Genomic DNA, 40,975 nt, shown 5'->3' with positions numbered 1-40,975 from the left:
CCTCATGGCCCTCATGGCCCTCATGGCCCTCATGGCCCTCATGGCCCTCATGGCCCTCATGGCCCTCATGGCCCTCATGGCCCTCATGGCCCTCATGGCCCTCATGGCCCTCATGGCCCTCATGGCCGTGCGACGCCGCGCCGGAAACGCGGCGTTCCACAAGGAACATCCCGCATTTCGGGCATTTGCCGGGTTCGTCCGAAACGACTTCGGGATGCATGGGGCAGGTGTATTCGATCCGCTCCGACAGGGCAGGCGCATCAAACTCCGTGATGTCTGGTGCAAAAGCCCCATTGCGGAGCAGTTTGCGCAGATCCTCCAGTCCGGAGATCAGGCCCGCCTGCGACATCTCCGCCGTCACGTCGGCAGTGGGCAGAGGGCCAAGATCGACCTCACCAAGCGCCAGAATGCACCGGGGTCGCGGCATCTGGGCCCAGACGACGCTGGCCGCATCGGCCAGCGCAGTGGGCAAGGGCCCCGCGATCAGCAAGACGTTCGCGTGGCGCGGCGTCACCGCGCGGATCAGCCCTGCGGCGTCCAGATCGAGACCACGGGCATTTGCGATATCCTCACCGGGAACAACGAACGCGCGCAAGTCCCGCGCCATGGCCCCGGCGACCAACCCGCGGAAACCGCGCAACAGACCCTGACGTGCTCCGGACAAATCCATCATTGCCGCCTCAGCGCGCCCTGGCTCCATCCATAGAGCAGGCCGAGAAACAGGATTGCGAGAAAGACACCCATGTCGAGCAGGGCAACCAGCCCCTCTTCACGGTAGACGACCGCCCAAGGGTACATGAACGCCATCTCCATATCGAAGGCCAGAAACAATAGCGCATAGCCGTAATACTTGGCGTGGTATCGGACCCAGACCGGATCGCGGGCCAGCGTGCCGGCGGTTGCGGGCACGTCCTTGGCGGGTTCGGCACGGGCCCGCCCGATCGCACGGGCGAGGGCATAGATGCTCAGGACCAGCCCGACCGTGCCGAACGTCAGGCCGAGCAGAATGGCGTATTGCGTCAGTTCACTCATGTCCGCACTGGCTCCTGTCGTGCTTGGCCTTTTTTGCCAGATCTGGTACCGCGCACGAAAAAGCCGTGCGTAGTCCTTTCCATCCACGTTAAGGCAAGGACGCTCAAAAAGAAAAACGATTACGAAAAATTACTTCCCCAACCTGACGACGCGACTTGAAGCAATGAGATTTTGAAAGTCGCGGCGCCTTTGTCAGCAGCAACCATGCGGATAAATTTCATCGGCACGATGGATTGCTGATTTCAAAATCACTAACATTGGAATTTCGCCTTGGAATGGATAGCTTCATGGTATCTGCCCATGGCGACATGTTCGATGTATCCGCCTGCCGGGCTGGATCGGAATTTCGGTGCAAGGGCGGCGTGCAACCATGTCGGAAACCAAAAACCATATCCCAATGGACAGCGACGGTGATCCGCCCGGCCTCGAGACAACACTGTCGGTGAACAGAAATGCGTTTTTGGGGTTTCTCGTCAAACGGCTGGGAAACCGGGCCGATGCTGAGGACGTTCTGCAGGAGTTTTGCATCCGCGTTCTGGCACGTAAGGATCAGCTGCGCGAGGCGGACCGCATGGATGCCTGGCTTTACGCGGTGTTGCGTTCGGCGCTGAATGATCACTATCGCAAGTCGGGACGGTCGAGGCGTCTGACAGAGGCTGTCGCACTGGAAGTTCAGTCTGCGGTTGTCGCGGATGACCCGGTCGAAGACATGGACGTGATCTGCAACTGCGTCAAAGGGCTGGTCACTGAACTGCGTTCCGGTGACGCCGAACTGATCCGCCGAATTGACATTGACGACGAGGATCGCGGCATTGTGGCAGCGGACCTCGGGCTTAAGTCCGGCACACTGAATGTGCGTCTCCACCGCGCCCGCGCCGCCTTGGGTGACGCGTTGATGGCCCACTGCGGCCCTTGTTGCCGTCATGGCTTTGACGATTGCTCCTGTCCGCCGGTCGGCTGCGAGCATCCTGTTGAAGAGACCGATTGTAAGGACGAAAACACCCCGTCTTGAGGCGGTTTTGTAATGCTGCGCTTCAAACGGCGTCTTCATAAAGAAGACGCTCGGGAGGATCGTATGACCACGGAACCGGCAGATGCGCAGGCAGTCGCAGACTTGATTTCGGATGTGTTTTGCGAGTGTCGAAGCATTGTTGAGGCCGATGTTGGAAGGCTGTCGGGCGAGTTGTTTCTCAAGGTAGATGTCGAAGGGCGGAGCCTTCGGTCTGCGGCAGACGCGGTCGGGCTCAGCACAGGTGACGCCAAAACAGCTCTTTTTTTGTTCCGCCGCCAGATAGCCAGTGCTTTGGTATCGTCAGTCCTCACAGTATCGGCGTCGGACGAAGATCAAACGCGCGGGGAAGGGAGGCGAAGTGTGGGCCACTGAGTGGTCGGGTTACGGACCGCACCCCGATGTGTGTAACGAAAGGACAGAGCCGGCGTCTACACTTATGAACCGCGCAATCAGCGTTCATCAGCAAGGAAGACAGACATGTTCGGACCTCTCATTCTGGTTGGTATCCTCGTTTCGGTTTTGCTCGCCAGCAGAATAGTCGAAGCACATCGTGACGGCATTGTTGTCGAAGAAGCGCTCGTGGCCATCCCTGTAAAAAGCCCTCAAGACAGGAACCGACGCTAGGCGCAAGGCAGGGAAGGCCGCCCGCAGACCACATGACGCCACAGTGACCAAACCAACCAACACAGTCTAGGGTCAGGATTCATAACCAATAGATGACGAGAGCCGCGAGGGCGATGGCTGAGAGGAACACCTTGGGGCATCGGTCATAGCGGGTCGCGACGCGCCTCCAGTCCTTGAGCCTGCCGAACATGATCTCGATGCGGTTACGCCGCTTGTATCTCCGCTTATCGTATTTGATCGCCGTCTTGCGTTTGTTCCGGCCTGGGATGCAGGCACGTATCCCCTTGTCCTGCAACGCTTCTCTGAACCAGTCAGCGTCATAGCCACGATCCCCGAGTAGCCATTTGACGTTTGGCAGGCCACTCAGCAGGGCCCGAGCGCCGATATAATCGCTGACCTGTCCAGCGGTGACGAACAGGTCGATCGGTCGCCCCTGACTGTCGCAGATGGCGTGCAGCTTGGTGTTCATACCGCCTTTGGTTCGACCGATCAGGCGACCACGCCCCCCTTTTTGGCGGCCATGCTGGTCGCCGTTCGATGGGCTTTGAGGTATGTTGCGTCGATCATCACGGTCGTTTTCTCGCCGTGTTCCGCCGCCAGCCCGGCCATCATCCGCGCGAAGATGCCCTTTTCGCTCCAACGCTTCCACCGGCTGTAGAGCGTTCTCTTATTGCGGCCCTGTCAAGCGTGGGAAGTTGATGTCCGTCCGGGGTCATGGTTCTCTCCGAGGTCGCCTTGAGCGCCTCATGATGGTTTTCGGCGGCGGATCGTCTCCAATGTCTTGTGCGGGGTGTGGCTCTGGCCATCCCATGCTCTACAGCGAGATCGATCAACCTCCGTCCCGTCGGGACTGCGCTCCCCGCGTCAGACGCGAGAACTCAGATCAGGCGGTGGCCTCCTTTGTCCATTGATAGTCGGTTCCATTTTTCCAGAGCGTCAGCATAAGCACTGCGATTTTGCGAGCCGTCGCGACGGCCGCCTTGCGGAAGCCACGCCGTCCCGCCAGTCGCACAGCCCAGCTTTTCAGCCGCGAGAAACGTTTCACCTGATGGATCACGGATGACGCCGCCTCGAACAGTAGCCCGCGCATCGCACCGTCACCGCATTTCGAAACGCGCCCCGACCAATCCATTTCGCCGGACTGATGTCGCTTTGGCGTTAACCCAAGAAAAGCGCCCACATCCGACGTCCGGTTGAACCGACCCGGATCATCAACCAGTGCTATGAAGCTGAGCGCGTTGACCGGACCAACACCGGGGATTGTCATCAGGCGGCGCGCGACTGGATGGACCTTGGCCGTTTTCCTCACCGCCTTGTCCAAGTCGTCCGCCACTTGGCACAACTTGGCATGGGTAGCGATGAAGGCATCAGCTATGACCCGCAAAACCTGGTCGGTCTCGCCCGCTGCCGCCAGCTGATCGCGGAACGCTTGCCTCTGCCGTCCCTGGCCAATGCCGATCATACGGATGCCGAAGGTTTTGAGGACGCCACGAATGTGACCTTCGAGGTCCTTGCGCAACCGGATCAACCGTTCCCGCGCGCCTACCAAGCTGCGAAGCCGGTCCGCCTCCTCGCTGCGGATGTGAACCGGTGTGAACCAACCGGTGCGCGCAAGCTGTGCCAGACCTTCGGCGTCGGCGGCATCCGACTTGTTGAGCCGCGCCGACAAGCTCTTGTGTGCCTTCCGGGCATCAATGCAGGTCGCAGGCAGGCCGAGACCTGCGAGGCCGCGCTGCAACCAGATCGATAGCATTCCGCTTTCATGCACGATCCGTCGGGGCGTAAGTTCGCGGTTGCGAAACCAGCCCGCGACCCCCTCGGGATCAGCGGGACAGACGCCACGCGCTACAGTCTTGCCATCCCTGTCTACAACGCAGATCGAAATCTCTTTCAGCGACACATCCAAACCGACATAGTATTCCATAGGTCGTTCTCCTCACGGCTTATATCCATGAGGCCAACATACCGGACCTCGTTCGCCCCCGGAGAGCGACCGCCGCAATCACACCATGTCTTATGTGGGCCATACGCGGCGGGCGCATCGCGCCAACGCAAGCCATTGCGATTGATGAAAATAATCCCGCTCAGCACCCGTCTGTCATCAACCCGGGGCTTCCCGTGCGACCTGGGAAAGAAGGGAGCCAGGCGCGCCATCTGCGCGTCGGTCAGCCAGAAGAGATCGCTCATGTCACCACTCCGTTTTCGGAGGCGTGAATCACGCAGCGCAACAGAAATCAATGCATCCTGACCCTAAGCCCGCAAGACGAAGCGCAATAATCAATGACCGACCAGACAGCCCGCCCATTCACGCGCCGGTACCATGGCAGCGTCCCGGAAGCCCTGACGTTCAGCCTACGACGACCCCTTGGACAGGCCGGTAAGAAATACAGAGAATCGCCGTTGTGATTCCGTAGAGCGCGCCATTTACTTGTCGGATTTAGGCAAACAGTTCAGGACATTCACGGGCGCACTTATTTGTCAGGATGATGTAGACCAGATGCAGCGTCGCAAGTCCTGCCAGCAGGCAGAAGAAAGAGATGTAGGCATATTGCAGGAAAGCAATATCGACCACGATCACCGCCACCAGCGTCAAGGCGAAATGGCGCACATGTTTGTAGTGCGACAGGGCCGGCGGCAGGGTGATGAGGGTCACGTAGATCGTGTTGGTCAACCACCGCGGCATCATGAAATCGAGCCACATGGATTTTTCATAGGCCAGCGACTGGTTGTTGATCTCTACCACAACCATGTCGCTGTTGAGCCCGTGCGGGATGTATAGCAGCAGGCCGAAGGCCAGTCCGATCAGCGCCATGAGGCGGAACAATCGCTTGCGCGGACTGTCGTCCGGCTCCAGCACATAAACCGAGAAGGGAACCCATATCGGCCACATGAACCACGTGAAGAAGATGAACCCCATTGCCCCCCACAAGACCGTCAGGGGATCATTTCCGTTCATGCCAACCCACACGAAACCCTCAGTGAATTGCTGAAGACCTGCGAAAAGCGGCATCAATGCAAGCGGGAGATAGCGTTTGTTGCGCTGGAAGGCCACGATTGAAATGGCGGCCCCACCCCCGACAAGGAAAACGCTTGCAGCAAAACTGACTTGGGCCGACAGGCACATGGCATTTTCCTTTTCAGGCCTACTCTCTGTTTCCAAACGTAAGCGACTTCTACAGCCTTGAAAAGAATGCAAATCGTCAGCCGCAGGATTGGTCCGGCTCCCCCCAAAAACAGGAGGCGGAAGGCCTGCTCCGCGTCGCCGCGGCAGTCACGCGGGCGCAGAGGCTAAAGCGGCACGATTGAACGCCGGGTCTCCGGCTGGTCCATCTCGTACGGCGGTGCCGGCTCGACGCTCTTTTCCGAGCTGGGCCGGCTGGCGGGCAGGACGCTGATCGCGCTGGCCGGGCTGACCGCGGTGCTGATCGGGCTGGGCTACAAGGCGGCGCTGGTGCCGTTCCAGTTTTGGGCACCCGACGCCTATGACGGCGCGCCGGTGTCCGTGGCCGCCTATCTGTCGGTAATTACCAAGGTCGCGGCAATCTTCGCCTTCGCGCAGATCTTGCGCGACCTACCGGTCGGTACTACCTGGCCGATGGTGGTCGCGCTAATCGCCGCCATGACGATGACGTGCGGCTACCTGGCGGCGCTGGTGCAAAGCAACGAGGTGCGCCTGCTGGCCTATTCGTCGATGGCGCAGGCGGGTTATTTCATGATGGGGATCGTGGATCTGGGGCCAGGCTTGCTGGCGCTGCCCTCGGTGATCGTGTTCAGCGCGGCCTATGTGGCGATGAATCTCGGCGCCTTCGCGGTGATCATGGTCGCCGGACGCAGCCTTGACGACTTCCGGGGCTTCGGCCGCGCGCGCCCTGTGATCGGCGTAGCGATGGTGGTGTTCCTGCTGTCAATGACGGGCATTCCGCCGCTTTTCTGCTTTTTCGGCAAGGTGCTGCTCTTCGGTACGGCGATCGAGGCGGGCTATCTGTGGCTGGCGGTGATCGGCATTCTCAACAGCGTGCTGGCGCTGGCGGCCTACCTGCGCATCGTGGTGCCGATGTGTCAGCCGCGAGAGTCCGGACAGGACAGCGCCGCCCCGGCGCCGCCGCTGATGATCGTGTTGGGCGCGACCGCGCCGATCACGCTGCTCATGGGGTAGCTTGCAGGGATGTTTCCTGGGTGACTGCAACTGAGCGCAATCGCACGTCGGGGGCAACTCGCCGATCAGGGGGCGAGCAGCATGCTGATGTCGTTATATGCGCGGCGGGTCGCCACGGCGCCTGCCGCAATACAATGACGCTTTTGCCGGAATTCCAGTGTGCCGATGGTCTGGCTGAAAGCGGGTCGGATCACAAAATCCGCTTGCTCAAAACGCAGTCGCGCATGTTCATACTGGCAGACCTCGATGGATCGCATCATCGCCTGCAAGCCGTTTTTCGGGCCAGTCGCGTTTTCGCGCTGGCTGGGATCCACAGCGATCACGACTTCCGCGCCGGTGGCCCTGGCGACGTCCACCGGCGCGATATCGGAATAGGCTCCGTCCATCAGTACATACGGATCATCGACAAGGGGCGGCAGTATTCCGGCCAGCGCCGCGCTTGAATAGACATAATCAGTGGCATCTCCCTTGCCGAATACCACGCGTTGGCCAGACAGCATGTCGGTTGCACAGACAAAAGCCGGGATGCGGCCGTCCTGCAGGTTCTTGCCCTTGGTCAGGCCGGACAGGACACTGCGGCCCCAGGTCTCGGTGCGCGCGCCTGATCCCCAGCCAAAATACATGTCCCGCGCGGCAAGCAAAGCAAGCCGCATTCCCCTGATCCTTGCAGCCATTCCAGGCACGCGAAAGTCCGGTGTTGCCGGAAACCCGCTGGTATCCATGCCCACGAGTGCGTCGTACCATTTGTCATTAAGAGCATACGTAGCACCGACAACCGCGCCCATCGACACGCCCACGACGGCGCTTGGGATGTAGCCCCTGGCGATCAAAGCTCTGAGTACGCCAGCATGCGAGAGGCCCCTTGCCCCGCCGCCACTTAGCACGAGGGCAAAGCACTTGTGGGTTGCAGTGCTCGCTTTGGTCATGCTGCTCAATTCAAACTCCGCAATTTGGCTTTTCGTCAATTGGTTGGTCCCAGGCTGCCCGACCCTGCGCCAGTGCGCGCCATACGGAAATACTGACGCGAGTGGACGTAAAGCGTTACCGTCTCATGGGTGACACCAGCGGCAGTGCCTGCGAAGATTTTCGCCGGACACTGTAACGTCCGATGCCTGGCAACGTCTATTCCCCTGATGGTCCTTCGCGACCGCAAGGATTAATCGACAGGAGCCAGCATTGAAAACCTTGACCCTTGAGGTCCGCGGATTGTTCGAGGAACTCGATCATCTCGCGGTCGAACGTCATGTATCCGCCCTCGACGGCGTTCACCGGGCGGAAGCGAACCCTGCGTCTGCCAGTGTGACAGTGCAGTACGACGAAACGGTGGTGAACGAGGAGGCGCTGCGCAAGGCGATCGACGCCTGCGGCTTTCACTGCGCCGGAGAGCGTATGCCGAACCATATCTGCCAGATGGACCACACCGGCCATGAAGACCACGCGGCGCATGGCGCGACAGGGCCCGTTGCCAAGGACGCGATGGCCCATGAGATGGGTCACGGCGGCGGCATGGAGATGGCCGACATGGTCCGCGACATGCGCAACCGGTTCTGGGTGGCGCTGCTCTTTACCATCCCGATCTTCATCTACTCGCCGATGGGCGGCATGTTCACGCCCCCGGTGCCGCCTTTCGGCCTGAGGCTGGACCTTTGGCTGTTCTTCCTCGGCAGCGCGGGCATCGTCTGGCCCAGTTGGCCGTTTTTCGTAGCCGCTTGGCGGGCGCTGAAGAACGGCATCCTCAACATGGCCGTGCTCGTCGTGCTGTCGGTCGGCACCGGATATGTGTTCAGCGTCGGCTCGACCTTCTTCTTTCCCGGCGTGCAGTTCTACGAGGCGGTCGCGGTGCTGCTGGTCTTCATCCTGTTGGGCCACTGGCTGGAAATGCGGGCGCGCGCCGGTGCCTCTGCGGCGATCCGGGCGCTGCTCGATCTCGCGCCGCCGATGGCCACGGTGATCCGCGACGGGCAGGAGACCGAGGTGCCGACCTCCGAAGTGCTTCAGGGCGAAACGGTGGTGATCCGCCCGGGAAACAAGATTCCGGTGGACGGCGAGGTTTTGGAAGGATCTTCGCTGGTCGACGAGTCGATGCTGACGGGCGAGTCGATGCCGGTGAACAAGAGCTTGGGCGATACCGTCATCGGCGCCACGATCAATAAGACCGGCACGTTCCGCTACCGCGCCACCAAGGTCGGCGCCGACACCGCGCTGGCTCAGATCGTCAAGCTGGTGCAGGAGGCGCAGAACTCGAAGGCACCGGCACAGCTTCTGGCCGACCGGGCGTCGCAATGGCTGGTCCTCATCGCCATCGTGATCGGGCTGGCCACCTTCGCGGTCTGGTTCTGGTGGATCGGATCGCCGCTGCTGTTCGCGCTTACACTGACGATCACCGTTTTCGTCATCGCCTGCCCGGATGCGCTTGGGCTGGCCACGCCAATGGCTGTCATGGTGGGCACCGGGTTGGGGGCGCAGCACGGCATCCTGTTCAAGAATGCCGGGGCGCTCGAGGATGCGACCAAGCTCGACGTGATCGTCTTCGACAAGACCGGCACGCTGACGATGGGCGAGCCGCGCGTTGTCGAACTCGTCGCGGCCGACGGGAGTACCGAGGATGATGCGCTGCGCGCCGCGGCCTCTGTCGATCGCGGATCGGATCACCCCTTGGCGCTGGCCATCGTCCAGCGCGCCGAGGGGCTCGATGTGCCGCAGATGGCCGGCTTCGAGAACCTTGAAGGCCGCGGCGCACGCGCCGAGATCGCGGGCGAGCCAGTGCTGGTCGGCAACCGCCGGCTGATGGACGAGCAAGGCATCGACCTTGGCGCGCTGGATGCCGAAGCCGAGCGCCTGAAGGGCGAGGGCCGCACCGTGGTGCATGTGGCGAAGGGCGGGCGGATGCTCGGGCTGATCGCCATCGCCGATGCACCGCGCCCAAGCGCCATGGCCGCCGTGGCCAAGCTGCGCGAACGCGGCGTCGAGGTGGCGATGCTGACCGGCGACAACGAGGGCACGGCGCGGCGGATCGCGGCCGAGTTGGGCATCGACATGGTGCTGGCCGACGTGCTGCCCGGTCAGAAGGCCGAGAAGGTCAAGGAGCTTCAGGCCAAGGGCAAGAAGGTGGGCATGGTCGGCGACGGCGTCAATGACGCGCCCGCGCTGACCCAGGCCGATGTCGGCTTTGCCATCGGCGCGGGCACGGATGTGGCGATGGAAAGCGCCGATGTCGTGCTGATGAAAAGCGATCCCTACGATGTCGTGGGCGCGATCGAGCTGTCGCGCGCCACCCTGCGCAAGATGCACCAGAACCTGTTCTGGGCGGTGGCCTACAACGTGATCGCCTTCCCCGCTGCAGCGGGCGTGTTCTACCCGCTGATCATCAGCCCTGCCGTCGCCGCAATTGCCATGTCGGGCAGCTCGGCGCTGGTCGCGGTCAACGCGCTGCTGCTCAAGCGGACGCGGCTGGAAGGGATCAGCGAAGGCCAAGGCGGCGCAGGTGATCGGCGGAACCCGGTGGATTCTGAAACCATCCTGGAGCCGGGTTCCACACCACAAACACACCAAACGCATTGAATGAAGGGGAGGCCACGATGACTGATACATCTACAGACAAGAAGCCCGACGGGAGCGGACTGGCAGCACGATTTCCCACCGCCTATTCCATCCTTTTTCTGCTGATCATCGCCGTTGCGGCCCTGACCTGGATCATCCCTGCCGGGCAGTACGACCGCGCGATGAATGAAGAGGTCGGGCGCGAGATCGCGGTGCCGGGCACCTATCAGACGGTCGAAGCCAATCCGCAGGGCTTCGTGGATGTCATGCTGGCACCTGTCGCCGGGTTCTATGACCCCGACAGCTATGCCGCCAATGCCATCGACGTGGCGCTGTTCGTGCTGCTCCTGGGCGGTTTTCTGGGGGTGGTAAACGCGACAAATGCGATCGACACGGGGATCCAGGCGGCGATGGTCCGCCTGAAGGGCCGCGAGATCTGGATGATCCCGATCCTTATGTCGCTCTTCGCCCTGGGCGGAACGACCTACGGCATGGCCGAGGAAACGCTGGCCTTCTACGCGCTGCTGATCCCGGTGGTCATCGCCGCGGGATACGATTCCGTGACCGGCGTGGCGATCATCCTGATCGGCGCGGGCATCGGCACGCTGGGCTCGACGATCAACCCTTTCGCCACGGTGATCGCCTCCAACGCGGCGGGCATTCCGTTCACCGAAGGCATCGCCTTGCGGCTGGTCATCCTGCTGGGCGGCCTCGCGATCTGCATTGCCTATGTCATGCGCTACGCCTCCAGGGTCAAGGCGGACCCGGCGCGATCCGTCGTCGCGGCGCAACGCGAAAGCGACCGGCGGTTTTTCCTGAAAGAGACGGACGCGGAATTCAGCGAGCCGAAGCTGACCGGCACCCAGAAGCTGGTTCTGCTCCTGTTCTTCGCCACCTTTGCCGTCATGATCTGGGGCGTGTCGAGCCAGGGCTGGTGGATGGCCCGGATGGGGGCGCTGTTCTTCGGCATGGCCATCGTCGTCGGGGTTGTCGCGCGATTGGGCGAGAAGAAACTGACCTCGGCCTTTGTCGACGGCGCCAGGGATCTGCTGGGCGTGGCGCTGGTGATCGGGCTGGCGCGCGGCATCGTCGTCATCATGGAACAGGGCCTGATCGCCGATACCATCCTCAACAGCGCGGCCGACACCCTCGGCGGCCTGCCGGAAATCGCGTTCATCAACCTGATGCTCTGGATTGAGATCGGGATGAGCTTCCTCGTACCTTCATCTTCCGGACTGGCGGTTCTGTCGATGCCCATCCTCGCCCCACTGGGGGATTTTGCGGGCGTCGGTCGCGACCTTGTGGTGACGGCCTATCAATCCGCAAGCGGGCTGGTGAACCTGATCACGCCCACATCCGCAGTGGTGATCGGCGGTCTGGCGATCGGACGCGTATCGTTTGATCGGTGGGTTGTCTTCGTATGGCCATTACTGCTGATCCTCGTCGTCTTCATCTCGGCCAGCATCAGCTTGGCCGCCATTCTTTGACTGAATACATAGGAGTTACCGCAGATGTCTGAACTGAAACTCGGCGTACATTCGGAAACAGGGCAATTGCGGCAGGTGATCGTGTCGCCGCCCGGACTTGCCCACCGCCGCCTGACCCCCGAAAACTGCGCCGATCTACTGTTCGATGATGTGTTTTGGGTCAAGCAGGCGATCAAGGACCATGCCGTCTTTGCCGACATCATGCGCGGCGAGGGCATCGAGGTCCTGGATGCCATGGCGCTGCTCGCCGAGACGCTGGACATCAAGGAGGCGCGCACCTGGGTGCTCGACCACCGGATCACCCGCAATGATGTGGGCGTGGGGATGCGTGACGACCTGCGCGCCTGGATGGAGGCACTGCCGGGCGTGGAACTCGCCCGTTTTCTCGTTGGTGGGATCACCGTCGACGATCTTCCTTTCACCCCGTCGGGCATGTTCGGCAGCTATCTCGGCCTCAACGGCTTTGTTTTGCCACCGCTGCCCAATTTCATCTTCACGCGGGACAATTCCGCCTGGGTCTATGGCGGCGTCTCTCTGAACCCGATGTACTGGCCGGCACGGCGGCCCGAAACGCTGTTGATGGCCGCCGTTTATCGGTTCCACCCCAAGTTCGCAGATGCGCGTGTCTGGTTCGGCGATCCGACGCGCGAATTTGGCGCGGCTACGCTGGAAGGGGGCGATATCATGCCCATCGGCCATGGCGTCGTGATGGTCGGTATGGGCGAACGCTCGTCTCCGCAGGCGGTGGGTCAGTTGGCCGAGGCGTTGTTTCTGGGGGGTGACGTGACGCGCGTCATCGCCTGCCAGATGCCCCGGTCGCGGGCGGCAATGCATCTGGACACGGTATTCACCCATTGCGGCAACGATGTCGTGACGACGTTCAAGGAGGTGGCTGACGCGATCACCTGCTATGACCTGCGTCCCGGGTCGGCCGGTGCCGCGCTCGATATCCGGCGCGACGCCCGGCATCTTTTCGAAATCACCGCCGAGATATTGGGTTTCAAGAAACTGCATCTGGTCCCGACCGGCGGCAGCGATCTGGCCGAGCAGTCGCGCGAGCAGTGGAATGACGGCAACAACGTGCTGGCGCTGCGGCCCGGTGTTGTCATCGGCTATGACCGCAATGATGACACCAACGCCGCGCTGAAGGACGCCGGGATCGAAGTTCTGGCCATTGCCGGTGCCGAACTGGGCCGGGGCAGGGGTGGAAGCCATTGCATGAGCTGCCCCACCATCCGCGACGCAATCTGACAAAAGGAAACCCCATGTCCTACAATCTACGAAACCGCCATTTTCTTGCGCTGCGCGACTTCAGCCCGCAGGAAATCGGCTTTCTGCTGAAACTCTCCGCCGACCTGAAGGCGGCGAAATACGGTGGCTACGAAGTGCCGCGCCTGACCGGCAAGGAAATCGCGCTGATCTTTGAAAAGGACAGCACCCGCACGCGCGTCGGCTTCGAGGTGGCCGCCCACGATCAGGGCGCCCATGTCACCTATCTGGGGCCGTCGGGGTCGCATCTGGGCAAGAAGGAGACCGTGAAGGACACCGCCCGCGTGCTGGGCCGGGTCTATGACGCGATCGAATATCGCGGCTTCGGTCATCCCATCGTCGAGACGCTGGCGCAGTATGCCGGGGTGCCGGTCTATAACGGTCTGACGGACGAATTCCACCCCACGCAGATCCTCGCCGATTTCCTCACCATGTCAGAGCATTCCGACAAACCGCTGGGTCAGATTGCCTATGCGTTTCTGGGGGATGCGGGCAACAACATGGGCGACAGCCTGCTGATCGGCGGCGCCAAAATGGGTATGGACGTGCGTCTGTGCGGGCCAAAGGCCTGTTGGCCCGATCCAGCCATTCAGGACGAAGCGCACCGGATCGCAGAGACCACCGGCGCGCGCATCACCATCACCGAAGAGGTGGGCGAGGCGGTGAAAGGGGCCGATTTCATCTACACCGATGTCTGGCTGTCGATGGGTGAATCCAAGGACAAATGGGAAGAACGTATCCGCCAACTTCTGCCCTATCAGGTCAACTCGGACGTGATGGCGCAGACCGGCAATCCGCAGACCAAGTTCATGCACTGCCTGCCCGCCTTCCACAACGCCGAGACTGAGGTCGGTGCCGACATCGCAAAACATTTCGACATCACGGCGATGGAAGTGACCGAAGAGGTGTTCGAAAGCCCGGCCTCCATAGTCTTTGATCAGGCCGAGAACCGGCTACACACCATCAAGGCGATCCTTGTCGCCACATTGGCTAACTAGCCGTGCTGGTGGTCGCAGCGCTTGGCGGGAACGCCCTGCTGCAGCGGGGTCAACCCCTGACGGCAGACAATCAACGCGCCAACGTCCGGACTGCGTCCGCTGCGCTGGCAAATATCGTGCGCGCCGGGCACACACTGGTCGTGACCCACGGCAACGGTCCGCAGGTCGGGCTGCTGGCGCTTCAGGGGGCGGTGTACAAACCCGACGAGGCATTTCCTCTCGACGTGCTGGGTGCGGAAACCGTCGGCATGATCGGCTACATGATCGAGCAGGAACTGGAGAATGCGCTGGATCATGCGCTTCCGGTCGCCACGCTTCTGACGCAGGTTGTGGTCCACGCGGACGACCCCGCGTTTCAGGCGCCCAGCAAGTTCATCGGCCCGGTCTATTCCCGCGACGAGGCCGAAACACGCGCCACCGCCGCCGGTTGGAGCATCGCGCAGGACGGGGACAAATGGCGGCGCGTCGTGCCTTCGCCAAAGCCGCAGGACATTCCGGATCTGCGTGTGCTGCGCCTGCTGCTGGATCAGGGTGTGATCGTGATCTGCACCGGAGGCGGGGGCATTCCCGTGCTGCGCCTGCCCGACGGCAGCATGACCGGGATCGAGGCCGTGATCGACAAGGATGCCGCCAGCGCGCTGCTTGCGCAACGGCTCGGGGCGGATGCGCTGCTTCTGCTCACTGACGTGGATGCGGCCTACCGGGATTTCGGAACGGATGATGCGGCGCCCATCCGACATCTCACCCCGCCAGAGGCGCGGGCGCTCGACCTGGCGGCGGGCTCTATGGGCCCCAAGATGGCGGCAGCGGCCGATTTCGCGGAGGCAGGAGGCCTCGCTGGTATCGGTCAGCTTGAGGATGCGCTGGCGCTTCTGGATGGAACGGCCGGGACGCAGGTTCGTTCGTCACCCCCAAAATCATCAAAAGGAGATTCTCGATGAAACGTCTCGCCGACAAAGTCGCCCTGATCACCGGGGGCGCAGCTGGTATCGGTCTGGAAACCGCGCGGCTCTTTCTCAGCGAAGGTGCCAAGGTCGCGCTTGTCGACCTCAGGGAAAGTGATCTGTCGCATACCGCGAGGGATCTTGGAAATTCGGGCGATGTGCTGACAATCGCGGCCGACGTATCGTCGGTCGAGGATTGCGAACGATATGTCGCGCAGACCGTCGAGAAATTCGGACGCATCGACGTGTTCTTCAACAACGCCGGGATCGAGGGCAAGGTCGCGCCACTGATCGATCAGAAGATCAAGGATTTCGACCGCGTGATGGCAGTCAACGTGCGCGGCGCATTCCTTGGATTGCAGCATGTCTTGCCGGTGATGATCGGACGGAAATCGGGAAGCGTTATCAACATGTCGTCCATTGCGGGTCTCAAAGGCAGCCCAAACGTCGCGCCCTATATCACGTCGAAACATGCCGTAGTCGGCCTGACGCGCGCGGCTGCGATCGAGGCGGCGGGCCACAACGTGCGGGTCAATTCCGTGCATCCATCGCCGGTCAACACCCGGATGATGCGGTCGCTGGAGGAAGGCTTCAATCCCGGTCGCGGCGATGAAGTAAAGCAGCAGCTTTCCGATACGATCCCGCTGGGTCGCTATGGCGAAAGCCTCGATATCGCCAACCTCGTCCTCTTCCTCGCCTCCGACGATTCCGCGTTCATCACCGGAGCGCAATATCCCGTCGACGGGGGCATGGCGGCGGGCTGATCAGTCACGCCAATTCAGTCCTCAGTGCCTCTTGCTAACGCGTCGGTGTGTTGGCCGCAAACGCACCGACACCCAGCGCCGCATTCGTGCGCGCAATCGATGCGGCTCCGTCTGGCTCAGCTTGGGTTAGGGCACGGATCGCGTCGATGGTCTCGGGGATCACGATAGCCTGGTTGTCGACCATATAGGCATAGAACAACTCGTCGCCCTCTACCCTGAGCATGTCCTCCCACAGGGCCACCTCGTAGAGGCTGTCGTTGGGGCGCCCGAGATCGGCCATCATCTCCTTGACTGCGTTGATTGCACCCAGCCCGTCCGACATCCGGATCAGAGCAATGCGGGACGACGCGCAGAATGCGTCCAGCACCTCATCCTTTGATGCCTTGCGCGGCATCCTCACGGACCAGTAGTGCAAATGCGCAAGGGTCTGGGGCACCTTGACGGCCATCGTGATCACGTCAAGGTCGGGATCGACGCTTTGCGCATCGGGGCCTTGGTGGCTAGGGATTTCGGGTTCGGGAACGAGCGTGTTCATGATCCCGCCCAGATGGCTTTCCCATGGATCAGTGGCGCGCCGAAGCAGCGTTCCGCGCGCCGAGCCAAGCAGGCCGGACCGTTTGAGTGCGCTCAGCGTGCGGACGATCGAGGTCGTGTTGCAGGACACGACACGGGTGCTGTCGCGCCCGAGCGCCGTTTCATAATTCGCTTCGGCGACAAAGGAATGGCCCGTTACGCTGTGTTTTTCGCCGCCGTGAACGATGAAACGGATGCCTTTGTCGCGGTATGTTTCCACATTCTGAGCGGCGATCTTTTTCGGCGTGCAATCGATCACGATGTCGGCGGCGGCCAACAGATCGTCCAAGCCGCCGGCGAGGTTCAGGCCGGCCTTTTGTATCGCGGATTCCCGTTCCGGGTCTGCAGCGTAGAGGGCAAAGCCCTTGGTTGCCGGCATCCGGGCGCGCCAGTCGGCCACGACATCCGCCACGCCGATCAGGTCCATGTCGGCCTGCACGGCCACCGCGTCGGCTACGCGCTTGCCGATCACACCGTATCCGTTCACGGCGACCTTGATTTGCCCTTTGCCTGTCATCTTGCTCTCCCTATTTGTTTGCCGAGTGCCCTGATGTGGCAGTGGTGATCTGCCTCAGCGTCCGCGATGTAATTCCGCGTCAACGGAACGGTGTCGCGGCGTTTGGCCAACTGGAGCTGGAACACCATCAACCGGCCATGCCGGAATGCCATTTCGCAGACAGCCAGATAGAATTCCCAAATGCGGCAGAACCGTTCGTCGTAAAGCCTCCGCGCGGTCCCGCGCTCGGCTGCGAAGCGTTCGGACCAGTGCCGCAGGGTCTCTGCATAATGCAGGCGCAGGACCTCGACATCGGTGACCCAAAGCCCAGAACGTTCCGCCGCCGAGATCGTTTCGGACAGTGACGGAAGATAGCCACCGGGGAAAATGTATTTCCTGATCCACGCATCGCTGCCACCTTTGGGTGCCATCGTACCGATCGCATGTACAAGCGCGACTCCATCCGGCTTGAGAACCCTTCGGATCGTGCTGAAATAGTCATCAAATCCACTGCGGCCCACATGCTCGAACATGCCCACCGAAACGACACGGTCATACTGGCCTTTCTCTTGCCGGTAGTCGCGGAGTTTAAAGGCGACCTGTTCGGACAGGCCGGACTGCGTTGCGCTGGCGCGGGCGGCCACGATCTGTTCGGTAGACAGGCTCAGACCGGTCACGCGGGCCTGATGCTGTTGGGCAAGCTCCAGCGCCAAGCCCCCCCAGCCCGAGCCGATATCGAGAACGTCAAGGCCGGGCCGCAGCAGCAGCTTTGCAGCGATGTGTCGTTTCTTGAGGGCTTGCGCCTCGTCCAAAGTTTCATTGCCTGTGGCGAAGTAGGCGCATGAATACTGTCGGTCCGCGTCAAGAAAGAGGTCGTAGAGTTCGGTCGAGAGATCATAGTGGTGCGCCACGTTGCAGCGGGCCCGGTTGATCGGGTTGTGATGCAACCTGCGGCTCAAAAAAGCGTCCAGCCCTTGCCTGATCCGTTTCCCGGGCAAAGCGTCGACGGCGTCGAGGTCAGCCATGCAAATCGAAAGAAGGTCGCGCAGGCTGCCGGTCTCGATGCGGAGCGTTCCATCCATATAGGCCTCGCCAAGCGCCAGACTGGGGTTTGCAAGAAGTTGCGCAGGCAGCGCCTTGTCGGTCAATCGGACTGAAACGGCAGGGCCGTCACCGCCACCGAAACGCCAAGTCCCACAACAGGGGTCGATAACAGTCAGGTGACCGTTCCGAACCAGACGGCTGAGCAATTTGGCAAGTAACCACATCGCGGCCCTTCCGGGTCCAAGGCGTGGAAGCTGCCTCGCGCCGTCATGCAATTCAAACTGCTCATCAGGTGAGATTTCGCTGTTGGACATGATCGGTGCCTCCGCGTTTGTCTGAGTTTGGAAGGGGCATCGAACGACCCCGGCTCTCAAAAAGACGACCGGCGCTAGTGTTTGTTACAGCGCGCAGCCATATTGCGTCGGCACCTGAAAGCAGGAAAGCGCCGATTGGGCGTATCGGTCCAAGCGCTTTCGGTACACATTTGCCCGATTGCAGCCTATTGTTCGCCGAAGGACATGAGCCCACGACTTATCAAACGCGATCGTGATCATCTTTCGATTGCGGCTTCGGTCTCAGGCACGCGTGTAAGGCAGCAGCATTAAAGCTCCGAGGATCGCTCCGCGGTTCTGCGTGTTCTTCAGATTTCGCTTTCGTCCGCAAGGCCTTCGAGGCGGGCGCGGACCTTCTCTGCCGCGTCGCAATCGCAATCAAGAAAGCCGTGAACCGGGCAGGTCAGGCACATCTGCTGCAACCTTGTCTTCAATGCCTGCCTGCCCCGGTGAACGCGGACGTTGAGGTTGTTCAACGTGATCCCAAGGTCTTTGGCGACGTCCTCTCGCGGTTGTTCCTGAAGATCGACCCGCCAGATGACTTCGGCATATTCCGGTTTGAGCGTTGGCAACAACTTGTAGAGACAATTGCAGATAACCTCGTCCAGTTCTTCGTCAAAATCGTGATGGACGCCTTCCAGGTCGGTCGGGGCCATGACCACCTCCCTCTGTCGCTGTCGCGAAACCTTGCGGCCATGGTCCGCTATGGACGACGCAAGGATCTGACTGAGCCAGCCGCGAACGGCGCGCACATCACGAAGTTGCTCTGAGCGGTCGATGGCCCGCAGCATAAATGTTTGCAGGACATCCTCTGCCGCCTCTGGATCACCCAGTCGCCGACGCAGGAATTTCAGAATTTGATGTCTGCCTTCCACCAACGCGTGGCGAACGGCCGCGTCGGTGGATTTTGCAGCGACGTCGGACTGGTCAACTAAGGAAAATTTGTCGCCTTGGTCATTTTTCATCACACACCTCTGCAAAATACGACGCTCGTAAGTCGGATGCGTTACACCGTCTGCCACAAACGTCTGCGTTTCTTTCATTATACGTGCATCCTGGAACTCATAAAGCACAGGTCATCAGACGTTTGTCTTAATAACCAGTAAGGTTTCAGTCGCTGAAACGTCTGTTTGGTTCGTCCAATCACTGTCGCCAAGCCGCCGCACCGCAATTGTTGACACTTGCGACTGCGATCATCAACTACGAGAAAAACTTATCATTCTACACTGACTTGGCACGCCGGAAGATCTCCGCAATTCCAGCCGGTTCTGACCTGAAAAAAGGAAATCCCGATGTCGCCGACGACAATAACCAAGATCGTTCTGGCCATGCTCTTGTGGGCGGCGTGCTTTCCGCTGATCACGGCAGGGCTGCAATATTCGCCGCATTTGACCTTTGCGACACTGCGGGCAATTCTGGCTGCGGCCACCCTGGTGTTTGTTGCGGTGTGGCTGCAGCGGCCGTTTCCGCGTGGTTGGCGCACGTGGGTGACACTGGGTGTCGTCGGCCTTGGCGCGACCAGTCTGGGATTTCTCGGCATGTTTCATGCGGCAGAATTTGTATCTCCCGGGCTCGCCACGGTTATCGCCAACGCTCAGCCGCTGCTTGCGACAATGTTGGGCGTTGCATGGCTTGGAGAGCGACTGGCGAGGGTCGGTTGGGGTGGCCTATTGATCGGTTTCGCGGGAATACTTGTGATCGCCTTGCCACAATTGGGCGATGGAGCGCGAGACGGGACGGCCATCGGTTTTGCCTACATCGTTCTGGCTGCGGTTGGAGTGACTGTCAGCAACGTGGCGATCAAATCCATCGCAGGTCAGGTCGATGGACTTTTTGCAATGGGCTTTCAGATGCTGATCGGCAGCGTGCCTCTTGCCGTGGCGGCGCTTCTCCTTGAAGATCAGACGGCCATCCAATGGACATCTGTTTTCGTAATGTCGCTGTTGGGCTTGGCCTTGTTTGGCTCTGCACTGGTTTACTGGCTGTGGTTTTCGGTACTGGAGGAAGTGGAACTGAACCGGGCGATTGTGTTCAGTTTCCTGGTGCCGATATTCGGCCTCACCATCGGGGCAGTGTTCTTTGGCGAACGTCTTTCCGTCATGCAGCTTTCCGGCATCCTATTGGTCATTGCGGGAATTGTGTTCGTCAATCTCAGTGGTAGAATACAAAGCCAGCACAGCTGATCTTGACATAAATAAATATATTTCAATAGCTTGAGGCGATCTGGCAATAGTTGCCCAGGTCATTGAAAGGCTCCCCCGCAGAACGGGTGAGTGGACCTTGCCACGTCGAACCTGCGACAAGAACGATGGCGTAATTGATCCATGTCAACGCTTGCGGGCATTTAACATGACAGAAGTCATGATGACGTTGATGACAGTGCAAATTTCAAAAAATCTGGAAAGGACAGGAGTGTCATGGCCTTACGAGACAACGTAAGACCGAAGGTGCCGGACACCGCGACGGAACGTGCGTTGCTCGATGGACGTGGCGCATTTCTGGGCTTCCTGATCAAACGGCTTGGCAACCGGGCGGATGCAGAGGATGTCCTGCAGGATTTCAGCATCCGCGTGCTGCAGCGCAAGGACCAACTCAGAGACGCCGAACGGATGGATGCCTGGCTCTATGCGATCCTGCGCTCCACGTTGAATGACCATTTCCGCAAAGGCACGCGCCGTGACCAACTGGCCGCGCCGGTGGCGCGCGAGCCGGAAGACTGGACCGCTGATGCGCCGACTCAGATGGCACGGCTCTGCACCTGTCATGGCGGTCTGATTTCCGAACTGCGCCCGGCGGATTCGGAACTGATCCGGCGCATCGACTTCGGCGAAGAAGACCGTGAGCATGTGGCGCGCGACCTTGGACTAACCCGCAACGCGCTTGGCGTTAGGCTACACCGGGCGCGCACGGCTCTGCGCGAGGCGCTGACAAATCATTGTGGCGCTTGCTGCCGGGATGACCGTGACGATTGCTATTGTCAGCCTGAGGGTTGCAAGAACGCCGAGCACGAAACCGATTGCGAAGCAGGGCAGCAGAATTCCTGATCGAGACGCGGTCGGTTCTGTAACGTTTTTCGCCAATCGACGTCTTCTTTTGTGACTGCGCCTTAGGGCAGCACAGCAGGAGGACTGGGATCATGCCACCGGAGACGACGAATTTTCGTTCGGGAGCAACGGAACCGTCGCGGAATGCCGCCGTTCCGGAGTTAATGTCGCGGATGATATGCAATTGTGCAGAGGCCTCCGCGCATCCAGATGCCCCGATGGCATTAGCGTTGTTCCAGCGCGTGGAAATCTTAAAGCAACCCCCGGAATTAGCGGCGCGCGCATTGGGCCTCAAGCCCGGTGATGCGGCCTACCTGCTGACCGGTCTGCGCGAGGAGGTCGCCAAGGACCTCGCACTTGCGCTTCTTGCAGGGCGGCCATCCGGAGAAATCGATGAACAGAAGGAAGCCAACGATGAATAAGAGCTTGCGCCTTGCAACTGTGACGCCCACGCAATCCTCTCAACCTGTGCCGGAACAGACCTCGGCTGGCGCGAATGTGCCCTACGCTCAGGACGCCTTTGAACGCTGGGTGCTGTTCCTCGACACGTTACGCGAACGCGCCGACAACATGATCGCACATGAACGGCAGGGCATGCCGCCGCTTCTGGACTTCGATTACGAGCTCTTGCTGGATGCCCGCACCTTCGACCGGCCCGCCAATTATGCACTGCTCCGGATCACGCGGGCAGGCGAAGATTGCTGGGACGATTGCGTGGACGAGGCAAAGCCGCCGGTCATCGTCATTGATCCGCGCGCGGGTCATGGGCCGGGCATCGGCGGCTTCAAGCATGACAGCGAAGTAGGCATGGCGATGCACGAGGGCCATCCGGTCTATTTCGTGATCTTCTTTCCAGAACCCATGCCAAGCCAGACGCTGGCTGACGTACACTATGCACTGCGTGACTTCGTCACCGAAGTCGCCCGCCGTCACCCGAACGCAGCACCCGTGCTCTACGGCAATTGCCAGGCCGGTTGGGCCGCCGCCTTGCTGGCCGCCGATTGCGACGGTCTGACCGGGCCCATCGTGCTGAACGGCTCTCCGCTCAGTTATTGGTCGGGCGACGCGTCCACCAGCCCGATGCGAATGCTCGGCGCGCTCTCGGGCGGGTCGTGGGCGGCGCACATGATCGCCGATCTGGGCGACGGGCGGTTCGACGGCGCGTGGCTGGCGCAGAACTTCGAAACACTGCAACCCGAAAAGGCGATCTGGGAGAAATACGCCAACCTCTTTTCCCATGCCGATACCGAACGTGAACGGTTCCTCGACTTCGAACGCTGGTGGAACGGCTACTATACGCTGAGCCGCGAGGAAATTCTCGGCATCACTCAGAACCTATTCATCGGCAATCGACTGGAGCAGGGCGAGATGCAACTGGACGCGCATTGTACCATCGATCTGAAACGGATCCGCAACCCGATCATCGTCTTTGCCTCGGAGGGCGACAACATCACCCCGCCGCAGCAGGCGTTGGGCTGGATTGCCAAGCTATATCCTGACACCGAAGCGCTCAAGGCCGCAGGACAGCGCATCGTCTACATGACGCACGAGACTGTCGGGCATCTGGGTATCTTCGTCTCCGGGTCCGTCGCGCGGCTTCAGCATCGGGCGATCCTGGAAAGCCTGGAGGCGGTCGAGGCGCTGGCGCCCGGGCTTTATGAGATGGTCATCGATAATCCTTCCGGGGGCGCAAAGCGCAAGACCGACGACTACGACGTGCGTTTTGAGCAGCGCGACGTCGACGATCTCGGTTTTGGGTCAGACCATGGAGCGCTGGCGCAGGTCGCGCAGATGTCACGGATCAACGAGGCGGCCTATTCGACATTTGTTAGCCCTTGGATCAAGGCCGCGACTTCTCCAGCCAGTGCCGAGATGCTGCGCGCCCTGCATCCGATGCGATGGACCAGAACGATGTTTTCCGAACGTGTGAACCCATGGATGGCATTGGTGAAATCCACAGCCGACTCCGTGCGCGAGACGCGAGATCCCCTGCCGAAAGACCATCCCGCCATCCTTGCCGAACGCGCGTTGTTGGCGCGTACCGGCGAAAACCTCGGTGCCTTGCGCAAAGCGCGCGATGCATGGCTAACACATGTCTTTGGCGCGATGTACGGCAGTTTCCCCATCGCCACCACCACACAAGCGGGCCAACCGACCGCCATACCAAACAAGGAGTGAAGGATCATGGAATGGATTATCGAAAACTGGGTTCTGGTCCTCGTGATCGGCGGGATGGCTGCATTGCATCTCTTCGGGCATGGACACGGCGGGCATAAGCACGGCAAGACCGCGAAGCGTCAAACTGCACAGAAGAAGGTGCCGGACGCACCCGCCGATACCCGGGTTCAACCGGAAGATGCCTGACTTCCCCGAATGCTGCGATCCCGTGGAACTTTTGGACCTGTCCGGTCGCAAGGGTCTGGTCATCGGTATCGCGAATGAACGCAGTCTGGCGTGGCCCGCCGCGCTGCATTTCCGGCAAGCCGGGGCCCAGTTGGCCATCACTTATGTCAATGAGCGCACCAAGACCCACGTGACACCATTAGCCGCGCGGCTTGAAGCGCCCATCGTCCTGCCTTGCGATGTCAAGGCTCCGCAGGAACTCAATGCCGTTTTCGATGCCATCGCAGAACGCTGGGGAAAGCTCGATTTCCTTCTTCACGCCGTAGGTAGCGTGCCGCCCGCTGACCTTCACGGTCGCCTAACCGACTGCTCTGCCGAGGGGTTCTCGGAAGCGATGGCCGTTTCGGTTCATTCACTGATCCACATGACGCGTCTTGCAGAACCACTGATGACCGGCGGCGGCAGCGTGATTACGCTGAGTTATCTTGGCGGCGAACGCGTGGTGGAAAACTACAATGTGATGGGGCCGGTCAAGGCGGCGCTTGAAGCGACAGTGCGCTATCTCGCGCATGAACTCGGGCCGTCAAACATCCGTGTCAACGCTATTTCGGCGGGTCCGGTGCTGACCCGTGCAGCATCGGGGCTGACCGGCATTTCAAGTCTTCTGGAGGCGACCGCGCGCGCAGCACCCTTGCGGCGCAACATAGTGGCCGATGAGGTGGGCCGCACGGCCCTGCTCTTTGCCAGCGATTATACCAGCGGCATCACGGGCGGGGTGCTGCATGTCGATGCTGGTGTTCACATCGAAAGCCCGGTCTTTTCAACCCAGATGAGCGTCAAGTCGGAGGATTCACGATGAACAGGACCGCAGACGACCCAGTTCCGCCGCCTGCAACTGAGCGGCGCGATTTCTTGTACTATACTACAGCCTCGGCCGGCGCGGTTGCCGTCGGGGCTGCGGTCTGGCCGTTGATCGACTCGATGAACCCCTCTGCCGACGTGACCGCCTCCGGTACGGTCAGGGTCGATCTGTCCGGCGTCGAACCGGGCCAACGCATCACTGTCAAGTGGCGGGGGCGCCCGGTCTTCGTCTGGCGCCGGTCTGTTGCGGCTATCGAGGCGGCGCGCGCGGTCGAACTCGACGATCTTGTCGACACTGTCGACAGTGCGCGCGAGAACCCGAACCTGAGTGGCGACGTTCCCGCGCGAGACGAGAACCGAACGGCGGACGAGGCTGGTGAGTGGCTGATCGTTATCGGTGTCTGCACCCATCTCGGCTGTATACCGCTGGGTCAGGACGGATCCGCAGTCGGAGAATTCGGCGGCTGGTTCTGCCCATGTCACGGATCGCATTACGACACGTCGGGACGGATACGGAAAGGACCAGCACCACGCAACCTTGACATCCCACCCTATGATTTGGGCGATGACCTGCAACTGGTGATCGGCACCTGATCGGTGCATCGGCCCATTACTTGCGAAGGAGGCAACGACATGCAAGCCAAGGATATTATGACGACGTCCGTGATCTCCGTCCCGCAGGACGGAAAAATCGAGGACGCCGTGCGCCTGATGCTTGACCATCACGTCAGCGCGCTCCCCGTCGTAGACGCGGACGGCGCCCTCAAGGGAGTGGTCAGCGAAGGAGACCTGATGCGGCGCGTCCGCGACACCGACGGCCCGCGCCGATCCTGGTGGCTCGAACTGCTGGGCGGGTCGGGCGATTCCGCCCAGGACTTTGTCAAGCTCAACAGCCACCATGTCACTGACGTGATGACCCGCGATGTCGTTTCGGTCGAGGAGGACACGGCGGTCGCCGAGATCGCGCGTCTTCTGGAAAAGCACCGGATCAAACGGGTGCCGGTGCTGCGTGCGGGGCGCGTGGTCGGAATCGTCAGTCGGGCAAACTTGCTACATGCCTTGTCGGCAATTCCGGACGGGGCACTTTCCAAGCCCTCAAACGATGATCGTGTGCTGCGCGCCAAGATTGACGAGGCGCTCAAAGAGGTGCCCGGTGCAGCGGTCAATCTGGTTAACTACACAGTTGATAACGGCAATGTGGCGGTCTGGGGCGTTGCCGACAGCGATTTCGAAGAGAACGCCATTCGCGTCGCGGTGGAAAACGTGTCTGGTGTCCGCAGCGTCGACATCCATATGGGCCGACTTCCGGCTTGGGCCTACGGCATATGATCAATACTGTCGGCCAAGGCTCCGCACCATTTGCATGGCCTGCAGGCCGGAAAAGTTTCCTGCATGTTCGAAAGGCCCTGATGTGGTGCAGAAGATCATGGAGAAATGGCCTGCGGGGGGATCAGACCCCGCAGGCGTTTACACAAGGTTCGGCAGAGGAAGGATGCCTGGCATCGTCGCATAAACTGGTTGACAGGCTTGTCCTCTGCCGCATGGTACCGGTCGGTGGATCCTGCGGTTGCACTCTGGACTCCAGAATGCACGAGGGTACCGGGCGCCGGAAAGCGGCGGGATGATGGCACCTGTGCCCGACCATTCCGCCGCCAGCGATGACCAGATTGAAATTGTTGGAGCCGGGCCCGCGGGCCTCGTCTGCGCGATAGTTCTGGCCAAGGCCAACCGCCGGGTCACGGTGCGTGAATGGCACAAGGATGTCGGTCACCGTTTCCATGACGATTTTCAGGGTCTGGAGAACTGGACCGACGCGCAGGACGTTCTGGACGAACTCGCCGAGGCCGGAATAGAGGCCGATTTCGATCATAGCGGCCTTACCGAAGGCGTCGTCTTCGACAGCCGCGCACGGACCCACCGGGTGCACGGAGCAAAGCCTCTCTTCTATCTCTTGCGGCGAGGCAGCGCGCCGGGGTCGCTGGACCGCGCCCTGCTGGCTCAGGCCCAGGCGGCCGGGGTCGAGGTGCGGTTCAATGATCGGGTCACGGCCACGGCGGGGAACATGATCCTGGCAGGCGGGCCGCGCCGTGCTGATATCATCGCGGTCGGCTACGTCTTTGACACGGCCATGCCCGATGGTGCCTGGCTTGCGTTCGGGCCGGAACTTGCCCCGAAGGGCTACGCCTATCTACTCGTGAACGAAGGACGCGGAACGGTGGCGAGTTGCATCTTTACGGGGTTTCGCGATCAGGCGAAGCATCTTGCGGCGACGGTATCGTATTTCGAACGTCACGCCGGGCTGCAAATGCAGAATGCGCGCGGCTTCGGCGGTTTCGGAAATGTCAGATTGCCACGCACAGCGATGCAGGGCGGAAAACCGGTGATCGGCGAGCACGCGGGGTTTCAGGACGCGCTGGCAGGATTCGGGTTGCGCTACGCGATGCGATCCGGCCGGCTGGCGGCAGAAAGCCTGATACGCGGCACCGACTATTCCAAGGCCTGGCGGCAGAGTTTGCTTCCGGGCCTGCGTGCCGGCGTGGTCAACCGGTTCATGTTCAACCGTACCGGCGCGCGCGGATTGGATTATCTGATTGGAAAACTCGGTGCCAATGACACCCGCTCGTTATTGGGGACGGCGTATCGGCTGTCGTTTCCCAAGCGCCTTGTGCTGCCGCTCGCCCGGTTTCGTTATCGCGACCCCCTGAAAGACAGCAGTTGCGACCACGTCGATTGCGATTGCGTCTGGTGCCAGCACGGCCTGCATGATGCTTCCGACGCCTGACCGCCGTGACCATCGTGTCGCCATGAAGATCAATGCAGGTTTTCGAGCCATCACAGCCGGGCGCGAAAGACCTCTCGCCGACCCTGACGTTGCCGTCCGAATCAGGAGGCGGTAAATGAGAGCGATGCGCGTCTTCGACAGAAACCTCCGTACGTCCAGCATCGGCCGCGCAGCGCCCGACGTCACGCCGTCGAGCGAACAGGCACGCGCCGCGATCTGTGTGCCGACCCTCGGCGAGGGCGAGGGCACGTTCCGGCTTTTCGTCGAAGGCGATGCTTTGTTCGACGCAATGATATCGGCGATTGAGCGCGCGACGCGCGAGATCCGCATGGAGTCCTATATCTTTGCAGCCGACGAGGTCGGTGCGCGCTTCGTCGCCGCGCTCGCGGCACAGGCACGCGCCGGCCTCGACGTGCGGCTGCATCTCGACGCCTTTGGTGCCGGCCAGAGAAACTTTCGCAGGCTGCGGCACGATTTGAAACGGGCCGGGGTCCGGTTCCGCTGGTTTCGTCCCTTCAGCCTGCGGCACCCGCTGCGATACCTGCAACGCAACCACCGCAAGCTTCTTGTCGTCGATGGCCGGGAAGCGTTCCTGGGTGGTTTCAACATTCGCCGGCTGAACTCGCGCCGACTTCACGGCGAGACCCGCCAGCGGGATACCCATTTGCGCGTCGCTGGCCCGCTGGCAGAGCTCGCGGTTCGGCATTTCGACCGGCTCTGGCATGACGCCCGCCAGCTTCCGGCCGGCGCAATTCCCGAAGACACTGACGGGGTCGCGGGATTGCTGGTGCCGAGCTACTCGCGCATGTGCCGAAAGCGGCTTGCCTGTCTGCACGCGGGGCTGATCGAAATGGCGCAAACCCACGTTTATCTGACCTCGCCCTATTTCAGTCCGGGAACCGTGGTCGACCGGGCGCTTCAGGCCGCCGCCCGGCGCGGCGTGGACGCCCGTTTGCTGGTCCCCCGCCGGAGCGATCCGCCGGTCGCGGGCTGGGCGACTCGGGCGGCATATGCGCACCTTTTGTCGGCGGGTGTGAGGGTCTACGAATATCTGCCGCGCCAATTGCATGCCAAGACTTCGGTCATCGACGCGACCTGGTCGATCGTGGGATCGGCAAACCTCGACTACCGGAGCCTGTTCATCAACCAGGAGCTCGTGTTGATCGCTCGGGATCGGACCCTGGCCGAGCAACTGCAGGCGCAGTATCTGAGCGATCTCGCAGAGGCCGCTGAAATCACCCAGCCGGCGTGGCACCGCCGCGGCTTGCGCGCGCGTGGCCTGGAGGCGATTGGCTGGGCCGCGCGACGACTGCTGTAGCTGTCAGAACCGCTCGACCCATGCCAGCCCGGATCGGGCGTCCCGGTCGGAGCTGCCAAACGACTGCCTCCGGCCTGCGAGACCGCCCGCATCCTCACACTGCAAACGCGCCAATGTCCGAATTCCTGTAATGCTGTCCGTCGAGCCGCGTCTATAGAACGAAGGCAACAAGAGGAGGTCCAGATGGACAGTCTTTCCAATACCCCGAAGCAAGCCAGCGCCGCCGAGAAATCGACCGGATGTTGCGGCGGCAAATCCGACGCGCAGGGCCAAGCCAAGCCCGAGCCGCGCGTCACGGAATCCGCCAAGGAGACGCCGGCCAAATCCGGCTGCTGCTGCGGCCACTGACACGACACCCCCGCGCGGGATCTGCGTCCCGCGCGAGCCACGGCACGGCGGCGCCGGATAGCAAGGCTCTTGCGGACCGGTCCCACCGGCGGCGAGGAGGGAACAAGCCATGATGCCTATCATCTATTTCACCGCAGTCGCGGCGATCCTTTTCCTGGCCCTGCGCATGACGTGCGGGGCATGTGTCATGGGCGCGGATACCGCGACGGGGCGCGCGCGCCTGCCACTTGTGCCGCTGGGCTGGGCGCTGAGCCTGTTTCTGGCGGTGACCTATCTGGTCTGCATCGCGTTCGATCTGATCTTTCCCGGCTATGCGATGTACCAGACCTGGTCCGGCCTGCTGCCAGGGTTCGTCTGGCTGACACCGCTTGGCTTCATCGTCGGTCTGGTCGAGAGCTTTCTCTATGGCTGGTATGCCGCGTTGATCTTCGGCGGGCTCTTCAACGCCATCGCGAATAGGGAGACTTAGGCATGACACAAATCACACGTCCGAAACTACGCTTTCTGGGTGCCGCCGGGACCGTGACGGGATCGCGTTATCTGATCGAGGCCATGGGACGGCGCATTCTCGTGGATTGCGGCCTGTTCCAAGGGTTCAAGAACCTGCGAGAACGCAACCGCAAAACGTTTCCCGTGCGTCCGAACACGATCGACACTGTGCTGCTCACACATGCACATCTCGACCATTCGGGATACCTGCCGGCGCTGATCCGGGCGGGGTTCGGCGGCCGGGTCCACTGCACCGAGGCGACAGCAGACCTTTGCGGGCTTATCCTGCCCGACAGCGGACACATTCAGGAAGAAGAGGCGCGCTTTGCCGCCCGGAGGGGGTTTTCCAAACACAAGAACCCCAAACCGCTCTATACGCTCAAGGATGCAGAGGCGGCGCTGGAACGCCTTCGGCCGCATGGCTTCGATCAGAGGATCGACCTCGGCGACGGGGTCGCCGCCCGTTTCATCCCGGCCGGGCACCTTCTGGGCGCCGCCCAGATCCGTTTCGAGATCGGCGACAGGGTCGTCCATTTCAGCGGCGATCTGGGCCATGATCCCGATCCGCTGATGCGGCCGCCGAAACCGTTCGGTGGAGCCGATGTGCTGGTCTGCGAATCCACCTACGGCAATCGCTCCCATCCCGATACCGACCCCGAGGCCGAACTGGCCCCAGTCCTGAAGCGCACGTTTGCCCGTGGCGGCACGGTACTGATCCCGTCATTTGCGGTCGGACGGGCGCAGGGGGTGATGCTGCATATCGCGCGGCTCATGGCGCGGGGGGACATTCCCTATGTACCGGTGTTCCTCAACAGCCCGATGGCCGTGGATGCGACCGATATCTATCACCGCCACCACGCAGAGCATCACGTCAGCCGCGAAGACTGCGTCGCGATGTTCGAGATTGCCAAGCGCGTCAACACGGTCGAGCAATCGAAGGATCTGAACACGCGCCAGGGCCCGATGATCATCGTCTCCGCCAGCGGAATGCTGACCGGCGGGCGCATCCTGCACCATCTGGCAAGCTTTGGCGGCGACAGGCGGAACACGATCCTGCTGTCCGGCTTTCAGGCCGGCGGAACACGTGGCGCGGTGCTGGCCGATGGCGCGCGAACCTTGCGCATGTTCGGACGAGAGTTCCCGATCGAGGCCGAAGTGGTTCAGCTCCAGTCCTTTTCCGGGCATGCCGATGCCGACGAAATCCTGCGCTGGATGTCCGCCGGTCCCGCACCCACGATGACCTATCTGACCCACGGGGAACCTTCGGCTGCGGACACCCTGAGATTTCGCGTCAAACACGAGCTTGGACGATCCGTGCGCGTCCCGGAGCACCTCGAATCCGTCTATCTGGACCGGCCGCGATGACCGATACGCTTGCTCTTGTCCCCGCCGGGATCGACACCTACCGGCAACCGGTCGTCTATATGAACGAAGACTGCCACATCTGTCGCTCCGAGGGGTTCGCGGCCCAGACCCGTGTGCGGATCGACCTGGAGGACCGTTGGATCATCGCAACCCTGAATGTCGTTGGCCGCGGAGCGTGGCTTGACGTGGATCAGGCGGCGCTGTCCGCCTCGGCTTGGGCGGCGCTTGGTGCGCGAGCAGGGGACAAGGGAGCGTTTTCTCATCCCGAACCGCCCGTTTCCGCGTCGATGATCCGGTCGAAAGCCTATGGCGACAGGCTGGATCAGGCTGGGTTCGCGGCAATCGTGAGCGACACGCTCGACAGCCGGCTGTCCGATCTCGAGCTTGCCGCTTTCGTCACCGCCTGTGCGGGTGAGCGGCTGGATGAGCCCGAGACCGTGGCACTGACCCGCGCCATGCAGGGCGCCGGGCAGACGCTCGACTGGGGAGGGCGGACCATTCTCGACAAGCATTGCGTCGGCGGTTTGCCGGGCAATCGAACGACGCCGATCGTGGTTGCTATCATCGCCGCAGCGGGGCACCTGATTCCCAAGACGTCCAGCCGTGCGATCACGTCGCCGGCAGGGACGGCCGACACGATGGAGGCCATGGCACCCGTTGCGCTCGACGCCGCCGCGCTGCGCAGGGTAGTCGAAGCAGAAGGCGGGTGCATCGTCTGGGGTGGCGGGCTCGCCCTCAGCCCCGCCGACGATCATTTCATTCGTGTCGAACGCCCGCTTGATTTCGACTCGACCGGTCAGTTGGTGGCAAGCGTACTGTCGAAGAAGGCCGCGGCGGGTGCCACGCATGTCCTGATCGACATGCCGGTCGGACCCACGGCCAAGGTGCGCTCTGAGAAGGCTGCCGAGGCACTCGGCGTCCGTGTGTCAGCGGTCAGCAATGCGTTGGGTCTGAACCTGGCGCTGCATATCAGCGACGGCATCGCTCCGGTCGGGCGCGGCATCGGCCCGACGCTGGAAGCCATCGACGTGCTGGCGGTCCTGCGACGCGCGCCCGATGCGCCTGCGGACCTGCGCGAAAGGGCGCTGGATCTGGCCGGGCATCTTCTGGACCTCGCTCCCGACGGCGTGGCGGGGCAGGGACGAGACCGGGCCCGGGCTCTGCTGGATAGCGGCGCGGCTGAGGCCAGGTTCATGGCGATCTGTGAGGCGCAGGGCGGGTTCCGGGAACCCGGAACGGCGGCGCAGCGGATCGAGATACACGCCCCCCACGCGGGCCTTTTGACATCCGTGGATAACCGCCGGATCGCCCGCATCGCCAAGCTGGCAGGCGCGCCGCGTCAGAAATGCGCAGGCATTCGCTTGCTGGTGCGGTTGGGCGACCGGGTGGACGAGGGCCAGCCGCTCTATGAACTCCATGCCGAGACAGCGGGCGAACTGGCCTATGCCCTGGCCTATGCCGAATCCCAAACCGGGGTTCTCACGCTGTCCGAGGAGGGCCCATGATCCTCATACCGTTTCCCGAAATGAAGCTACTGACCGAAACTCTGGCACTTGCGATGGGGGCGGAATTGCGCACGCTCGACTGGCACCATTTCCCCGATGGCGAAAGCCTGATGACCTTGCCGGGCGATCTGGACGGGGCCGACGTGGCGCTCCTGGCGACATTACGCAATCCAGACCATCATGCGCTGCCGTTGCGCTTCGCCGCGGCGACGGCCCGCGAGATGGGCGCGCGCCGCGTCGGATTGATCGCACCCTATCTCGGTTACATGCGGCAGGACAGCCGTTTCGAGGCTGGGCAGGCGGTCAGCGCGCGGCTTTTCGCGCACTTCCTGGGTGAAAGTTTCGACTGGCTGGTGACGGTCGATCCGCATCTGCACCGGATCGCTCGGCTGGAGGAGGTTTTCCCGATCCCAGCGGTGCGCGCCGTTTCCGCCCCACTGCTTGCAAACTGGATCAAGACTAACCTGCCCGACGCTGTTCTTTTGGGCCCCGATAGCGAAAGCCAGCAATGGGTGGCCGAGGTGGCCCGGCTGGCCGGACGGCCCTATGAAGTGCTGCGCAAGGTCCGGACCGGCGACCGTCAGGTCGAGGTCAGCGTGCCGGAAAGTGCCGTGTTGCGCGATGGCACGCCCGTGATCCTGGACGATATCGCCTCTTCGGGACGGACCTTGGTGCGCACCATTGAACGGCTCGTTGCGGCGGGCAGCCGCGCGCCGGTGTGCCTCGTGATCCACGCGGTTTTCGCCGGTTCCGCACATGATGACATTCTGGCAGCCGGTGCCGCAAGGATCATCACCACCGACACCATACCGCATCCATCGAATGCGATCGGAATCGCCGACGTTCTGGCTGAAGCATTCGGGTCGCTTGGGGTGCGAGCGGGCACAAGCATCGACTAGAGAAGCAGGGAAATCAGGATGTCCGAAAACCACAACAGGCACTTGGAGACGCCGGCCGCCGGGCAAGTGCGGACAAGGGATCGGGCCGCTCTCTATCGTGGCAACGAACCGGCCTTTGCGGATTGGGTGCTTGGCGCGGGTCTTGCGGCCCATGACGACCTGACACAGGTGCGGGTCCACGACATGGTCGATATTCTCGAGCGTCGCGGGCGAGTGCGCGACAGGGCCGAAGCCTGGCGTATCCTCGCCGCAGCAGATCGCATCACGAAGGCGGCAATGTGGCTCGTGGTGCATATGACCTATGCGCGAAACGTGCGCACGGACGGGACACCGCTTGACGCCGAGGATTTCAAAGCCGGTCCCGATGGTCATACCGGCGGGTCGCTCAACATGGTTCCAGCCTATGTCGGCTATCTGGCTGCAAACGCGCTTGGCGGCATGACACGATCCTGGCTGATGGGACAGGGGCATTGCGTTGCCGCGATCGACGCGGTGAACCTCATCGTCAACAACATGTCGTCCGAACAGGAGAACCGATACTCGTTTTCCGATCCCGGCCTGACGCGCTTCGTTCGGGATTTCTATTCCTACGAGATCACCGCCGAGGGACGCCCCGCATCTGCGCTCGGCAGCCATGTGAACGCGCATACCGCCGGCGGTCTCATCGAAGGCGGCTATCTCGGCTTTGCCGGACTGCTCTACGGGCACATGCCTCAGCCCGGTGAACATCTTGTGGCGTTCATGAGTGACGGTGCTTTCGAAGAACAGCGCGGAAGCGACTGGGCACCGCGCTGGTGGCGTTCGAAAGACACCGGGCCGGTCGCCCCGATCATGATCGCGAACGGTCGACGGATCGACCAGCGCACGACAATGGCGCAATCCGGCGGCGTGGACTGGTTCCGTCGGCACCTGCGGCTGAACGGTTTCGATCCGATCGATCTGGACGGGCGCGATCCGGCAGCCTTCGCTTGGGCGATCTTTGAGATCGAGGAACGTCTCGCCGCCGATGCCCTGGCCGTTCGGGAAAAGGACGAAGCACCTGCGATCCGTCTACACTACGGCATCGCGGAGACGGTCAAAGGTTTCGGATTTCCCGGCGCCGGCACGAACCGTGCGCATAACCTGCCGCTCGAGGGCAATCCGCGAACCGACGCGGCCGCCCGCCGTGACTTCAACGAAGGTGCCGCGAACCTCTGGGTGCCGCCAAAAGACCTGTCGGATGCGGTGCTTGCGCTCAACAACCATGACGCCTCGGGACGTCCCAAGGAGCGGGCCCATCCCCTGATCTCGCGCCCGGCGGTGACGCCCAGCCTGCCCGAACCGCCGTGGCACGCCTCTGAGGGTCGCAGAAACGTCTCGCCGATGGAAGGTCTCGACCAATACTTCGAAGCGCTTGTCCTCGCCAATCCCGGCCTGCGCGCCCGCGTCGGCAACCCTGATGAAATGCGCAGCAACAGGATGAACGCGACCCTAGATCTGCTGAAGCATCGTGTGACCGCCCCCGAGCCCGGGATGCCGGAATCCGAGACCGGTGGCGTGATAACAGCCCTTAACGAAGAAGCCGTCATATGCGCCGTTCTGGGAAACAAGAGCGGTCTCAATCTGGCAGTCTCCTACGAAGCCTTCGCCACGAAAATGCTTGGCGCTTTGCGCCAGGATTTGATCTTCACGCGGCAATTGATCGCCGCAGGTCGCCAACCCTATTGGCTTGGCCTGCCGGTTGTCCTCACCTCGCATACGTGGGAAAATGGCAAGAACGAGCTGTCGCATCAGGACACGACCGCCGCCGAAACGATGTGGGCGGAGATGTCCGATCTCTCTCGCGTCGTGTTTCCTGTGGACTGGAACAGTGCCGTCGCATGCCTGCGGGATGTCTTTCGATCACACGGGGCGATCTGGACGATGGTGGTTCCCAAGCGCGAAGTTCCAGACGTGCTATCTCCCGAACTGGCGCAACGGGCGCTGGCCGACGGCGCGGTCTGCCTGCGCGATGTCGGTGGCGATGACCCGGAATTGATCTTGGTCGCCATTGGCGCTTACCAACTGGCCGAAACTCTCACGGCGTCGGATCGCCTGAAAGAAAAGAGCGTGCGGCACCGTGTCATCGTGATGGTCGAGCCGGGACGGTTCCGCAGCACCCGCGACGATCATGAGGCGAAGATGACCGCCTCCGACGCGACGCTCGAAATATTCTTTCCCGAAACGGCAGGCGCCCGGGTTTTTGTCGCGCATACCAGGCCGGAGCCGCTCTGCGGTCTCCTCCGCCGCCTTGATACCGGATTGCGGAAGTCGAAATTCCTCGGGTTTTGCGGTCGCGGCGGTACACTCGATACCAACGGGATGCTGTTCGCCAACCGATCAAGCTGGGCGCATGTTCTTGCGGCTGCGGCGGATGTCACGGGGCGGCGGGCGCTTGATTTTCTGACAGAAGCCGAATTCGATGCGGTTCAGGGACGTCGCGCGCCCGCAGGGGTTCTTTTCAAGGGACATGACGTATGACGCGAAAAAAGACTGGCCATAACCTTGCAGAAACTGCGCGAATGGCTCCGACGCGTGGGGGCTGGTTTCATGTCCCCTCGATCCACAACTGACTACGGGAATGTGTTATGACAAGACATCACGAAAAACATTTGGATAATGACAATCCGCCGAGGCCGCCCTCGTTCTGGAAATCACGCGCGGGCATCTACCTGATCTTTGCGCTCATCCTTGGTGGACTACTGCTGGGTTACGAGCATCGGGTGCACATTCTGGGCAGCGGGTTGCTGATCTGGCTCCCTTTGCTGCTTTGTGTTGGCATGCATTTCTTCATGCATGGCGGTCATGGTGGCCACGGCGGACATGGCGGCCGCGGATCGGGTGATGACAAATGACGAGCGACCCGGGATCGTCATACGGGCTTTGGCTGCTCGTGTTCATCAATTCGGCGGTCTTCATTCTGTTCGCGTTCAGTTTCTTCAAGCCACAGACATCGCGTGACTGGCGCAGCTTCGGCGCATTCAGTGCTTTCATCGTGGCACTTTTTGTCGAGATGTACGGGTTTCCGCTGACGATCTTTTTCCTGTCGGGTTGGCTCCAATCCAACTGGCCGGGGATTGACTGGTTCGCCCATGACAGCGGGCACCTTCTGGAAATGATGTTCGGCTGGGAAGCGAACCCGCATTTCGGGCCGTTCCATTTCCTCAGCTTTGCATTCATCGGTGGGGGCTTCTGGCTGATCTCGGTGGCCTGGCACCATCTCTGGGCAGCACAGCGGGCCGGGCGACTGGCGGTCACGGGTCCCTACGCCCGGATACGGCATCCGCAATATGTGGGGTTCGCTCTCATCATGGCAGGGTTCCTCGTGCAATGGCCGACAATCCTCACGCTTGCAATGTTCCCGGTTCTGGTCTGGATGTATGCGCGACTTGCCAAGAGCGAGGAGGCCGACAGTCGGGCCCGGTTTGGCGAGGCATGGGAGAGATATGCAGAGAATGTTCCGGCGTTTCTGCCTCGATTCCGGGAAGTTGCCGCGCAATGAACGCAAGCGTTCTGTTCCGTTTTTTGCAGAGCGCAAGCTGGCTATCGGGAAACCGGAGCGGCGTCAGTTTTTGCCGACGATCGAGCGCTCGCCTGCGAATTGATCGAAGATTGAGTTTGATATCGGAAATGCAAGACGGATTTGCGATTTAGAAGCGCCGAGACCAAGAGGGTGAACGGAGTGAGCAATCTGGTGATCCTCGGAGGATCCGGTGATGTCGGGTCGCGGCTTGTTCGCCTCCTTTCCGACCATCAGGAATGGAAGGTTTGGGCGGTTTCCAGGCGAAACCGTGCGGTTGAACCGGCGCATGAAAACGTGGTTTACACAGCCCTCGACGTGGCGCGCCCCGACGCGGCCCATTCACTTCCCGACGACGCCATGGTCGTAAATCTGACCGAAGCGACACCGCCGGGGCTGGTCGCTGAAATTCTCGCAAGAGGCGGTACGGTGCTCGATACATCGGCGACGCCGAGCTATGTCCACGCCCTGATCCGGGCGGCGGACGGGACAAACGGGTGTCTTGTGACGGGTGTTGGAACTGCTCCGGGTCTCAGCACATTGATGGCGGCAGCTCTGGCAAGCGACAAACGGGTAGAGACGCTGCGTATCGGAGTCGAGCTTGGTATGGGCCGTCACTATGGACAGGCGGCGGCCGAGTGGTTCTTTCGGACGCTTGGACAGCCTTATGACGATCCGGTGACGGGCCGGTCTGTGTTTCCAGGCACGCACCCCTGGAGGTTCAGTTTCGCACAGAACGAGACGCCGAGACTGGCGCTCGATGTGGCGTTTCCCGATGAGGGTATTCATCCTGGCGGACTCGAACTCCGTGTTCACCATTACCTGGCCGTCGATCCGCCATTTGTCACACGCCTGTTTGCAGTGGCACAACGGCTTAGGCTCGGACGTTGGATGTCAGAGCATCCCCGGCAAATGACAAAGCTTTCACAGTGGCTGCCGCAATTCGGGCAATTACGAACACGGATTGCGGCGGTTGCGTTCGATTGCGAAGGCAAAGAGATCGCCGCGAACCTGTTCGAAGGTGGCGATCAGGCTGATTTGACGGCTGCGATGATATTGGTGACACTTGAGGCAATGCGGTCCAGCGATGCACGACACGCAGGGGCCAATTCCATTGTTGATCACCTTGATCTGGAGCAGGCGCTGAGCGGTTTGCGTCGCCACTTAGCAGGCGGAGTGGCCATACACACAAACGCTTGGCAAAGGCCGAACTAAGAAACAGGAAAGACGGGGCAAATCATGAACCATGAGCACGACCACGGCGGCGACGGCTACAAGAAGAACTCCATTACTTTGGGCGGCGCGGTTGCCATGGGCACGGGCGTGATGATCGGGGCAGGGATCTTTGCTCTGACCGGGCAGATCGCCGAACTGGCCGGGCCGTTCTTTCCCATTGCGTTCATCATCGGCGCGATCGTCACCGGGTTCAGTTCCTACAGCTACATCAAGATGTCCAACGCCTGGCCCTCGGCAGGGGGGATCGGGATGATCCTGCAAAAATGCTACGGACCGGGGGCAGTTGCGGCTGGGGCGGCGCTTCTAATGGCGCTCAGCATGGTGATCGCGGAAAGCCTCGTCGCAAGGACCTTTGCCACCTATCTTTTGCGTCCGTTCGATATCGAGGGCGGGCCGCTGGTGCCCATCCTGGCCGTTGGGGTAATCCTTTTCGCCTTCGTCGTAAACATCGCGGGCAACCGGTCAATTGGGCTGTTCTCGATGGTCATGGCCGCAATCAAGATCGGGGGCATCGCGCTCTTCGGGATCGCGGCCCTGTGGTCGAGCGGGTTTGAATTTGCAGCCGCGTCGCGGGACGCTGTGGATTTCGGCCCGATGGGTTTCGTCGCCTCGGTCGCGCTTGCCATTCTTGCGTTCAAGGGGTTCACGACGATCACCAACAGCGGCGCCGAGATCACCGATCCCAACCGCAACGTGGGGCGCGCGATCATGATTTCGATTGCGCTGTGCGTCGTCGTCTATCTGCTCGTGGCCTTCGGTGTCGGGTCCAGCCTGACCATAGACGAGATCATTGCCGCCAAGGACTATTCGCTGGCCGAGGCGGCGGAACCGGCATTGGGGCAGGTAGGCTTCCTGCTGACGGTCCTGCTGGCCGTCGTCGCCACGGCGTCTGCCGTGCTGGCGAGTGTCTTTGCGGTCTCGCGGATGCTTGCGATGCTGACGGATATGAAGATGATCCCGCATAGTCACTTCGGCATGTCCGGTCCGATCCAGCGGCATACGCTGGTTTACACCGTGGTGATCGCATCCTTCCTTGCTGTGTTTTTCGATCTGAGCCGCATCGCGTCGTTGGGTGCGTTCTTCTATCTGATGATGGATATGGCCGTGCATTGGGGTGTCTGGCGCTACCGCAGGGCAGAGATCGGTGCCTCGGGTGTCATCATTCTTGCAGCACTCGGGTTTGATGCGATCGTTCTGGTCGCGTTCACTGCCATGAAATTACAAAGCGATCCCGCGATTGTCGCCTACGCGGCCCTTACGATCGCGGGAGTCTTTCTGTTCGAACGCGCCTACCTGTCGCGCTGGCTGGCGCCGCAAGATGAGCCCGCCCACAGTTGACGGATGTTGCCACGCAATCGGTTCGCGACGGGCGGCGCGCGGGGTTCGCCATGCTCGTCGGTCTTGCTCTGGGTATAGTGGCCGCGAACTCGCCGCTGGCGGACATCTACGCGATTGTGCATCACCTGCCTCTGCGGGTTGGGGCGGGCGACTGGGCAATCGAAGCCCCTCTGATCGAGTGGATCAATCAGGGCCTTCTGACGGTCTTCTTCTTTCTCATCGGTCTTCACACAAATCTTGAGCTGACCCGTGGGGCGCTGACCGAACCCGGTGCGGCCATGCTTCCGGCAAGTGCGGCGCTTGGGGGCATGATTGTGCCGGCAGCGATCTACTTCGGGCTCAATGCCGGAGATGCCGTCGCCCTGCGTGGCTGGGCAATCCCGATTGCGACAGACATCGTCTTGGTCCTTGGCGTCCTCTCGCTGTTTTCGGGCCGGGTTGACCCTGCGGTCATCGCCTTTGCCACAGCCGCAGCGATTTTCGACGACCTTGGCGCAGTAATTGTCATCGCATTGTTCTACGGAGCGTTCGATCAGTTTTGGCCGCTTTGGGTGGTGGTTGGCGGCTTAGCAGGTCTATTTCTGCTCAATCGAACCCGAAGGGCATCTCTCTTGCCTTACCTCGCCTTCGGCTGCGTTCTCTGGGCAGGACTTATACTGACCGGTCTCGAAGGAGCCATTGCAGGGGCAATTGTCGGGTTTTCATTGCCGCTGTCGTCGTTTCCGCCAAGAGCGACAGCGCGCGCCGAGCGGCGCGTTTCGCCAGTTGCTCTGCTCTTTGTTGTGCCAATCTTCACATTCTTCAACGGCGGCGTCATGATGGATTTTGCTCCTGCTGACCCACAGGCATGGTCTGTCGCAATCGGCATTGCGATTGCTTTGATTGTCGGTAAGCCTTTGGGAATTCTCGGCGGAACACTTCTGGCGCTTCGCCTCGGCATCGGAACACTCCCGCCCGGCACCTCGATGCGGGACGTCATTAGGGTCTCACTGCTGGCTGGCGTCGGTTTCACCATGAGCTTGTTCATCGTCGGTGCGGCATTCGATGCAACTCCGATCGCCGCAACGGCAAAACTCGCCGTTGTGAGCAGTTCAGCTTTCGCCGCATTGCTCGGCATCATTGCGTTCAAGATGCGCTGATTGGTTGAGCCCCTAGAACGGATGCCTCACTCCTCGTCTTTGGGCTCGACACAAGGCTCCCAGTCCCACAGGCGGTTCATCATCGCAAACAGGAAGGATGCGGACCAGGCAATCAGCAGGAGCCCGTTGAGGGCCTCGACACCGGCGATAAACCTCATATGTCCGGTTGGGACGATATCGCCAATCCCGAGCGATGTGTACATGACAGCCGAGAAATATAGATAGTCGAGCGGGTGTGCCATATCGGGTCCCTCAAAGCCACCGATCCCGAACCACGCCCCCGCAATCCAGAAGCCGCCTGCGAAGAGCCCGATCTGGAACAGATGGGTGACAAACAACAGACTCACGATAGACAGAACGCGCGTATGCGGCGGTGGTGTCGCGTATCTGGTGGAAATTCGTCGGCGGCATCTCCGAGCATGTGATGGATGGCCGCGTCAGGCGGCGCGGTCAAGGGCGCACGGCTCGATCGGCTGAGAAAGGGTTTCCCAACCGTCGA

General features: G+C 61.5%; 39 protein-coding genes and 2 pseudogenes. 30 read left to right on the top strand and 11 right to left on the bottom strand.

Annotated elements, in window-relative coordinates; genetic code table 11:
• Nucleotides 1-670 (bottom strand): heavy metal-binding domain-containing protein (locus KNW02_RS16125; protein WP_216034274.1); only part of this gene is annotated, 670 nt, incomplete at its 3' end.
• The gene (locus tag KNW02_RS16120) at nucleotides 670-1,032 is read right to left on the bottom strand and encodes an NADH-quinone oxidoreductase subunit A (RefSeq protein ID WP_043847423.1); all 363 of its coding nucleotides are present in this window, start codon (nucleotides 1,030-1,032) and stop codon (nucleotides 670-672) included. The genes KNW02_RS16125 and KNW02_RS16120, both read right to left, overlap by 1 nt.
• A 370-nt stretch (nucleotides 1,033-1,402) precedes the next feature.
• Here KNW02_RS16120 and KNW02_RS16115 point away from each other — a divergent pair, with 370 nt between their 5' ends.
• The gene (locus KNW02_RS16115) at nucleotides 1,403-2,044 is read left to right on the top strand and encodes an RNA polymerase sigma factor (RefSeq protein ID WP_240477028.1); all 642 of its coding nucleotides are present in this window, start codon (nucleotides 1,403-1,405) and stop codon (nucleotides 2,042-2,044) included.
• A gap of 63 nt (nucleotides 2,045-2,107) precedes the next feature.
• On the top strand, nucleotides 2,108-2,416 hold the full coding sequence (locus KNW02_RS16110) for a hypothetical protein (protein ID WP_216034273.1): 309 nt from the start codon (nucleotides 2,108-2,110) through the stop codon (nucleotides 2,414-2,416).
• A 331-nt stretch (nucleotides 2,417-2,747) separates the two neighbouring features.
• Here the strand turns inward: KNW02_RS16110 and KNW02_RS16105 are convergent.
• The 4 genes and pseudogenes from KNW02_RS16105 to KNW02_RS16090 all read right to left on the bottom strand — a co-directional run.
• Nucleotides 2,748-3,334: pseudogene (locus KNW02_RS16105) on the bottom strand (IS5-like element ISPso2 family transposase); the annotation flags it as partial.
• A 217-nt stretch (nucleotides 3,335-3,551) separates the two neighbouring features.
• Entirely contained in the window at nucleotides 3,552-4,592 is a 1,041-nt protein-coding gene (locus KNW02_RS16100) for an IS110 family RNA-guided transposase (RefSeq protein WP_216034272.1), read from the bottom strand.
• 86 nt (nucleotides 4,593-4,678) lie between these two features.
• Nucleotides 4,679-4,855, bottom strand: a pseudogene (locus tag KNW02_RS16095) (transposase); the annotation flags it as partial.
• Between the two features lie 250 nt (nucleotides 4,856-5,105).
• Nucleotides 5,106-5,792, bottom strand: coding sequence for a DUF6629 family protein (locus tag KNW02_RS16090; RefSeq protein WP_043847429.1), 687 nt, complete (start codon nucleotides 5,790-5,792; stop codon nucleotides 5,106-5,108).
• Nucleotides 5,793-5,969: 177 nt separating this feature from the next.
• Here KNW02_RS16090 and KNW02_RS16085 point away from each other — a divergent pair, with 177 nt between their 5' ends.
• Nucleotides 5,970-6,824: an NADH-quinone oxidoreductase subunit N gene (locus KNW02_RS16085; protein WP_348524753.1), complete on the top strand. Its 855-nt coding sequence runs from the start codon at nucleotides 5,970-5,972 to the stop codon at nucleotides 6,822-6,824.
• A gap of 65 nt (nucleotides 6,825-6,889) precedes the next feature.
• Here KNW02_RS16085 and KNW02_RS16080 read toward each other — a convergent pair whose 3' ends face one another.
• Entirely contained in the window at nucleotides 6,890-7,750 is an 861-nt protein-coding gene (locus KNW02_RS16080) for a patatin-like phospholipase family protein (RefSeq protein ID WP_088665105.1), read from the bottom strand.
• A 250-nt stretch (nucleotides 7,751-8,000) separates the two neighbouring features.
• Between KNW02_RS16080 and KNW02_RS16075 the strand changes: the two genes are divergently transcribed.
• The 6 genes from KNW02_RS16075 to KNW02_RS16050 are packed head-to-tail and all read left to right on the top strand — an operon-like array spanning nucleotide 8,001 to nucleotide 15,826.
• Nucleotides 8,001-10,385: a heavy metal translocating P-type ATPase gene (locus KNW02_RS16075; RefSeq protein WP_149789480.1), complete on the top strand. Its 2,385-nt coding sequence runs from the start codon at nucleotides 8,001-8,003 to the stop codon at nucleotides 10,383-10,385.
• Between the two features lie 17 nt (nucleotides 10,386-10,402).
• Nucleotides 10,403-11,851: a YfcC family protein gene (locus tag KNW02_RS16070; RefSeq protein WP_149789479.1), complete on the top strand. Its 1,449-nt coding sequence runs from the start codon at nucleotides 10,403-10,405 to the stop codon at nucleotides 11,849-11,851.
• A gap of 24 nt (nucleotides 11,852-11,875) precedes the next feature.
• A complete protein-coding gene (locus KNW02_RS16065; RefSeq protein ID WP_216034271.1) occupies nucleotides 11,876-13,102 on the top strand; it encodes an arginine deiminase in 1,227 nt (408 codons plus the stop codon).
• Between the two features lie 14 nt (nucleotides 13,103-13,116).
• Nucleotides 13,117-14,118, top strand: coding sequence for an ornithine carbamoyltransferase (argF, locus tag KNW02_RS16060; RefSeq protein ID WP_149789477.1), 1,002 nt, complete (start codon nucleotides 13,117-13,119; stop codon nucleotides 14,116-14,118).
• Between the two features lie 2 nt (nucleotides 14,119-14,120).
• On the top strand, nucleotides 14,121-15,059 hold the full coding sequence (arcC, locus tag KNW02_RS16055) for a carbamate kinase (protein WP_051487981.1): 939 nt from the start codon (nucleotides 14,121-14,123) through the stop codon (nucleotides 15,057-15,059).
• On the top strand, nucleotides 15,056-15,826 hold the full coding sequence (locus KNW02_RS16050; RefSeq protein ID WP_216034270.1) for an SDR family NAD(P)-dependent oxidoreductase: 771 nt from the start codon (nucleotides 15,056-15,058) through the stop codon (nucleotides 15,824-15,826). Before arcC ends, KNW02_RS16050 begins: the two co-directional genes overlap by 4 nt.
• A 34-nt stretch (nucleotides 15,827-15,860) precedes the next feature.
• On the opposite strand, the gene KNW02_RS16045 is transcribed toward KNW02_RS16050, so the two are convergent.
• From KNW02_RS16045 to KNW02_RS16035, 3 genes are all read right to left on the bottom strand, one after another.
• Nucleotides 15,861-16,916, bottom strand: a complete 1,056-nt coding sequence (locus KNW02_RS16045; RefSeq protein ID WP_149789476.1) for a type II glyceraldehyde-3-phosphate dehydrogenase — start codon at nucleotides 16,914-16,916, stop codon at nucleotides 15,861-15,863.
• A complete protein-coding gene (locus KNW02_RS16040) occupies nucleotides 16,913-18,253 on the bottom strand; it encodes an SAM-dependent methyltransferase (RefSeq protein ID WP_149789475.1) in 1,341 nt (446 codons plus the stop codon). The genes KNW02_RS16045 and KNW02_RS16040 overlap by 4 nt, the downstream gene beginning before the upstream one ends.
• Before the next feature lie 326 nt (nucleotides 18,254-18,579).
• A complete protein-coding gene (locus KNW02_RS16035) occupies nucleotides 18,580-19,314 on the bottom strand; it encodes an RNA polymerase sigma factor (RefSeq protein WP_223228153.1) in 735 nt (244 codons plus the stop codon).
• A 249-nt stretch (nucleotides 19,315-19,563) separates the two neighbouring features.
• On the opposite strand from KNW02_RS16035, the gene KNW02_RS16030 reads away from it, so the two are divergent.
• The 21 genes from KNW02_RS16030 to nhaA all read left to right on the top strand — a co-directional run bounded on the left by KNW02_RS16030 (nucleotide 19,564) and on the right by nhaA (nucleotide 40,476).
• Complete coding sequence (locus KNW02_RS16030) at nucleotides 19,564-20,454, top strand: DMT family transporter (RefSeq protein ID WP_149789474.1); 891 nt, start codon at nucleotides 19,564-19,566, stop codon at nucleotides 20,452-20,454.
• A gap of 234 nt (nucleotides 20,455-20,688) precedes the next feature.
• Nucleotides 20,689-21,315 carry an RNA polymerase sigma factor gene (locus KNW02_RS16025; protein WP_216034269.1) on the top strand — a complete coding sequence of 209 codons (627 nt, stop codon included), beginning with the start codon at nucleotides 20,689-20,691 and terminating at the stop codon, nucleotides 21,313-21,315.
• 92 nt (nucleotides 21,316-21,407) lie between these two features.
• On the top strand, nucleotides 21,408-21,737 hold the full coding sequence (locus tag KNW02_RS16020) for a hypothetical protein (RefSeq protein WP_043847469.1): 330 nt from the start codon (nucleotides 21,408-21,410) through the stop codon (nucleotides 21,735-21,737).
• The gene (locus KNW02_RS16015; protein WP_051487983.1) at nucleotides 21,730-23,493 is read left to right on the top strand and encodes a DUF3141 domain-containing protein; all 1,764 of its coding nucleotides are present in this window, start codon (nucleotides 21,730-21,732) and stop codon (nucleotides 23,491-23,493) included. The genes KNW02_RS16020 and KNW02_RS16015 overlap by 8 nt, the downstream gene beginning before the upstream one ends.
• A gap of 6 nt (nucleotides 23,494-23,499) precedes the next feature.
• A complete protein-coding gene (locus KNW02_RS16010; protein ID WP_043847468.1) occupies nucleotides 23,500-23,679 on the top strand; it encodes a hypothetical protein in 180 nt (59 codons plus the stop codon).
• Entirely contained in the window at nucleotides 23,672-24,517 is an 846-nt protein-coding gene (gene fabI, locus KNW02_RS16005) for an enoyl-ACP reductase FabI (RefSeq protein WP_081749916.1), read from the top strand. Before KNW02_RS16010 ends, fabI begins: the two co-directional genes overlap by 8 nt.
• A complete protein-coding gene (petA, locus tag KNW02_RS16000; protein WP_043847466.1) occupies nucleotides 24,514-25,113 on the top strand; it encodes a ubiquinol-cytochrome c reductase iron-sulfur subunit in 600 nt (199 codons plus the stop codon). The genes fabI and petA overlap by 4 nt, the downstream gene beginning before the upstream one ends.
• Before the next feature lie 39 nt (nucleotides 25,114-25,152).
• A complete protein-coding gene (locus KNW02_RS15995) occupies nucleotides 25,153-25,848 on the top strand; it encodes a CBS domain-containing protein (RefSeq protein WP_043847464.1) in 696 nt (231 codons plus the stop codon).
• 292 nt (nucleotides 25,849-26,140) lie between these two features.
• Nucleotides 26,141-27,301, top strand: coding sequence for an NAD(P)/FAD-dependent oxidoreductase (locus tag KNW02_RS15990; protein ID WP_216034268.1), 1,161 nt, complete (start codon nucleotides 26,141-26,143; stop codon nucleotides 27,299-27,301).
• 124 nt (nucleotides 27,302-27,425) lie between these two features.
• A complete protein-coding gene (locus KNW02_RS15985) occupies nucleotides 27,426-28,619 on the top strand; it encodes a phospholipase D-like domain-containing protein (protein ID WP_216034267.1) in 1,194 nt (397 codons plus the stop codon).
• Nucleotides 28,620-28,802: 183 nt separating this feature from the next.
• Complete coding sequence (locus tag KNW02_RS15980; RefSeq protein ID WP_157835932.1) at nucleotides 28,803-28,967, top strand: hypothetical protein; 165 nt, start codon at nucleotides 28,803-28,805, stop codon at nucleotides 28,965-28,967.
• 109 nt (nucleotides 28,968-29,076) lie between these two features.
• Nucleotides 29,077-29,436 carry a DUF5676 family membrane protein gene (locus tag KNW02_RS15975; protein ID WP_043847459.1) on the top strand — a complete coding sequence of 120 codons (360 nt, stop codon included), beginning with the start codon at nucleotides 29,077-29,079 and terminating at the stop codon, nucleotides 29,434-29,436.
• Between the two features lie 2 nt (nucleotides 29,437-29,438).
• The gene (locus tag KNW02_RS15970; RefSeq protein ID WP_043847458.1) at nucleotides 29,439-30,821 is read left to right on the top strand and encodes an MBL fold metallo-hydrolase; all 1,383 of its coding nucleotides are present in this window, start codon (nucleotides 29,439-29,441) and stop codon (nucleotides 30,819-30,821) included.
• A complete protein-coding gene (locus tag KNW02_RS15965; RefSeq protein ID WP_043847457.1) occupies nucleotides 30,818-32,326 on the top strand; it encodes a thymidine phosphorylase family protein in 1,509 nt (502 codons plus the stop codon). Before KNW02_RS15970 ends, KNW02_RS15965 begins: the two co-directional genes overlap by 4 nt.
• Nucleotides 32,323-33,225, top strand: coding sequence for a ribose-phosphate diphosphokinase (locus KNW02_RS15960; protein ID WP_043847455.1), 903 nt, complete (start codon nucleotides 32,323-32,325; stop codon nucleotides 33,223-33,225). The genes KNW02_RS15965 and KNW02_RS15960 overlap by 4 nt, the downstream gene beginning before the upstream one ends.
• Nucleotides 33,226-33,243: 18 nt before the next feature.
• Entirely contained in the window at nucleotides 33,244-35,724 is a 2,481-nt protein-coding gene (locus tag KNW02_RS15955; protein ID WP_216034266.1) for a phosphoketolase family protein, read from the top strand.
• Between the two features lie 107 nt (nucleotides 35,725-35,831).
• Nucleotides 35,832-36,098 (top strand): DUF2933 domain-containing protein, encoded by a 267-nt coding sequence (locus KNW02_RS15950; protein ID WP_081749914.1) that lies wholly within the window; start codon nucleotides 35,832-35,834, stop codon nucleotides 36,096-36,098.
• A complete protein-coding gene (locus KNW02_RS15945; RefSeq protein ID WP_216034265.1) occupies nucleotides 36,095-36,745 on the top strand; it encodes a methyltransferase family protein in 651 nt (216 codons plus the stop codon). Before KNW02_RS15950 ends, KNW02_RS15945 begins: the two co-directional genes overlap by 4 nt.
• A gap of 180 nt (nucleotides 36,746-36,925) precedes the next feature.
• On the top strand, nucleotides 36,926-37,978 hold the full coding sequence (locus tag KNW02_RS15940; protein ID WP_216034264.1) for a hypothetical protein: 1,053 nt from the start codon (nucleotides 36,926-36,928) through the stop codon (nucleotides 37,976-37,978).
• A 24-nt stretch (nucleotides 37,979-38,002) separates the two neighbouring features.
• Entirely contained in the window at nucleotides 38,003-39,337 is a 1,335-nt protein-coding gene (locus KNW02_RS15935; RefSeq protein ID WP_216034263.1) for an APC family permease, read from the top strand.
• Nucleotides 39,334-40,476 carry a Na+/H+ antiporter NhaA gene (gene nhaA / locus KNW02_RS15930; protein ID WP_216034262.1) on the top strand — a complete coding sequence of 381 codons (1,143 nt, stop codon included), beginning with the start codon at nucleotides 39,334-39,336 and terminating at the stop codon, nucleotides 40,474-40,476. Before KNW02_RS15935 ends, nhaA begins: the two co-directional genes overlap by 4 nt.
• 26 nt (nucleotides 40,477-40,502) lie before the next feature.
• Here the strand turns inward: nhaA and KNW02_RS15925 are convergent, their stop codons facing one another.
• Nucleotides 40,503-40,823 carry an ion channel gene (locus KNW02_RS15925; protein ID WP_431356768.1) on the bottom strand — a complete coding sequence of 107 codons (321 nt, stop codon included), beginning with the start codon at nucleotides 40,821-40,823 and terminating at the stop codon, nucleotides 40,503-40,505.
• Nucleotides 40,824-40,975 lie beyond the last annotated feature (152 nt).

This window comes from Paracoccus marinaquae, assembly GCF_018860165.1.
GTDB classification, from domain to species: Bacteria; Pseudomonadota; Alphaproteobacteria; order Rhodobacterales; family Rhodobacteraceae; genus Paracoccus; species Paracoccus marinaquae.
The sequence above is the reverse complement of the archived record's forward strand: the minus strand, read 5'-3'. Positions and strand labels throughout refer to the sequence as shown.

Excerpts from the sequence above, each read along its gene's own strand:
- KNW02_RS16050 (WP_216034270.1), top strand. The coding sequence starts at position 15,056 with ATGAAACGTCTCGCCGACAAAGTCGCCCTGATCACCGGGGGCGCAGCT.
- KNW02_RS16045 (WP_149789476.1), bottom strand. The coding sequence starts at position 16,916 with ATGACAGGCAAAGGGCAAATCAAGGTCGCCGTGAACGGATACGGTGTG.
- KNW02_RS15950 (WP_081749914.1), top strand. The coding sequence starts at position 35,832 with ATGACAAGACATCACGAAAAACATTTGGATAATGACAATCCGCCGAGG.
- KNW02_RS15985 (WP_216034267.1), top strand. The coding sequence starts at position 27,426 with ATGCGCGTCTTCGACAGAAACCTCCGTACGTCCAGCATCGGCCGCGCA.
- petA (WP_043847466.1), top strand. The coding sequence starts at position 24,514 with ATGAACAGGACCGCAGACGACCCAGTTCCGCCGCCTGCAACTGAGCGG.
- KNW02_RS15935 (WP_216034263.1), top strand. The coding sequence starts at position 38,003 with ATGAACCATGAGCACGACCACGGCGGCGACGGCTACAAGAAGAACTCC.
- KNW02_RS16030 (WP_149789474.1), top strand. The coding sequence starts at position 19,564 with ATGTCGCCGACGACAATAACCAAGATCGTTCTGGCCATGCTCTTGTGG.
- KNW02_RS16080 (WP_088665105.1), bottom strand. The coding sequence starts at position 7,750 with ATGACCAAAGCGAGCACTGCAACCCACAAGTGCTTTGCCCTCGTGCTA.
- KNW02_RS15955 (WP_216034266.1), top strand. The coding sequence starts at position 33,244 with ATGTCCGAAAACCACAACAGGCACTTGGAGACGCCGGCCGCCGGGCAA.
- KNW02_RS15990 (WP_216034268.1), top strand. The coding sequence starts at position 26,141 with ATGATGGCACCTGTGCCCGACCATTCCGCCGCCAGCGATGACCAGATT.
- KNW02_RS16120 (WP_043847423.1), bottom strand. The coding sequence starts at position 1,032 with ATGAGTGAACTGACGCAATACGCCATTCTGCTCGGCCTGACGTTCGGC.
- fabI (WP_081749916.1), top strand. The coding sequence starts at position 23,672 with ATGCCTGACTTCCCCGAATGCTGCGATCCCGTGGAACTTTTGGACCTG.
- KNW02_RS16110 (WP_216034273.1), top strand. The coding sequence starts at position 2,108 with ATGACCACGGAACCGGCAGATGCGCAGGCAGTCGCAGACTTGATTTCG.
- KNW02_RS15980 (WP_157835932.1), top strand. The coding sequence starts at position 28,803 with ATGGACAGTCTTTCCAATACCCCGAAGCAAGCCAGCGCCGCCGAGAAA.
- KNW02_RS16040 (WP_149789475.1), bottom strand. The coding sequence starts at position 18,253 with ATGTCCAACAGCGAAATCTCACCTGATGAGCAGTTTGAATTGCATGAC.
- KNW02_RS15995 (WP_043847464.1), top strand. The coding sequence starts at position 25,153 with ATGCAAGCCAAGGATATTATGACGACGTCCGTGATCTCCGTCCCGCAG.
- KNW02_RS15945 (WP_216034265.1), top strand. The coding sequence starts at position 36,095 with ATGACGAGCGACCCGGGATCGTCATACGGGCTTTGGCTGCTCGTGTTC.
- KNW02_RS16115 (WP_240477028.1), top strand. The coding sequence starts at position 1,403 with ATGTCGGAAACCAAAAACCATATCCCAATGGACAGCGACGGTGATCCG.
- KNW02_RS15970 (WP_043847458.1), top strand. The coding sequence starts at position 29,439 with ATGACACAAATCACACGTCCGAAACTACGCTTTCTGGGTGCCGCCGGG.
- KNW02_RS16035 (WP_223228153.1), bottom strand. The coding sequence starts at position 19,314 with ATGAAAGAAACGCAGACGTTTGTGGCAGACGGTGTAACGCATCCGACT.
- KNW02_RS16010 (WP_043847468.1), top strand. The coding sequence starts at position 23,500 with ATGGAATGGATTATCGAAAACTGGGTTCTGGTCCTCGTGATCGGCGGG.
- KNW02_RS16070 (WP_149789479.1), top strand. The coding sequence starts at position 10,403 with ATGACTGATACATCTACAGACAAGAAGCCCGACGGGAGCGGACTGGCA.
- KNW02_RS16090 (WP_043847429.1), bottom strand. The coding sequence starts at position 5,792 with ATGTGCCTGTCGGCCCAAGTCAGTTTTGCTGCAAGCGTTTTCCTTGTC.
- KNW02_RS16100 (WP_216034272.1), bottom strand. The coding sequence starts at position 4,592 with ATGGAATACTATGTCGGTTTGGATGTGTCGCTGAAAGAGATTTCGATC.
- KNW02_RS16015 (WP_051487983.1), top strand. The coding sequence starts at position 21,730 with ATGAATAAGAGCTTGCGCCTTGCAACTGTGACGCCCACGCAATCCTCT.
- KNW02_RS15975 (WP_043847459.1), top strand. The coding sequence starts at position 29,077 with ATGATGCCTATCATCTATTTCACCGCAGTCGCGGCGATCCTTTTCCTG.
- KNW02_RS16065 (WP_216034271.1), top strand. The coding sequence starts at position 11,876 with ATGTCTGAACTGAAACTCGGCGTACATTCGGAAACAGGGCAATTGCGG.
- KNW02_RS16020 (WP_043847469.1), top strand. The coding sequence starts at position 21,408 with ATGCCACCGGAGACGACGAATTTTCGTTCGGGAGCAACGGAACCGTCG.
- KNW02_RS15960 (WP_043847455.1), top strand. The coding sequence starts at position 32,323 with ATGATCCTCATACCGTTTCCCGAAATGAAGCTACTGACCGAAACTCTG.
- argF (WP_149789477.1), top strand. The coding sequence starts at position 13,117 with ATGTCCTACAATCTACGAAACCGCCATTTTCTTGCGCTGCGCGACTTC.
- KNW02_RS16025 (WP_216034269.1), top strand. The coding sequence starts at position 20,689 with ATGGCCTTACGAGACAACGTAAGACCGAAGGTGCCGGACACCGCGACG.
- KNW02_RS15965 (WP_043847457.1), top strand. The coding sequence starts at position 30,818 with ATGACCGATACGCTTGCTCTTGTCCCCGCCGGGATCGACACCTACCGG.